General features: G+C 55.2%; 55 protein-coding genes (1 of these 55 only partly in view). 20 read left to right on the plus strand and 35 right to left on the minus strand.

Features of this window, described 5'->3' with window-relative positions:
* The 3 genes from B2T33_RS14240 to phnG form a co-directional block, all read right to left on the minus strand.
* The coding region (locus B2T33_RS14240; protein WP_286792376.1) for a carbon-phosphorus lyase complex subunit PhnI at positions 1-791 on the minus strand (791 nt) is incomplete at its 3' end.
* A 2-nt stretch (positions 792-793) separates the two neighbouring features.
* Positions 794-1417: a phosphonate C-P lyase system protein PhnH gene (gene phnH, locus B2T33_RS14245; protein ID WP_286792377.1), complete on the minus strand. Its 624-nt coding sequence runs from the start codon at positions 1415-1417 to the stop codon at positions 794-796.
* On the minus strand, positions 1414-1914 hold the full coding sequence (gene phnG / locus B2T33_RS14250) for a phosphonate C-P lyase system protein PhnG (protein ID WP_286792378.1): 501 nt from the start codon (positions 1912-1914) through the stop codon (positions 1414-1416). The genes phnH and phnG overlap by 4 nt, the downstream gene beginning before the upstream one ends.
* A 133-nt stretch (positions 1915-2047) precedes the next feature.
* Here phnG and phnF point away from each other — a divergent pair, with 133 nt between their 5' ends.
* Complete coding sequence (gene phnF, locus B2T33_RS14255) at positions 2048-2761, plus strand: phosphonate metabolism transcriptional regulator PhnF (protein ID WP_286792379.1); 714 nt, start codon at positions 2048-2050, stop codon at positions 2759-2761.
* A 25-nt stretch (positions 2762-2786) separates the two neighbouring features.
* Here phnF and B2T33_RS14260 read toward each other — a convergent pair whose 3' ends face one another.
* Both B2T33_RS14260 and B2T33_RS14265 read right to left on the minus strand, forming a co-directional pair.
* Positions 2787-3422 carry a trimeric intracellular cation channel family protein gene (locus B2T33_RS14260; protein ID WP_063089269.1) on the minus strand — a complete coding sequence of 212 codons (636 nt, stop codon included), beginning with the start codon at positions 3420-3422 and terminating at the stop codon, positions 2787-2789.
* Positions 3419-4399, minus strand: coding sequence for a LysR family transcriptional regulator (locus B2T33_RS14265; protein WP_286792380.1), 981 nt, complete (start codon positions 4397-4399; stop codon positions 3419-3421). Before B2T33_RS14265 ends, B2T33_RS14260 begins: the two co-directional genes overlap by 4 nt.
* A gap of 104 nt (positions 4400-4503) precedes the next feature.
* Between B2T33_RS14265 and pcaH the strand changes: the two genes are divergently transcribed.
* The 4 genes from pcaH (at position 4504) to map (ending at position 8514) form a co-directional block, all read left to right on the plus strand.
* Positions 4504-5217, plus strand: a complete 714-nt coding sequence (gene pcaH / locus B2T33_RS14270) for a protocatechuate 3,4-dioxygenase subunit beta (protein WP_286792381.1) — start codon at positions 4504-4506, stop codon at positions 5215-5217.
* 3 nt (positions 5218-5220) lie between these two features.
* Positions 5221-5850: a protocatechuate 3,4-dioxygenase subunit alpha gene (pcaG, locus tag B2T33_RS14275; protein ID WP_286792382.1), complete on the plus strand. Its 630-nt coding sequence runs from the start codon at positions 5221-5223 to the stop codon at positions 5848-5850.
* A 195-nt stretch (positions 5851-6045) separates the two neighbouring features.
* Entirely contained in the window at positions 6046-7716 is a 1671-nt protein-coding gene (locus tag B2T33_RS14280) for a GGDEF domain-containing protein (RefSeq protein ID WP_286792383.1), read from the plus strand.
* A 48-nt stretch (positions 7717-7764) separates the two neighbouring features.
* Complete coding sequence (map, locus tag B2T33_RS14285; RefSeq protein WP_064781250.1) at positions 7765-8514, plus strand: type I methionyl aminopeptidase; 750 nt, start codon at positions 7765-7767, stop codon at positions 8512-8514.
* 111 nt (positions 8515-8625) lie between these two features.
* Here map and B2T33_RS14290 read toward each other — a convergent pair whose 3' ends face one another.
* Entirely contained in the window at positions 8626-10818 is a 2193-nt protein-coding gene (locus B2T33_RS14290) for a malate synthase G (RefSeq protein WP_210520737.1), read from the minus strand.
* A gap of 204 nt (positions 10819-11022) precedes the next feature.
* Positions 11023-12438, minus strand: a complete 1416-nt coding sequence (locus B2T33_RS14295) for an MFS transporter (protein ID WP_197146552.1) — start codon at positions 12436-12438, stop codon at positions 11023-11025.
* Between the two features lie 434 nt (positions 12439-12872).
* Here B2T33_RS14295 and B2T33_RS14300 point away from each other — a divergent pair, with 434 nt between their 5' ends.
* Together B2T33_RS14300 and B2T33_RS14305 are read left to right on the plus strand one after the other, a co-directional pair.
* On the plus strand, positions 12873-13835 hold the full coding sequence (locus B2T33_RS14300; protein WP_008889712.1) for a TAXI family TRAP transporter solute-binding subunit: 963 nt from the start codon (positions 12873-12875) through the stop codon (positions 13833-13835).
* A 74-nt stretch (positions 13836-13909) separates the two neighbouring features.
* Entirely contained in the window at positions 13910-15676 is a 1767-nt protein-coding gene (locus B2T33_RS14305; RefSeq protein ID WP_286792384.1) for a TRAP transporter permease, read from the plus strand.
* Positions 15677-15744: 68 nt separating this feature from the next.
* Here B2T33_RS14305 and B2T33_RS14310 read toward each other — a convergent pair whose 3' ends face one another.
* The 4 genes from B2T33_RS14310 to B2T33_RS14325 all read right to left on the minus strand — a co-directional run bounded on the left by B2T33_RS14310 (position 15745) and on the right by B2T33_RS14325 (position 19600).
* Positions 15745-15936, minus strand: coding sequence for a PLDc N-terminal domain-containing protein (locus tag B2T33_RS14310; protein ID WP_008889714.1), 192 nt, complete (start codon positions 15934-15936; stop codon positions 15745-15747).
* Positions 15937-16056: 120 nt separating this feature from the next.
* A complete protein-coding gene (locus B2T33_RS14315; RefSeq protein ID WP_286792385.1) occupies positions 16057-17241 on the minus strand; it encodes an NAD(P)/FAD-dependent oxidoreductase in 1185 nt (394 codons plus the stop codon).
* Positions 17242-17323: 82 nt separating this feature from the next.
* A complete protein-coding gene (locus tag B2T33_RS14320; protein WP_286792386.1) occupies positions 17324-18430 on the minus strand; it encodes a GGDEF domain-containing protein in 1107 nt (368 codons plus the stop codon).
* 153 nt (positions 18431-18583) lie between these two features.
* Positions 18584-19600, minus strand: a complete 1017-nt coding sequence (locus B2T33_RS14325) for a GGDEF domain-containing protein (protein ID WP_286792387.1) — start codon at positions 19598-19600, stop codon at positions 18584-18586.
* 209 nt (positions 19601-19809) lie between these two features.
* On the opposite strand from B2T33_RS14325, the gene B2T33_RS14330 reads away from it, so the two are divergent.
* Complete coding sequence (locus tag B2T33_RS14330; RefSeq protein WP_008889718.1) at positions 19810-20769, plus strand: TPR end-of-group domain-containing protein; 960 nt, start codon at positions 19810-19812, stop codon at positions 20767-20769.
* 80 nt (positions 20770-20849) lie between these two features.
* Here the strand turns inward: B2T33_RS14330 and B2T33_RS14335 are convergent, their stop codons facing one another.
* A complete protein-coding gene (locus B2T33_RS14335; protein ID WP_008889719.1) occupies positions 20850-21527 on the minus strand; it encodes a D-lyxose/D-mannose family sugar isomerase in 678 nt (225 codons plus the stop codon).
* Positions 21528-21763: 236 nt separating this feature from the next.
* Here B2T33_RS14335 and B2T33_RS14340 point away from each other — a divergent pair, with 236 nt between their 5' ends.
* The 3 genes from B2T33_RS14340 to B2T33_RS14350 are packed head-to-tail and all read left to right on the plus strand — an operon-like array spanning position 21764 to position 24183.
* Positions 21764-22498: an SIMPL domain-containing protein gene (locus B2T33_RS14340; protein WP_120225862.1), complete on the plus strand. Its 735-nt coding sequence runs from the start codon at positions 21764-21766 to the stop codon at positions 22496-22498.
* Positions 22499-22546: 48 nt separating this feature from the next.
* Positions 22547-23290: an rRNA large subunit pseudouridine synthase E gene (locus B2T33_RS14345; RefSeq protein WP_286792389.1), complete on the plus strand. Its 744-nt coding sequence runs from the start codon at positions 22547-22549 to the stop codon at positions 23288-23290.
* A gap of 5 nt (positions 23291-23295) precedes the next feature.
* The gene (locus tag B2T33_RS14350) at positions 23296-24183 is read left to right on the plus strand and encodes a 23S rRNA (adenine(2030)-N(6))-methyltransferase RlmJ (protein ID WP_286792391.1); all 888 of its coding nucleotides are present in this window, start codon (positions 23296-23298) and stop codon (positions 24181-24183) included.
* Between the two features lie 79 nt (positions 24184-24262).
* On the opposite strand, the gene B2T33_RS14355 is transcribed toward B2T33_RS14350, so the two are convergent.
* Positions 24263-24967 carry a ChrR family anti-sigma-E factor gene (locus tag B2T33_RS14355; protein ID WP_064781240.1) on the minus strand — a complete coding sequence of 235 codons (705 nt, stop codon included), beginning with the start codon at positions 24965-24967 and terminating at the stop codon, positions 24263-24265.
* The gene (locus tag B2T33_RS14360) at positions 24964-25554 is read right to left on the minus strand and encodes a sigma-70 family RNA polymerase sigma factor (RefSeq protein ID WP_063089255.1); all 591 of its coding nucleotides are present in this window, start codon (positions 25552-25554) and stop codon (positions 24964-24966) included. Before B2T33_RS14360 ends, B2T33_RS14355 begins: the two co-directional genes overlap by 4 nt.
* A gap of 224 nt (positions 25555-25778) precedes the next feature.
* On the opposite strand from B2T33_RS14360, the gene B2T33_RS14365 reads away from it, so the two are divergent.
* From B2T33_RS14365 to B2T33_RS14385, 5 genes are all read left to right on the plus strand, one after another.
* The gene (locus tag B2T33_RS14365; RefSeq protein ID WP_286792392.1) at positions 25779-27122 is read left to right on the plus strand and encodes an NAD(P)/FAD-dependent oxidoreductase; all 1344 of its coding nucleotides are present in this window, start codon (positions 25779-25781) and stop codon (positions 27120-27122) included.
* Entirely contained in the window at positions 27119-27952 is an 834-nt protein-coding gene (locus tag B2T33_RS14370) for a DUF1365 domain-containing protein (protein ID WP_286792393.1), read from the plus strand. The genes B2T33_RS14365 and B2T33_RS14370 overlap by 4 nt, the downstream gene beginning before the upstream one ends.
* A gap of 5 nt (positions 27953-27957) precedes the next feature.
* Positions 27958-29235 (plus strand): SAM-dependent methyltransferase, encoded by a 1278-nt coding sequence (locus B2T33_RS14375; protein WP_286792394.1) that lies wholly within the window; start codon positions 27958-27960, stop codon positions 29233-29235.
* Positions 29222-30562 carry an MFS transporter gene (locus tag B2T33_RS14380; RefSeq protein WP_286792395.1) on the plus strand — a complete coding sequence of 447 codons (1341 nt, stop codon included), beginning with the start codon at positions 29222-29224 and terminating at the stop codon, positions 30560-30562. Before B2T33_RS14375 ends, B2T33_RS14380 begins: the two co-directional genes overlap by 14 nt.
* 87 nt (positions 30563-30649) lie before the next feature.
* A complete protein-coding gene (locus B2T33_RS14385) occupies positions 30650-31141 on the plus strand; it encodes a DUF3833 domain-containing protein (RefSeq protein ID WP_286792396.1) in 492 nt (163 codons plus the stop codon).
* Here B2T33_RS14385 and B2T33_RS14390 read toward each other — a convergent pair.
* The 3 genes from B2T33_RS14390 to B2T33_RS14400 are packed head-to-tail and all read right to left on the minus strand — an operon-like array spanning position 31104 to position 33117.
* Positions 31104-31550, minus strand: a complete 447-nt coding sequence (locus tag B2T33_RS14390; protein WP_286792397.1) for a nuclear transport factor 2 family protein — start codon at positions 31548-31550, stop codon at positions 31104-31106. The genes B2T33_RS14385 and B2T33_RS14390 overlap by 38 nt on opposite strands.
* A gap of 2 nt (positions 31551-31552) precedes the next feature.
* On the minus strand, positions 31553-32314 hold the full coding sequence (locus B2T33_RS14395) for an SDR family NAD(P)-dependent oxidoreductase (protein WP_286792398.1): 762 nt from the start codon (positions 32312-32314) through the stop codon (positions 31553-31555).
* Complete coding sequence (locus tag B2T33_RS14400; RefSeq protein ID WP_286792399.1) at positions 32311-33117, minus strand: DUF6134 family protein; 807 nt, start codon at positions 33115-33117, stop codon at positions 32311-32313. Before B2T33_RS14400 ends, B2T33_RS14395 begins: the two co-directional genes overlap by 4 nt.
* A gap of 152 nt (positions 33118-33269) precedes the next feature.
* Between B2T33_RS14400 and B2T33_RS14405 the strand changes: the two genes are divergently transcribed.
* Positions 33270-34058, plus strand: a complete 789-nt coding sequence (locus B2T33_RS14405) for an RluA family pseudouridine synthase (protein ID WP_286792400.1) — start codon at positions 33270-33272, stop codon at positions 34056-34058.
* On the opposite strand, the gene B2T33_RS14410 is transcribed toward B2T33_RS14405, so the two are convergent.
* The 10 genes from B2T33_RS14410 to B2T33_RS14455 all read right to left on the minus strand — a co-directional run bounded on the left by B2T33_RS14410 (position 34005) and on the right by B2T33_RS14455 (position 47461).
* The gene (locus B2T33_RS14410) at positions 34005-34931 is read right to left on the minus strand and encodes an AEC family transporter (RefSeq protein WP_286792401.1); all 927 of its coding nucleotides are present in this window, start codon (positions 34929-34931) and stop codon (positions 34005-34007) included. The two genes, B2T33_RS14405 and B2T33_RS14410, sit on opposite strands and share 54 nt — an antisense overlap.
* Positions 34932-34987: 56 nt before the next feature.
* Positions 34988-35434 (minus strand): methylglyoxal synthase, encoded by a 447-nt coding sequence (locus B2T33_RS14415; RefSeq protein WP_064781304.1) that lies wholly within the window; start codon positions 35432-35434, stop codon positions 34988-34990.
* A 189-nt stretch (positions 35435-35623) separates the two neighbouring features.
* Positions 35624-37030, minus strand: a complete 1407-nt coding sequence (lpdA, locus tag B2T33_RS14420) for a dihydrolipoyl dehydrogenase (RefSeq protein ID WP_064781232.1) — start codon at positions 37028-37030, stop codon at positions 35624-35626.
* A 24-nt stretch (positions 37031-37054) separates the two neighbouring features.
* On the minus strand, positions 37055-38329 hold the full coding sequence (gene odhB, locus B2T33_RS14425; protein ID WP_063089369.1) for a 2-oxoglutarate dehydrogenase complex dihydrolipoyllysine-residue succinyltransferase: 1275 nt from the start codon (positions 38327-38329) through the stop codon (positions 37055-37057).
* 105 nt (positions 38330-38434) lie between these two features.
* On the minus strand, positions 38435-41347 hold the full coding sequence (locus tag B2T33_RS14430; protein ID WP_286792402.1) for a 2-oxoglutarate dehydrogenase E1 component: 2913 nt from the start codon (positions 41345-41347) through the stop codon (positions 38435-38437).
* Between the two features lie 70 nt (positions 41348-41417).
* Positions 41418-42293: a succinate--CoA ligase subunit alpha gene (gene sucD, locus B2T33_RS14435; RefSeq protein ID WP_008889739.1), complete on the minus strand. Its 876-nt coding sequence runs from the start codon at positions 42291-42293 to the stop codon at positions 41418-41420.
* Positions 42294-42295: 2 nt separating this feature from the next.
* Positions 42296-43525, minus strand: a complete 1230-nt coding sequence (gene sucC / locus B2T33_RS14440) for an ADP-forming succinate--CoA ligase subunit beta (protein WP_255356213.1) — start codon at positions 43523-43525, stop codon at positions 42296-42298.
* A gap of 140 nt (positions 43526-43665) precedes the next feature.
* Positions 43666-44616 (minus strand): malate dehydrogenase, encoded by a 951-nt coding sequence (mdh, locus tag B2T33_RS14445; protein WP_008889741.1) that lies wholly within the window; start codon positions 44614-44616, stop codon positions 43666-43668.
* A 630-nt stretch (positions 44617-45246) separates the two neighbouring features.
* The gene (zapE, locus tag B2T33_RS14450; protein ID WP_286792404.1) at positions 45247-46374 is read right to left on the minus strand and encodes a cell division protein ZapE; all 1128 of its coding nucleotides are present in this window, start codon (positions 46372-46374) and stop codon (positions 45247-45249) included.
* Positions 46375-46471: 97 nt separating this feature from the next.
* Positions 46472-47461, minus strand: coding sequence for a CorA family divalent cation transporter (locus B2T33_RS14455; protein ID WP_286792405.1), 990 nt, complete (start codon positions 47459-47461; stop codon positions 46472-46474).
* A 219-nt stretch (positions 47462-47680) separates the two neighbouring features.
* Here B2T33_RS14455 and B2T33_RS14460 point away from each other — a divergent pair, with 219 nt between their 5' ends.
* Positions 47681-50299, plus strand: a complete 2619-nt coding sequence (locus B2T33_RS14460) for a mechanosensitive ion channel domain-containing protein (protein ID WP_197146568.1) — start codon at positions 47681-47683, stop codon at positions 50297-50299.
* 37 nt (positions 50300-50336) lie between these two features.
* Here B2T33_RS14460 and B2T33_RS14465 read toward each other — a convergent pair whose 3' ends face one another.
* The 4 genes from B2T33_RS14465 to nadA form a co-directional block, all read right to left on the minus strand.
* On the minus strand, positions 50337-51170 hold the full coding sequence (locus B2T33_RS14465) for an isocitrate lyase/PEP mutase family protein (protein ID WP_197146569.1): 834 nt from the start codon (positions 51168-51170) through the stop codon (positions 50337-50339).
* A gap of 129 nt (positions 51171-51299) precedes the next feature.
* Positions 51300-51725, minus strand: coding sequence for an NUDIX hydrolase (locus tag B2T33_RS14470; protein ID WP_286792406.1), 426 nt, complete (start codon positions 51723-51725; stop codon positions 51300-51302).
* Between the two features lie 6 nt (positions 51726-51731).
* Entirely contained in the window at positions 51732-52571 is an 840-nt protein-coding gene (gene nadC / locus B2T33_RS14475) for a carboxylating nicotinate-nucleotide diphosphorylase (protein WP_286792407.1), read from the minus strand.
* A gap of 78 nt (positions 52572-52649) precedes the next feature.
* A complete protein-coding gene (nadA, locus tag B2T33_RS14480; protein WP_008889748.1) occupies positions 52650-53672 on the minus strand; it encodes a quinolinate synthase NadA in 1023 nt (340 codons plus the stop codon).
* 473 nt (positions 53673-54145) lie between these two features.
* Between nadA and B2T33_RS14485 the strand changes: the two genes are divergently transcribed.
* Complete coding sequence (locus B2T33_RS14485; protein WP_286792408.1) at positions 54146-54472, plus strand: hypothetical protein; 327 nt, start codon at positions 54146-54148, stop codon at positions 54470-54472.
* 200 nt (positions 54473-54672) lie between these two features.
* A complete protein-coding gene (locus tag B2T33_RS14490; RefSeq protein WP_008889750.1) occupies positions 54673-54897 on the plus strand; it encodes a hypothetical protein in 225 nt (74 codons plus the stop codon).
* 31 nt (positions 54898-54928) lie between these two features.
* On the opposite strand, the gene B2T33_RS14495 is transcribed toward B2T33_RS14490, so the two are convergent.
* The 4 genes from B2T33_RS14495 to B2T33_RS14510 form a co-directional block, all read right to left on the minus strand.
* Positions 54929-56317, minus strand: coding sequence for a glutamine synthetase family protein (locus B2T33_RS14495; RefSeq protein ID WP_286792409.1), 1389 nt, complete (start codon positions 56315-56317; stop codon positions 54929-54931).
* A gap of 68 nt (positions 56318-56385) precedes the next feature.
* Complete coding sequence (locus tag B2T33_RS14500; RefSeq protein ID WP_286792410.1) at positions 56386-56877, minus strand: class I SAM-dependent methyltransferase; 492 nt, start codon at positions 56875-56877, stop codon at positions 56386-56388.
* A gap of 98 nt (positions 56878-56975) precedes the next feature.
* The gene (locus tag B2T33_RS14505) at positions 56976-57581 is read right to left on the minus strand and encodes a glutathione S-transferase family protein (RefSeq protein WP_286792411.1); all 606 of its coding nucleotides are present in this window, start codon (positions 57579-57581) and stop codon (positions 56976-56978) included.
* 86 nt (positions 57582-57667) lie between these two features.
* Positions 57668-57671: the final stretch of a YrhK family protein gene (locus B2T33_RS14510; protein ID WP_286792412.1), read on the minus strand. It continues 302 nt past the right edge of the window; the window shows 4 of its 306 coding nt (coding positions 303-306); the start codon falls outside the window, past its right edge; its stop codon occupies positions 57668-57670.

Below are 57671 nucleotides of genomic sequence, written 5' to 3' on the forward strand. Positions count from 1 at the left end.
TTGTTGACCGTCTCGCACTCGGTCAGTTCGATGTCGCCGATATCAATCGCAAAGCCGAGTTCTTCTGGTTCGATTTCGATCGAAACGGTGCCATAGCGGATTTCACCGACAAAGGCGTGGCTGTTGGCATAGCCGCGCTGGGTGGAATAGCCGAGTGCGAGGACAAATCCCTCATCGCCGCGCGACAGGTTCTGCAAGCGCAAATCCCGTCCGGCCGGGAATTTGACCGGCTCGCGGGTCAGATCGGCGACCGGGGCGTTTTCATCGACCGGCACCGGTTCATCCTGAATAAGACCTTCATAGTTCAGGATGTCATCCAAAACGCGTGGCATGTTCTCATCGACCGGATTTTCACCACTTGGTGCCTCGGTCGGTGCCTCGCCATTGGCCATCAGGGTGAAATCCAGCAGACGATGGGTGTAGTCAAAGGTCGGGCCCAAAATCTGTCCGCCGGGCAAGTCCTTGAAGGTTGCCGAAATTCGGCGCGATACATCCATTTCGGCGGTTTTGATTGGCTTGGAAAAGGCAAAACGTGGCAGCGTCGTGCGATAGGCCCGCATCAAAAAAATCGCCTCGATCAGATCACCACGGGCCTGCTTGATGGCAAGGGCGGCCAGATCGCGATCATAAAGCGACCCTTCGGCCATGACCCGGGTGACGGACAGCGAGAGTTGCTGTTCGATCTGATCGGTTTCGATTTCGGCGATGGTCTTGTCGCCGCGGCGCTGCTCGGCCAGAAGCTTGTGCGCATTATTGATGGCGCGTTCGCCACCTTTTACTGCAACATACATGATTAATTGACCTCGATCCGGGTGGTGCGCGACAGGGCGGCGATCTGGGTTTCGCTTGCGAAAATCACATCAACGCCGCAGGGAAACAGGTGATGGTTTTCTGCGCGCCATGCATGGAAGCTTGCGGGCAGGCCCTCGATGCATAGGTTGTGCGTATCCTTGATGCCCGGCCCCTTTAGGGTCATGGACGGGCGATCTGAAATCTCATCGACCATCAGGATCAGGGTTGCCGATTGATCCGGGTATTCCGCATTGCCAACGGCAAGATCGGTGACAAAGGACAGATCATCGGAAATGCGCGCAACCGCAAAATCGGCCTGTTTGACATCCGTGCTGAGCGGGCAACCGCAATGGAATTTCAAATGATCGCCGGCGGCCTTGGTCGCGCAACTTGGCGATAGCCAGATGGTCGTATCCATATCTGCCATGGCAAGAAGCGTTGCAGTGGCGGCTTTGTTCAGGCCATCGGGTGCGGAAATACTGACCGGCAAATCATAAATGCGACCCGGACGCGACATGGCATCCAACAGGGCGCGGAAAACAGCGTTTGAATCAAAGGCCGCATGGTCAAAACCGGGCAGCAATTCACTTGTCTGGGCGCGGGGTGATTGGGGTTGGGGCGTCATTCGTCTTCTCCGCGGACAAGGGTGAAGAAATCAACTTTGGTGGCGGCAACCTTGCGCGCATGATCGCGTTTGGCTGCGGCCTGTTCGGCGGCCAGGGTCTCGATGAAATCGCGTGCCGATCCGTCGCGCAGCATCACCGCATCAAACAGGGCGGCATATTGCGCCTGAATACGATCACGTCCCTTGACGTAGGAATGCCCGACTGTGCCGTCTGACAGCGTGACGGCACAACGCGTCACGGTCATTTCACCAAGGTTGAAACGCTGCCCGGCGCCACCAGCACGGCCGCGGACCATCACCATGCCGATTTGCGGTTCGCGCAGGTTGGTCCAGCTTTCATTGCTGTGATTTTCTGACCATTCGGTTTCAAGGCGGGCACGGGATGTGCGGGCCAGAACCGACATCCATTTTTGGCGCGCGGCAATATGCGGATCGGTGGGGGTGTCTGCATTCCGGTTTTGATCTGTCCGGGCATTCGGGGCGGGGTGCGCCGTCATCAAACTGATCCCTTTTCAACTTATGTCGACAAATTCAAAATTTGTCTAGACGTCTATACCTATTGACGTTATAAGACGATCCAGCAGCAAAGGCAAAGGTCTTGCGGTGAAAGTTTTGTGAACGGGGATTGTAATGGATTGGGAACCGGGCCTATCTATTTGGAAGCAAATAGAAAAGCAGCTTCTGGCTGATATTTCCGAGGGCGTTTTCACACCGGGCGAAAAGATGCCGACCGAGATGGAATTGGTCCGGCGCTTTGGGGTGAATCGTCATACGGTGCGCCGCGCCATGGCGGCACTTGTCGATTCCAATGTTGTTCGTGTCGAACAGGGGCGCGGCGCCTTTGTTCAGGAACAGATCCTTGACTACCCGCTTGGTTCCAAAACCCGGTTTTCGCAGATCGTATCGGGCCGTCATCGCTTGCCTGATAAACGCCTGATCTCGTCCGAGGTCCTCAAAGCCAATTCGACCATCGCGCAGTTCCTCGATGTCAAATCGGGCACGCGGGTGATCGAGTTGTTTTCAGTCTCCGAGGCCGATGGTGTGCCGCTTGCCGTCGCGACAAGTTATCTCCCGGCCGCGCGCTTTGATGGCATTGTCGAGATATTTGTCGAAACCAAATCGCTTACAGAGGCCTTCAAACGCTTCGGGATTGATGACTACACACGAAAGACCACGCGCATTTCGGCAACGCTTCCGTCATCACGTGTTGCCAACCTGCTTAAACAGGCGCGCAATCGACCAGTGATTTCGACGGAAAGTGTCGACGTTGATTCCGCTGGTGCGCCAATCGAATACGGTGTGACCGCCTTTTCAAGCGACCGGGTTCAGTTGATCGTCGAGTAGGGCACGGGACAGCGAGTGTGCTGCCCTAGTATTCCCGACCCGGACGGGCCCTGTAGACCGGGAAGCTTAGCTTGAACTTGATCGCACATGCCCGCATCAGGAATGCGGCAAAGAACGCAATCACGGCAATCGGCCCGCGCGGCAAATCAAGGATCGCAGTGCCAATCACATAGATCCCTGCACCGACCAGCGCACAGGTGATATAAATCTCCGGGCGAAGAATCAGCGGGATTTCATTACAGACAACATCACGCACCATCCCGCCAAAGGTGGCCGTGATCATGCCCAGAACGATTGCGACCAACGGGGATACGCCCAGATTAAGGCCGATGGCCGCCCCGGTGACCCCGAACATTGCCAGTCCCAGTGCATCGAGCCACAGCAAGGCAACATAACGTCGTTCAACCAGATGGGCGGTGAAGTAGGTGATGACAGCAGCCCCGATGCAGGTCACAAGCCAAGTGGTGTCGCGTATCCAGAAAACCGGTGTTGCCCCGGTAATGACATCGCGCACAGTGCCGCCGCCGATGCCGGTAAAGGTCGCAATCAGGACAAATCCGACCATGTCCATCTGACGACGGGATGCCTCAAGCGCGCCGGTAATCGCAAAAACGGCGACCCCTGCCAGTTCAAGCCAATAGATGATTTCAGTAATCGTCATGATGTCCTTTGCGGGGCCTGCCCGTGATCTGTGGGTTGCGAAACTGGGTGTTCTATCGGCATGCGCAATCTGGATGTGGCAACATCTTCAAGCTGTTCGCGTAACCAGAGATGCGATGGGTCGTGCTGATAGCGTTGGTGCCAACACATGAAAATAGGAAGATCAAGCGTGCCCCTTTTTAAACCCGCGAGCGGCATCGGCGCACGGGCAAAATCACGCAGCGCATGTTTTTCGAGAAGGCTTGGCAAGGTTGCGATCATATTGCTTCCGCGCAGGAATTCGGCAATGGCGGTAAAGTTAGGTACTCGCAAAACGATGTTGCGTTCAACATCCTGATTTTCAAGCATCTCGTCAAACTCAAGCGTGCGATTATTGCCATAGCGCACCGTGATATGGCGCGCGGATAGATAATCATCATCGCTTTGCGGGGCGTCGCGCATGTCCGGATCATAAAACACCATGTAATGATCGGTCAGAAGACGCTTTTGCACGATATCCACACCTTCGGGTGGCCGCGGCGAAATCAGAAGGTCGCAATGATTTTCACGCAACAAGGCCGGTCCGGGCAGAAGGGACGGCACCACCGTCATCCGGATATTGGCAAGCGCGCCTTCCAGATTGCGAAACAGTGTTGGCAACAAAAGATCACGCTGCAGATCATTGGCGGCAATGGTCAGGCTCATGGATGCGCCATCCGGCTCGAAATGCGCACCACTGGCAAAGGCCTGCATCTGATCAAGAAGAAACCGCGCCTGTTCGGCCAGGTTTTGCGCATGCGCGGTCGCTACGATCCCGCGCCCGGATTTGGTGAACAGCGGATCGCGCATGATCCGGCGCAATTTGGTCAAGTTGTGGCTGACCGCCGATTGCGTCACGCCAAGCCGTTCGGCGGCGGCTGTGACCGACCCTTCTTCAAGAACGGCCAGAAACAGACGCAGCGCATGGCCGTCCAGTTCCAAATGATCAAAATTGCTCATGAATAAGATGATAAATGATGCATTTATTTTATGCAATTGGCCACGCAGGATGTGCTTAACGCGGACATTCAACAGTCCGGAGCATCATCTGCGGAGGAAAAATCATGGAATTCTATCAGCGTGACAGAACGCTGCAGCCAGCAGCCTACACCCCGATCTACAAGACATCGGTTGCGCGTTCCCCGCGCCAGTCGCTGTTGTCGCTGCAAGGATCCTTGTCGGAAATTACCGGTCCGGTTTTCGGTCAGAACGAACTGGGGCCGCTTGATAACGACTTGATCCGAAACTACGCCAAGGATGGCGATCCGATTGGCGAACGTATCATCGTGCATGGGCGGGTTCTGGATGAAAACAACCGTCCGGTGCCCAATACGCTGGTCGAATTCTGGCAGGCCAATGCGGGTGGGCGGTATCGCCACAAGAAAGATACCTATCTTGCGCCGATCGATCCGAACTTTGGCGGCTGTGGCCGCGCGCTGACCGATGAAAACGGTTACTACTTTTTCCGCACCATCAAGCCGGGTCCGTATCCATGGCGCAACTACGTCAACAGCTGGCGTCCGGCCCATATCCATTTTTCGGTATTCGGTTCCGGCTTTGCCCAACGCCTGATCACCCAGATGTATTTCGAAGGCGATCCACTGATCAAGGAATGTCCGATTGTGCATGTCATCCCGGACGAAGATGCGATCAACCGCCTGATTGCACCGATTGATCTCAAGGGTTCCGTGCCACTTGATACCATTGCCTATAAGTTTGACATCGTCCTGCGCGGGCGTCGTTCGACCCTGTTTGAAAACCGTCTGGAAGGAAACTGATCCATGGTGCAAAGCCTTGATTATCTCAAAGAAACCGCCTCCCAGACGGCGGGCCCGTATGTTCATATCGGGCTCATTCCTAATCAGGCCGGTTTTGACATTTTTGAAAACAACTTCACCAACGTTCTGACCAATGAAAACACCCGTGGGGAACGGATCATCATCGAAGGGCGGGTGATTGATGGTACCGGAACGCCGCTGCGTGATGCGCTGCTTGAAATCTGGCAGGCCAATGCGGACGGGCGTTACAACCATGAACTTGATCGTCAGAATTCCGGCAAAATCGATGAGGATTTCCGCGGTTGGGGCCGGACGGGAACGGATTTCGATACGGCTGTCTATCGCTTTGAAACCATCAAGCCAGGCGTGGTTTCCGGTCGCAATGGCAAAGACATGGCGCCGCATATCAACTTCTGGATCGTGGCACGTGGTATCAATATCGGGCTGAATACCCGGATGTATTTCGCCGACGAACAAGATGCGAATGCGGCTGATCCTGTTCTGAATCTGATCGAACAGCAACCCCGTCGCAAAACCCTGATCGCCAATCGTGATGACAGTGGACCGATCCCTGTCTACCGGTTTGACATCGTCTTGCAGGGCGATGGCGAAACCGTATTTTTTGACATCTAACAGCGCGTAAAACTGTATGGGTAATGCGGCGACCGCCCTTCGCGGTTGCCGTATTTTTGTTCAATCAACTACTTAAAAAGCCGTCCGCTGATTCTTATATTCACGTTGATAAAAGCGGTGTGGTAAAACAACCGCTGCTGAGGGTTTCAAAAACAAAAAAGAAGACCCCGGTGATAGAGAGTGAGAGGATCAGCCTTGAACAAGTTGTTACAGGTCGGAATCCGTGTGCAAGTAGCTCTGGCAACAGCGCTGCTACTGGTTGGCCTGACCGTACTGATGAGCTTTGTGGTCGGAAAGCGATCCGGTGCCGATCTGCAAAAGCAGATTGGTCTGGGTGTTTCTGATATTGCGCGTCAAATGGCTGATGAGCTTGACCGTACCATGTGGACCCACCGTGGCGAGGTTTCGGTCCTAAGCACTCTCTCTGTCCTGCAAGAGCTCGAAGATACCCAACAGATTTCAAGTATCGTCAATCGCCTAAGTCGCGAAATCCCGATCTTTACCTGGATAGGTGTGCTTGATCGCGACGGGACGGTGGTTGCGTCGACGAATGACTTGTTGCTCGGGGCTAATATCGCGCAGCGTCCGGTATTTCAGTATGGCAAGAACGGACAGTTCATCGGTGATGTTCACGATGCGAAATTGCTGGCGGAAAAATTTCCGCTTTATAACGGGGAGCCGATCCAGTTTGTCGATATCGCCGTTCCCCTGTTCAATAAAAACGATCAGTTCACCGGTGTATTTGCCACCCATCTGAGTTGGGAATGGGCCGATAATGTCCGCAAAACACTTTTTGCCGGGCAGGGGATCCATCGGGATGTCGATATATTTGTCGTATCTGCCGATGGCACTGTTCTTTTGGGGGCGGACGGGGCGATGGTCGGCTCATCGCTTGAACTTGATGCTCTGCAGCAGGCACAGCGCAACAATATCGGATGGAAGATCAGCACTTGGCCGGATGGCGCAGAGTATCTGACGGGCTATGCCCCGGCCGACGGTCACCTTGATTATGCCGGTCTGAACTGGTCAATTCTGGTGCGTCAGCCCGTCGAAGAGGCGCTTGAGCCGGTGTATGTCCTGCGCCGCGACATCATGGCGTGGGGGTTGGTGTTAAGTATCATCTCCAGTGTGATTGCATGGTGGGGTGCTGGTTTCTTTGTTGGACCGATCGGCAAGATGGCCCGTTCAATCGAGGCGATGAAACGTGGCGAAATTGAACGTCTGCCCGACGTTGATGGCGCAAGAGAAATCAAGATCCTGTCAAACAGCCTGAATGCGTTGCTTGCCAAGCTGACGGAAAAGGACGCAGCCCTTGGCCAGATGGAACACATTGCCCATCACGATAACCTGACCGGACTTGGCAACCGTTTGGCGCTTGATGTCTATTTCGAACATGCACTTGCCCATGCTGATCGCCAGAAGACCCAGCTTGCGGTCATGATGCTTGATCTTGATGACTTTAAACCGATCAATGACAAGTTCGGTCACTCAGCTGGCGATGATGTCCTGCGCGAGGTCGCAAAACGGTTGCGCCGTTGTGTGCGCGGTGGCGATCTCGTTGTGCGTCTGGGTGGTGATGAGATGGTGGTGGTGTGTCATGTCGGAACGAGTGGCGAGGGCGAAGCCGCAATGTTGGCCGAACGGATATTGAACGATATCCAGATGCCCTTCATTACCGGCGGCAATCGCGTTTCCATTCATATGAGCATCGGCATTGCCCTTTGTCCGGTGCATGGCAAAACCATCGACGTGCTTCTCGATCAGGCGGATGATGCCCTTTATGCCGCCAAGGCGCGCGGCAAGAACTGTTATGTGCTTGCTTCTGATGATGGTGAGCCGTCCGGCAGCAAGTCGTCGCTGGCATGAGATGCGGGTTTTCTTGACTTTGTCTCAGGGCATCGCAATAAGCATTTCATGACAATTTCATCTGAAAAAGAACTCGAACAATTGCGCAAGATCGGGCGAATCTGTGCCCGTGCGCGCGATGTCATGGGGGCGGCCATCGTCCCGGGCATCACCACCGCCGAGCTTGATGATATCGGCCGCAAGGTTCTTGAGGATGCCGGTGCGGTGTCCGCCCCGGAAAGCGAATACAAGTTCCCCGGCGCGACCTGTATCAGTGTCAATGACGCGGTCGCGCACGGTATTCCCGGTGATCTGGTTCTCGCCGATGGCGATCTGGTCAATATCGATGTTTCGGCATCGCTTGATGGCTATTTTTCCGATACCGGGGCCAGCTTCATCTGCGGCACGGCAAAGCCCGAAATCGCCAAGCTTTGCGAAGACGGCAAGAAAGCCATGTGGGCGGGCATCAAGGTGGTGCGTGACAAGGCGCCTATCCGCGAGATCGGGCTTAAGATCGAAATGTTCGCCCGCAAGGGTGGCTATACCCTGATCCGCAATCTTGCCAGCCACGGTATTGGCAAGTCGCTGCATGAACATCCCCACACCATCCCGACCTGGGATGACCCTAAGGAACGCCGTGCTCTTAAAAAGGGGCAAGTGATTACCATTGAACCGTTTCTGTCACGTGGCGCGAAATGGGCGCTTGATAGCGAAGATGGCTGGACCCTGTATGCCGATACCGGTGACGCAACCGTGCAGTACGAGCACACCCTTGTTGTCACCGAAAAGGGCTATGAAATCATGACGCTGGGGAATTGATCCCCAGTAAAAATGTTGCAGTCTATGCTGCAGCATTTATTGCAACATAAAAGCCGCCCGAATGTGTCGGGCAGCTTTTGTTTTGTGTGTGTTTGAAGTGCGGTGTTGCGGTTACGAACCGTATTTTGCCTTGGCTTCGCGACGGCGCGCATGCAGGACCGGTTCAGTGTAGCCGTTCGGCTGTTCGCGACCCTTGAACACCAGATCACAGGCCGCCGCAAAGGCGATGCTGTCATCGAAATTCGGGGCCATGTTGCGATAGGTCGGGTCACCGGCATTCTGTTTGTCGACGACGGCGGCCATGCGTTTCATGGTTTCCATTACCTGTTCTTCGCTGCACAGGCCATGATGGAGCCAGTTGGCGATATGCTGGCTTGAAATACGCAGCGTCGCTCGGTCTTCCATCAGGCCGACATCATTGATGTCTGGCACCTTGGAACAGCCGATCCCGCTATCGATCCAGCGCACAACATAACCCAGAATGCCTTGGGCATTGTTATCAAGTTCTTCCTGGATTTCGCTTGGCATCGGTTTGATGTCACCCAGACGCGGGATCGCCAGAATGTCATCAAGGCTTGCGCGTTCGCGTTTGCCAATCTCGTCCTGAACCGCACGGACATCAACCTGGTGATAGTGGATGGCGTGCAGGGTTGCCGCGGTCGGTGACGGAACCCAGGCGCATTTTGCACCGGCCTTGGGATGGCCGATCTTGGCTTCCATCATTTCGGCCATGCGGTCCGGTTTGGCCCACATGCCCTTGCCGATCTGGGCAACGCCCTTCATGCCGCATTCAAGACCGATATCAACGTTCCAGTTTTCATAGGCCGCGATCCAGTACTGGTCTTTCATCGCTTCCTTGCGGACCATGGGGCCGGCTTCCATGCTGGTATGGATTTCATCACCGGTACGGTCAAGGAAGCCGGTATTGATAAAGACCACACGGTCCTTGGCGGCACGGATGCATTCCTTGAGGTTGACCGTCGTGCGGCGTTCCTCATCCATGATGCCGACCTTAAGGGTATGTTCGGGCAGATCAATCGCCTTTTCGACAAAGGCAAACAGATCGTTGGTCAGCGTGACTTCTTCGGGGCCGTGCATTTTCGGCTTCACGATATAGACGCTGCCATGGCGGGAGTTCGAAAGTTCGTTATTGCCGATCACGTCATGCTTGGCGATCAGGCTGGTAACCATGGCGTCAAGGAAGCCTTCCGGGACTTCGTCGCCATTGGCATCAAGCACCGCATCCGTGGTCATCAGGTGACCAACATTACGGATCAGCATCAGGCTGCGGCCCGGCAGGACAACTTCAGTCCCGTCAAAGCCCTGATAGGTCCGGTCCGGGTTCAGGCGGCGGGTGATCGTTTTGCCACCTTTCTCGAATTTTTCCTCAAGCGTGCCTTTCATCAGGCCAAGCCAGTTGCGATAGGCAACGGTCTTGTCTTCGGCATCCACGGCGGCAATCGAATCTTCGCAATCCTGAATGGTGCTGACCGCGGATTCCAGGATGACATCGCACACGCCCGCGGCATGTTCCTTGCCAATCGGATGCGTCGGGTCGATATGGATTTCGATATGTAGGCTATGACGGCGCAGCAAGACATCGGTCAGCTTGCCGTCCTTTTCGTTATACCCGATGAACTGGGAGGGCAGCTCAAGTGCGGTTTCGCTGCCATCAGACAGGGTGACAACCAGCGTCCACCAGCCTGATGCGTCTTCGCGCACTTCGTATTTTGTGGCATCGGCATGTTTGCCGGTTGCAAGCGGGGCGGCTTCATCAAGGAAGTTCGCGGCATAAGCCACAACCGCAGCACCGCGTTTCGGATTGAATGACTTGGTCTTTTCCTTGCCGTCGGCTTCGTCGATGACATCGGTGCCATACAGCGCATCATACAGGCTGCCCCAGCGCGCATTGGCCGCATTAAGCGCATAACGCGCATTCATCACCGGCACGACAAGCTGCGGACCCGCCACCCGGCCAATCTCCGGATCGACATGGGTGGTGGTGATATAGAAATCATCGCCTTCTGGCAGCAGATAACCGATCTCGGTCAGGAATTCCTTGTAGGCAGCCGGGTCGCGTGGCTGGTCTTGACGCGACAGATGCCAGTGGTCGATCTTGGCCTGCAATTCATCGCGCTTTGCCAGCAGCGCCTTGTTGCGTGGTCCAAGTTCAGTGACGAGCTTTTCAAAGGATGCCCAGAACTGATCGGAACTGATCCCGGTTCCCGGAATGACTTCGTTGGCCACCAGATCGTGCAGCACTTTTGCAATCTGAAGTCCGCCTTCTTGGATGCGTTGGGTCATGTTTTCTCTCACCAGACTTGGAACTGTTTCGGGCGATTAATATGGCTTTGCCGACGAACACATAAAGCGCGGCAAAGGCAACTCGCCTATCGTTGGTTCACAACATATGGGTTGAAGCAGGCCCGGGTCCACAGCCGGTTTCAAAATTGCGGGATGTTTTCCGCATTATGGAAGCCTGATCATTCTGCCCCAATCGACAGACATTCACATCTTCTTGTCTGCATTCGGATCTGTCGTGCCGTCGCTGTCTGCTGGTGGCACCTGTCCAATGTCGTCGGGATGTGCCGTGCCATCCGGGGTCAGCACATCTTGCAGATCATGGGGGTCCATTGGTTTTGTTTCATTATCTGGCTCTTTGCTGTCGTCTTCGTCATTGAGACTGATGTCGTCCGTAATCGGTGACAGCTCAAACGCCATTGGCGTGGTGCGGGGCACGGCAACGAACTGACCCTGTTCCTCGATCGAGATACGACGGCCAAAGCCAGCGCGGTACGTTGCAAAGCTCGCAACGCAAATGCCAACGATTGAAAACAGGACCGGCAAGGCCCATGGGCCGAAATAACCGATTGCACTGGATCCCAGAATTGGACCAAACGCAGCAGACCCGCCATAAATGATCAGAAGACCACCAGACGCAGGAACAATATCCTCCGGCTCAAGATAGTCATTCACATAGGCCACAGCCAGGCCGTAAACCGGCATGATGAACACGCCCGTGATCCCGCCCCAGACTGTCAGATTGTCGCGGACAAGATCCGGCGCAACCAGCGGGAAAAATCCACAGATCGCAAGCCCGGTCAGAACGAAAATCATCACATATTGGCGCGGCACCATGTCCGAAATCTTGCCGATCGGAAATTGCATGATCATGCCGCCCAGAATGACGAAGAACATGAAATAGGCGATCTCATTGGTCGCAAGTCCGAGGTCAGCCGCGAAAACCGGCCCGACACCATAAACCGCCCCCGAAAGCACACCTGCACCCGATGCGGCAACGAAGCCCAGCGGCGAAATCTTGTAAAGACGGCGGAATGTCATGCGTTCACCGCTGACCGCAGACGGCGGTGGCTGACGGGTCAGGGCAAGCGGAACAAGCGACAGCGACAGCAGGACAGAAGCCACCGTAAACAGCTCGAAACTGCTAACTGGGGCACCATTGAGCAACAGCTGACCAATCGCCAGCCCGCCAAGCGAAACCGTCATGTAAATCGCAATCGTCCCACCGCGCGATGTATTGTCCGCCTGCGCGTTCAGCCAGCTTTCAATCACCAGATACAGGCCCGAAACGCACAAGCCGGTCATGATGCGAAACAGCGACCAGGTAATCGGATCAACCAGAACGGCATGTAAAAGTGTGATGGCCGACGCGGCCGATGCCAGTGCGGCAAACGTCCGGATGTGGCCGACCCGGTTGACAAGGCTCGCCCCCCAGATGATGCCGGCAACGAACCCGATATAATAGGATGCCATGATGATACCGGTATAGACCGGCGCAAATCCCTCGGCGGATGCACGCAGTGCAAGCAGCGATGATTGCAGAGATGCCCCACTATTCAGCGCAAACGCGGCGAACAGCGTTGCAGACAGTGCAATAATAAGGGCGACCGGCGAACGCGGCATGGCATCCTCGTTTGAGTTTCAATCAGGCAGGCACCCTGCGGCAAGGGGATCGACCGTGTCAATCCTTACAAGCCCTTGGTACACAAGGGGAATAGTGCATTTTGTGTTTAACACCACGGCGCACAAGAAGTTCCGCAAAAATTATGAACCTTCTTTAATCCCGCTTGGCCCACGCGCATAGTGCCGGTTTCGCGCAACTGATATGTGTAAAGCGGCTTTACTTGGCGCCTAAGCAGGCTTTGTTCGGTGAAAATCGCACAAGCAGCTTGACCTTGGGGGTGTTGATGCTTTCTATGGACCGAAATCAGACGCAATTTGCCAAAATTCCCGCGATCCGGGGTTGGATTTTGCGTTTCGCCACCAGACTTCAGGTTCATTGATGATAATCGGCATTCAAGCCAACTGATGAACCGACCATACAAGGGGAGGAAACCTTGAAAATTTTGCGCACACTCGGTGTGATTGCCGCCGGTATGATGGCCTTGTCCGTGGCGAATGCCGCGCAGGCTGAAACCCGCGTCACCCTGAAATCGGCCAAGGCCGCGTCATCCTATTACCAGATGGCCGCCCAGTTTGCCGAGGCAATGAAAACCGGCACCGATGGTGATATCATCGTCACCGTAGAGGAAAGCCAGGGTTCGGTTCAGAACGTCATGGAAGCCATGGTGCGTCCGGGCAATTATGTCTTCACCTCCCCGCCCGGTCTCGTAAGCCTGGCACAGAACGGCAAAGGCCCGTTTGACGGACGTCCGACCGAAAAGTTTGCCGAAGTCCGCGCCCTGTTCCCGATCCCGTCGCTGACCATGCATTTCGTGATGCGTGCTGATTCCGGTGCGACCAGCTTTGCCGATCTCGAGGGCAAGACCATCCTGCTTGGCAAGGGATCCTTTGGCGCGCGCGAAGGTGAAAAATATCTTCAGCTGTTTGGTCTTGAAGGCAAGGTCGATCTGGCGGATGCCGAACTTTCCAATGCGGTTGCCGCCCTTAAAAACGGTCAGATCGATGGTTTCGTGACCGCGGGCTCCTGGCCAGCGCCGAACGTGATCGAGGCCGCGGCAGGAACCGATGTCATTGTTCTGTCGCTGTCCGAAGACCAGCTTGCCGAGACCAAGCGTGACAAAACCGTCATTCCGGCCGGGACCTATAACGGTCAGGAAGAAGACATCACCACCGCATCGCTTTCGGTTGTTGCCTTTGCCACCACCCAGATGGATGCCGATACGGCCTATGCGCTGACCAAAACCTTCTGGGAGCAGAAGGCGAAAATGGGTGAAAGCTCTTCTTGGTGGAATGGTGTCAGCCCGGAAATGCTTGCCAACATCACGGGCAAAATGCATCCCGGTGCACTGCGTTACTATGACGAAGTCGGGTTCTCCATCCGCGACGATCAGCGCTAAGTGCTGATCAGATAACATGTTCAAGGCCCGGCAGTTTTGCCGGGTCGTTTCTTGTCAAACAAGCCATTTAGATTATGTCAGCCACCACTCGTCCCTTCTGGATCGCCCTTGGCGCCGTTTCAATTGCCTTTCACCTGTGGCTGATTTTTTCAGGATTGGTTCCCAATCTTGTTAGCCGCCCGATCCATATGGCGCTTGCCCTGCCTTGGGCGTTGATTTTTGTTGCCAAAACCCGCGCACAGAAAATCTCTGGCATCATCCTGACGCTGATTGGTCTGATCGGGTGTGGTTGGATCGTTGCCAATCATCAGACGCTTGGCGACCAATACGGTTTCCTGATGGGAAATAGCCAGATCGTGCTGGCAGCGGCGTTATTGCTGATTGTGCTTGAAATGGCACGTCGGGCAATTGGCTGGCCGTTGCCGACGGTGGCGGCAATTGCACTGCTTTATGCGCTGTTTGGCCAATATATTCCGGGCGAGTTTGGCCATGCCGGGTTGCCAGTTGAAAGCATGCTGGGCACCCTGACCATCGCAGAGGGCGGCCTTTGGGGCAGCCTGACGGGCGTGTCGGTCAATATCGTGGCGATCTTCGTTATTTTCGGGGCGGTTCTGAATGGCGGCGAAGCCGGTCAGGGATTTATGAATGTCGCAGGTGCGGCCGCCGGTCGGCTTAAGGGCGGGGCGGCGAAGGTTTCCGTCGTGTCGTCCGCGCTGTTTGGCTCGATATCGGGGTCTGCATCTGCGAACGTGGCCTCGACCGGGGCAATCACCCTGCCTGCCATGACCAAGCTTGGTTACCCCAAACGTCTGGCGGCTGCGGTTGAGGCCGTGGCATCCAGTGGTGGGCAGATCATGCCACCACTGATGGGGGCAGGGGCGTTTGTCATGGTGGAACTTACCGGCAAGCCTTATGTCGATATCATGGTTGCCGCCATCTTGCCGGCCGTCCTTTACTTCCTTGCCGTCTGGGTTGGCATCAATGCCTTTGCCATGCGTTATGACCTTCCCGGTGTGCCAAAGGAAGATCGCCCGAACCTGCGTTCGGTTGTAATCACATCGGCCTTCTTCCTGGTGCCATTTACCATTTTGCTTTGGGGCATGTTTGGCGGTGGTTACACACCACAATATGCCGCCTGTCTGGCGCTTTTGGCGGGGGCAGCATTGCTGTTGCTTGATGCGGATCTGACGGTTGATTTACCGCGCAGCAAACAACGATTTGCCGATGTCTGCCTTAATGCCGGACGTCAGGTGGCAATGATCGGTTCGATCATCTTGTGCGCGTCGATCGTTATCGGCGTTCTCGGCCTGACCGGACTTGGTGTGAAGATCACCTCGCTACTGATTTCCGGATCGGGTGGCATGTTGTGGCCAGCGCTTTTGCTGACCTCACTCGCCTGTCTGATCCTTGGTATGGAAGTTCCGACCACGGCGGCCTATGTGATTTGTGTTTCGGTTGCCGGGCCCGCGTTGATAGAGCTCGGGCTTGAACCGCTTCAGGCGCATCTGTTTGTGTTCTGGTTTGCGCTTTTATCGACAATTACGCCGCCGGTTTGCGGGGCGGTGTTCATTGCCGCAGGCATGGTCGAGGAAAACTGGCTCAAGGTCGCCGGAACGGCAATGGCGCTTGGTATCGGGCTTTATATCGTGCCACTGGCGATGATTGCCAACAGCACGCTGATTGAACTTGGCAGCGATCCGGTTTGGGCGATCATCGCCGGGATTAAGGTCGCGGTGGGTTTGACGGCCATTTCATATGGCCTGATCGCCCCCAGACCTGTTTGGCAACGAATCGGGATGGTTGCACTTGGGGGTGCGGTGATTTTTGCTGCGGGTGTTTAGAACCACGAAAAAAGCCGACAGTTTCCTGTCGGCCTTTTTCGTCATTGAGGGAAATGATTTAACCGGTTTTAAGCGGTCGCGCGTCCGCTGCGCGGGCCAGCAAAGAACCAGATAATCAGGCCAAGGACCGGCAGGACAACAACAAGTACTGTCCACAATACTTTTGCACCGGTGCTTGCACCGCTGCCCATGATATTCACGATTGCCCAGATATCGGCAATCAGGACGAGAAGTCCGATAATTCCACCATATTCAAGCATGTTCCAACCTCACATTTGTTGCTGCGGTATCTGCACCGCGCTTACAACTCAAACGATTGGTTTTCTTGTTTGTTCCCGCACTGAATTCAATCAGTGCATCAGGCGGGTTCGGAAGGGAGTTTAAACCACCTGTCCGGCAGACCAGCCCGATGACCATGCCCACTGGAAATTGAAGCCGCCAAGATGGCCCGTGACATCAACCACTTCGCCAATGAAATAAAGGCCGGGCACATCACGGGCTTCCATGGTTTTCGATGACAGGGCATTGGTGTCGACCCCACCAACCGTGACCTCGGCCGTTCGATACCCCTCGGTGCCGCTTGGTGTCAGGGCCCATTGATTGACATCCATCGCCAATTTGCGCAGTGCCTTGTCACCGGTTTCTCCAATCGGGCGATCAAGGCCATGGGTGGACGCAATCATCTGGGCAAGGCGGTTTGGCAAGATGCGTGACAGAACCGTGTGAACCGCCTGTTTCGGGTTTTCACCCTTGGCGGTTTTCAAAAGATCGAACGCATCTTCTTCCGGGTTGAGGTTCACCGTAATGCTGTCGCCCTCGTTCCAATAGGATGAAATCTGCAGGATCGACGGGCCGGAAAGGCCACGGTGGGTGAACAGCAATCCTTCGCGGAATTGCTTTTTGTTACATTGAACGATGGCATCAACGGATATGCCCGAAAGTTCGCCAGTACGTGCACGCAGATCCGGATCAAAAACAAACGGCACAAGTGCGGCACGGGTCGGAATGACATTAATGCCGAACTGACGTGCGATCTGATAGCCAAAGCCGGTAGCACCGATTTTCGGGATCGACAGGCCGCCACATGCGACAACCAGCGATGAGCAGGTCCATTGCGCGCCGGTGCGCGTGGTGACGTCAAAGCCATCATCATCGCGTTTGATGATGTTGGAAATCTCGGTATTTAGCTTGATCGTCACATCGGCGGCATCGCATTCATCAAGCAACATATCGATGATCTGAAAGGACGATTCATCGCAGAAAAGCTGGCCGAGTGTCTTTTCATGCCAGGCGATATTGTGCCGGTTCACCAGATCAATGAAATCTTGCTGGGTATAGCGTTTAAGCGCTGAAACACAGAACCGCTTGTTTTCGGAAATGAAGTTTTCCGGGCTGGTATGGATATTGGTAAAGTTGCAGCGCCCACCACCGGAAATACGAATTTTTTCCGCCGGTTTGGTCGAATGATCAACCACCACGACGGTTCTTCCGCGTTTTCCTGCTTCAATCGCGCACATCAGGCCGGCCGCACCCGCCCCGATGACAAGAACATCAATATTTTTCAAGCCCGTCAGACCCATTCATGTGAATTTCGGACCTGCTTATACGTGGAAAACGTGGCCTTGTCAGTGCCAGTGGCGCAAATACCTATTCGGCGGCAATGCCTCTGGAACTCGGGGGTTTTAAGTCCCCGCGTTTGTTGGTGGTTTTGGATTGTTCAATCTGTTGTTCGCTTGCAACCTGATTGCGGCCGTTTTCCTTGGCGAAGTAAAGCGCCCTGTCGGCCCGCTCGATCAGTTTGGCGGCCGGTTCGCCGGGCCGGAATTCAGCCACCCCGATTGACGCCGTCGCCTTGCTGATGATCGTCTTGCCGCTTTTGGTCACGACCTTGTGGCTTTCGATATATTGACGCAGCTTGTTGCCAAACAACACGGCATTGCCAAGCGATGTGCTTGGCAGGATGATTGCGAATTCCTCGCCGCCATAGCGCGCGGCAGTATCCTGGCCTTTGATATTGCGTTTCAGCGATTCCGCCATCAACCGGATCACCTGATCACCGACCTGATGTCCATAGGTGTCGTTGAACTTTTTGAAGTGATCAATATCAAGAAGCAAAAGGCAAAGCGGTTGACCGTCTTCCATGGCATGCATCATGCCATCGCGCAGTTGCATATCGAATGCCTTGCGATTGGCAATGCCGGTCAGCCCGTCGGTCATGGCTTCGCGTTTCAGATTTTCCATATCTTCGCGCAGACGGTTGATTTCCGACGAACTGTTCGTCAACCGGCTTTCAAGGCTGCGGTTGACGCCCTCCATCTCGCGGGTGGCACCCAGAAGGGTATGAAGTGCCTGTTCAAGATTACTGAGGTTGCGGTTCTTGTCCCCGACATAGGAGCAAAAGTGATCAAGCGCCTTTTTGTATTTCCGGGTGTCGACGCCGACCTTGTTCACGGTATCAAGGATGCTGCCCAACTGTGCGCGCAAGTCGTTTGAAATGCGTTCGATGATTTCGTTTTCGCACTTGTCGCTGAAGAAACGGGTATGGAGCTCTTCGCACTGTGCTTCGTCAAATTCACGATGGTTGCTGCGCAGAATGTCGATCGTGCGGCAAAGATCGAAGTTCGTATGCGCGACATAGGTAAAAAATAGCTGGAAATTGTCCGGATGCGAAACCACACCCAACTCTTCCATCAGTTTGTGGGCAGCGTTGCTGTGCTGTTGAGCTGTTCTGTGATTAAACCCGTACGCGCTCATCAATTGCCTGCAGTAGAATTATGTCGCCATAAGTTTCGGCAACATCCTATGCAAACGCATATGCGAAAGGTTTGATTTAAATCATCAAATCCCCCGTGATCCAGGCGATTTTTGATTTCACATGATAAAACAGGTCAATTGTGATGGGGGCGCTTATGCGCTTTCTGCGCGATTGATCGGCTGGGTCAGAAGGTCATTCTGGTTCATCACACAGTTTCGACCATTCGCCTTGGCAAGATAAAGCGCCTGGTCGGCACGATCTATCACGCGGGTCAGGGGTTCACCAAGCCGATACGTCGCAACCCCGACAGATGCCGTGATTCGGCCCAGATCTTCGTTGCGGTTGAAACTTCTCACATGAAGAGACTCGATTGATGCGCGAATGTTTTCCGCGACCCGCATGGCGTCCGCAAGCGTCGTGGCCGGAAGAACGACGGCAAACTCCTCACCGCCATAGCGCGCGGTGGTGTCGCGTCCTTTGACATTCTGCTGCAGGGTCTTGGCCAATGTCCTGATGACTTGGTCGCCAGCTTGATGACCATGTTTGTCGTTGACCCGTTTGAAATGATCAATGTCGATCAAAAGGATGCTCAGGGGCTCACCCCGTTCCATCGTTGTCATTGCTGCGTCGCGGAGGCTTTCGTCAAAGGCCTTGCGATTGGCAATCCCGGTGAGCCCGTCTGTATGGGCTTCGCGTTTCATTTCCTCAAGATCAAGAAGCAACTGGGTGACCTCGACCGGCGCCGGATCGGCATCGTTCACGCCTTTTGCGGCTTGTTGTGCGTTGGCCCGGTTTCCTATCCCCAAAAGATCGTGGGCAGCATCCCTGAGTTCGGCAGTGCTGATGACGTCATTGCCTTTTGCCAGTCGATCAATCAGATCGGAAACCTGCCGGTGCAGCTCGTGGGCAATGGTTTCACGCAGAAGCTCTGCCCGACTGGGCTCGATAAACCGCTGATAAAGTTCGTGGCATTTGACATCATCCAACGCACGCTTGTTGCCGCGCAGAATATCAATCAGCGCAACAAGATCATCGTTTGATTTTTCGACATAGGCAAAGAACACAGCATAATTGATCGGGTTTGCACTCAAACCCAATTCATTGATCAATTCCAGCGCTTCGCGCGACAGCGCGTATGACCGCTGCCGGTATTGTTCTTGCTGAGGCATTCCTGGGAACCTGAAGGAGTGATATCGTCGGATGTAAAGGCACTTCTTTAAGTCTGGGCTGCGCATTTCGCACACGCAGTATATCAGCTTTCCCACATGCGCGTACAGAGCGCAGCGGTTGTAGTTTTATCGGTTTATTCACGTCTCGACCCTAGGCTACCTTCATCGGGAAACGGCTTCGATCCGGAAAAGAAAAACGGGATAAAAAGATGCAGAAACTATCGGCTTTGATGGCTGCTGTCGTGGTGGCGTTGGGTTTTGTTTTGTCAGGTGACGTTGCAAACGCCCAGACCAGCGGTTCAACGGACCAGACGACGGTCAATGGTCAGGTCACCGACAGCACGACCGATGTTCCGTCGATCGACTACCGTCCCCTGTCTGCCGAGGAACGGTCCAACATGCCGCCCCTGATGGAACGCTATGTACTTGATGAGTTGAAAAACCTGCGTACGGAAATGCAGGGCATGCGCGCCGAATTGCTGCGCGAAGTTGTTAACCGGCAGCTTGAGGCCATCGACAAGGCGATTTCCTATTCATCGAACACCGTGACCTATTTCTTCTATTTCGTGGCGGCCGTCGGTGCGCTTTTGACCATGCTGGGATGGCAGTCTCTGCGCGAATTGAAATCAAGCGTGCGCAATCTGGCCAATACCGAACTGCAACGTTTGTCGCAGGAATTCGAAGGGCGTCTGACCTCGCTTGAAAACGAACTGCTGTTGAAATCCAAACTGATCAACGAGCATCAGCACGAGATAGAACGCACCCAGACCATTCATGCCCTTTGGCTGCAAGCCAACCAGCTCAGCAATCCGCGGGCAAAGATCGAAACCTATGACAAGATCCTCGAACTCGCACCGGGTGATCCGGAAGTCATGGCCTACAAGGCGGATGCTGCCTTGCAGCTCGGGGATCGTGACTGGGCGCTAAGTCTTTGTAATCGGCTTTTGGCCGAGGCCCCCGAAAACGCCAACGGTTACTATCAGCGTGCCTGTGCCAATGCCGGCCTTGGTTTCAAGGAAGCCGCCCTTGCTGACCTGCAACGTGCTGTTGAATTGTCTGATACCATGCGCCAGCCCGCCTGGGTCGAGGAAGAATTCGAACCGCTGCGCGACATGCCGGAATTCACCCAGATTCTCGGCAAAAAGGAAGACCTGCCACCAGCTGAGTAATTCAGGAAATTCAAGTCACATACGAAAAAGCCCTGCAGAATTGCTGCAGGGCTTTCTTATATCCGGGTATTTGCAGTCGCTTAGCTGCTTGGCAGTTCGTTCCACAGCGGGTGGATCGGTGCGACGTCTTCTTCGATCTTGGTAAAGCGCGCATCGCAATCAAAGAAGTAGTTATCGGTCAGATCGTCATTGACCTGCGACACTTCACCGACGATCACCGGACCTTTGCCCTCTTCGCCATAGAAGCGGTGGATCAGCGTACGTGGCAGGGTCACACTTTGACCCGGTTCCAGAACAACCTTGCCACCCGCGGGCAGGATATTGAGTTTGCCGTCAGTGCGGACACGGACTTCGTTTTCGCGGTCCATCTGGCCGTCTTCGGTCAGGTTGCACAGCTCGATCACAAGATTGCCGCCACCACGCACGATGATGTCTTCCATTTTGACCTTGTGGTAATGCCACGGGCATTCCTGGTTTTCGCCAACGATCATGATTTTTTCGGCATAGGGCACTTCACCCGGCTGGCGCAGGATACCGTTGCGCAGGCAAAACAGGATCAGGCCGCGCTTTTCAAAATTGCCTTCGCCGTAATCGGTGACATCCCAGCCCATCTGATGGTTTCGGCACCATTTTGCCAGATCAGGTTCGGCTTCCCATTGTGCCGGGCTGTAATGCGCCCATTCCGGCAGTTTGAATGCAATGGATGCATAAAGTTCCTTGGCATGCTCGATACAGGCATTGATTTCAGAACGCAGCATGGTTGACCTCTTGTGGCATTTGGCATGATTGATTGGGCCGGGTTTTACCACGCCCGAATGGTGAATGCGATAGTTTTTGAATGCATTCAAAGCATTTCGATTTCAGAGTGCGGGTATTGGCGGTTCGCATCACAAGTTGCCCCGCAATCGCCGTTTTTCAGCGCAATACAATGAAAATCATACAGTGTGATATCATGTTTGCGATATCGCCCGAAACCGGACAGGGGAACTGCATCATGTCGCAATCATCGGGATTTGCCAAAGTTGTCGCGGCAATCGTTGTCGCCGGAGGGCTGGCCGCATCGGGCTGGCTGGTCGGGACCGGCATTGAAAACATGCGTGCACTTGATCGCTATGTCACGGTCAAGGGACTGGCCGAACGCGATGTAAAGGCCGACAAGGCCGTCTGGCCGATTACCTATGTCGCGACTGATGATGTGCTGCAAAATGCACAAGCCAAGATTGATGCCGATACCAACACATTGTTTGAATTTCTTGCCAGCCACGGCATCGGTCGCGAAGCGACCGAGCTGCAAAACCTTCAGGTAACCGATCAACTTGCCCAGTCCTATCGGTCGGGGCCGATTGAAAGCCGCTATATCGTCAATCAGACCATCCAGGTCCGCACCGATGATGTTGATGCGGTGGTTGCCGCGTCACAGGATATCGGTAAATTGTTGCAGGGTGGTGTTGTTCTGGGCGGGCAGGGCTATAACCCGGGGCCGAGTTATCTGTTCACCGGTCTTAATGACATCAAACCGGAAATGATCGCGGCTGCCACCGCCAACGCCCGCGAAGCAGCCCAGCAATTTGCCGCGGATTCCGGTGGTGAGCTGGGCGGTATACGCCGTGCGACACAGGGCCTGTTTCAGATACTGGCCGCCGATGGCGCACCCAACATGATGGAAGCCAACCAGATCAACAAGACCGTGCGCGTGGTCACCACCATGGAATATCTCATCCGCGATTAGGGGCTGAACTGAGTTGACAGCCTCGTCAAAGCTGGTTTTATGCGCGCCATGGCGCAACTGATCCTGTTTAACAAACCCTATGGTGTTTTGACCCAGTTCACCGACCGTGAAAACGGTCGGGCGACCTTGGCCGACTATATCGATTTGCCGGGCGTTTATGCCGCCGGCAGGCTTGATCGCGATAGCGAGGGTTTGTTGCTTCTGACCGATAACGGGCCGCTGAACGCCCAGATCGCCCATCCGAAATTCAAGAAACCCAAAACCTATCTGGTGCAGGTCGATGGCGAACCAACTGACGCCGCACTTGATGCCCTGCGCCGCGGAGTAGAGCTTAAAGACAGTATGACCTTGCCCGCCAAGGCCCGGCGGATTGATGAACCGGCCGGGCTTTGGGAACGTGATCCGCCGGTGCGCTATCGCAAGGCGATCCCGACAAGCTGGATCGAACTGACCATTACCGAGGGCAAGAACCGCCAGGTACGTCGCATGACCGCCGCCGTCGGTTTTCCGACCTTGCGCCTGATCCGGCATGCCATCGGGGACTGGACGTTGGATGGTCTCGCACCCGGCGAATGGAAGGTGATCGAGGTCGATGCACCGCCTGCCACCCATCGCAGGCTATCGCCCGGATCGGCCAAACCGCCGCGCCGTAATCAGTTGCCCGATATTACCAATGCGCCCAATGCCGACGACAAAGCCAATATCGCGCGCGAAGGCGCAAAGGCGGGCAAAGGTCAACGCAAGGGCGGGTATAAACCTGCACGCCACCGTTCGCGCCCGAAGAAAGGATAGCCGCCATGCTGAGTTACCTGCACGGCTTTCATGCCGGGAATTTTGCCGACATGCACAAGCATGCCGCCCTTTGGCTGGTCCTTGAACATTTGCGCAAAAAGAAAAAGCCGTTCTGTGTGATCGATACCCATGCCGGATCGGGCTGGTATGATCTTGGCAGTGAACAGGCCGCCAAAACCGGCGAGTGGAAAGACGGTTATGCCCGCGCCAAGGACGGTGCCAATGCACCCGAAATGCTGCAGCAATTCTTAAACTATGTCGCCGCGTTTGATCCGGTGGCCAGGGGCCGTGATTATGGGGTACGCGAAGGCGATGATTACCAAGGTCCGTTTTACCCGGGATCACCGTTTATCATCCGCGATATGCTGCGCGACGAAGATGAACTGGTCCTGATGGAACTTCATACGCGTGAACATGAAATGCTTCATCACCGGGTCAAGCGTGATGCGCGCATTCATCTGCACAAACGCGATGGCTATGAGGGTGTTGTTGCCATGATGCCGCCCGCCATCCGCCGCGGACTGGTTCTGATGGATCCAAGCTATGATGTGAAGCAGGATTATCAAAAGGCCGCCAATGCAATTCGCGAAGCCTGGGAAAAATGGCCAACGGCGACTTTCATGCTGTGGTACCCGATCCTGTTGGATGGGTTTGATGCCGACCTTCGCAAATCGTTTGCTGCAATCAAGGCATCGGGTGGCGTTCTATGTGCCGAACTTGCCACTGATCAGGGTGGTGCCAAGGGCCGCATGCGCGGTACGGGCCTTCTGGTCATCAATCCGCCGTGGCAGTTTGATCAGCAACTTGGCGATATCGGAAACTGGCTTGCGAAAACCTGCAAACTGCCGGGACCGGCAAACCATCAGATGCGCTGGCTGGTGCCCGCCGCATAGACCCGCTGCAAAGAAAAGAGGCCCCGAAGGCATGATGCCAGCGGGGCCTCGATGCGTTGGGACGCATTGGTAACAGGTATCAGATGCCAAAGAACGGCTGCAGCAATTTCGGCAGCAAACGATTGAACTTCATCGGTGCATCGGTTGCGATCAAACAGATGCATTCCTCGGCGGTGTCGGCAATCGGTTGATGATCGACATCATCATCAAGGTCTGCCACATCACCGGCCCGGAACCGACCGATCTCGTCGATGTAGGATCCTTTGATCAACAGGGTCATTTCATGACCATGGTGCCCGTGATCGGGGATCGAAACACCCGGGGCGATCTTCATCAGGCGCACGGTGCCCTTGCTTTCGATGGATTTCAGCTGGAAATGCTTCACACCCGGTGCAAGCGATTTCCACGGAATATCATCAAGCGACGTCACATCGTCGGGCAGCAAATCGGCAAGCGGCCTTGGCAGGGCGCTCATGGCACTGCCGGTAATGCTTTCACCGACCGCAACACGACGCAATGACGGCAATTCTTGCGCAACGATGTTTTCGTTCGCTGTTTCACGTTCAAGCATCGCCATAACGTGATCAAGCGAATGATCCGCCATCGACATGCTGTTCGTGGTTTCAAGCGCGGCACCGCCCATGGTTTCGTACCCACTGACCTTGTCCCGGCAATGCGGGCACACGGTCATGTGGGTTGCCACCAGAAGCTCCATCGCTTGCGACAGCGAACCACTGGCATATTCCATCAATGTCTGATCGGTTGGATGATGCTTAATGTTCATGCGACACCTTCCAGTCCGCCACGCAACTTGCCAAGCGCAAGCCGCAAACGGGACTTCACAGTTCCCAGCGGGATATCAAGACGCTCGGCAATTTCACTGTGTGAGCAATCTTCGAAAAACGACAATTCAACAACTACCTTTTGGTCGGCGGGTAATTCTTCCATTGCGGCTTTGACAAGGACGGCCTCCTGGTCACGATTGACTACGTCATCTGCCAGCGGATCTTCGTCGACAATCAAAGTCGGATCGGAATCATCTACCTCGATATGTTTGCGTTGCCGGAACCGGTCAATCCGAAGGTTCCTGGCGATGGTAAAAATCCAAGTACTGGCGGCTGCCTTCGCAGGATCAAACAGGTGCGCTTTGCGCCAAACCTGCATCATTGCTTCCTGTGCCATTTCCTCGGCGGTCTCGGGATTACCGCCAAACCGGAACATGTAAGCTTTCACGCGCGGGGCAAAATGCGCAAACAATCGCGCAAATGCTTCCCGGTCGCGTGTCGCTGCGACGGAAACAATCCAATCGGCACATCTTTTCGCTTCGACCGGATCAGCTGGCCCGGTGCGTCGTGGTGTGGTGCCGCTCATTTTTGTTTCAGGTCCCTGTTGGGGCCGCGCCAGAATTGTGTTCATCATTCAATTCCTACGTCGGCCACGTTCATTCGGATCAAATAAAAATGTATGTTTCCTACCAGACACTTACAATCAGTTCAGGCAAACAAATCCAAAATAATCCGAGTGATCCGCGAATTACAGATCCGCGTACTCATATAAATAATGTCACACAGTAACAGTAAGCGGGCCGCGCCGATATGAACATTGTCACCCCGGGAAAACTCAATATCGCCGTTGTCGGGTCTGGGATATCTGGCTTGTCTGCTGCCTGGCTGCTGAGCCAGTCACACAACGTGACGCTTTATGAAAAGGATGATCGCGCAGGCGGTCATTCCAACACGGTTGATGCCGGGCAAACCCCGGTCGATACCGGTTTCATTGTCTATAACACCCGCTGCTATCCCAACCTGTGTGCGCTGTTTGATCATCTGGGCGTTGAAACAACCCCGACAGACATGTCATTTGCGGCCTCAATGGATGAGGGCGGTCTGGAATATGGTGGTGGTGATCTTTCGGCCCTGTTTGCCCAGAAACGCAACCTGTTCCGCCCGCGCTTCTGGAAGATGGTGCGCGATATCCTGCGGTTCTATCGCGAGGCCCCGGCGGCCCTTGAAGATGGCACGGCTGAGCATATCAGCCTTGGCGATTACCTGCGCGACAATGGCTATTCCAAATCCTTTATTAATGACCATCTGCTTCCGATGGGGGCAGCCATCTGGTCAACACCGGTCGATACCATGATGGCCTATCCGCTGGCGGCGTTCGTGCGGTTCTGTCAGAACCACGGGCTTCTGCAGATCAAGGATCGTCCTCAATGGCGCACCGTGGTTGGCGGATCACGTGAATATGTGAAACGCATGACGGCACAGATCTCTGGCGGTGTGGTTCTTGACCGCGCCATTGCCAAGGTTGGCAAGACCGCCTCTAGTGGAGCGTTTGTCGAGGACCGCTATGGCAAGCGTGAAGAATATGACCACGTCGTTCTGGCCTGCCATGGTGATCAGGCGCTGGCATTGCAGGAAACACCCGACCCGCGCACTGCCGAACTGCTTTCGGCGTTCAAATACGAGCGCAATCTGGCGATCCTGCACAATGACGCCAGCCTGATGCCAAAGACCGAGAAGGTCTGGTCAAGCTGGAACTATCTGGCCGAAGATCATGATGGTGAACAGAAAGTCTGCGTGACCTACTGGATGAACCGTCTGCAGCATCTTGATCCGGAGCAGCCGCTTTTCGTGACCTTGAATCCGCCGCGCCATCCGGCAGAGGGCAGTGTGATCAGGTCCTTCCTGTATGATCATCCGCTGTTTGATGCGGGCGCAATGGCAGCACAAAAGCAACTCTGGTCGATCCAGGGGGTGGATAACATCTGGTACTGCGGCAGTTACTTTGGCTATGGCTTCCACGAAGATGGCATTCAATCGGGCCTTGCGGTGGCCGAGGCTCTTGGCAATGTGCGACGCCCGTGGAATGTCGAAAATGAAAGCGGCCGTATCCATGTTGGCGAAACAGCCCGTTCGCAATCAAGCGAGGCTGCATGACACGTCCTGTTGCGACAAAACCGGCATCGGCCCTGTTTGAAGGGGTGGTCACGCATCATCGTTTGCGTCCAAAAAAGCACAAGCTGCGCTATCGGGTGTTTTCCTTTTTGCTTGATCTCGACGAGATTGATGGCCTTGCCGCCAAGCTGAAACTGTTCAGTCGCAATCGCTTTAACCTGTTTTCATTCCATGACCGCGATCACGCCGACGGGGGCGCCTCCGATTTGCGCATCCGGTTGGAGGCAATTCTGAGTGATCATGCGCTTGGTGATTGCGCGGAAAATATCCGGTTATTGTGCTATCCGCGCTTGCTCGGTTTTGTGTTCAATCCGCTCTCGGTTTATTTCTGCCATCGTGCTGACGGATCGGTGGGCGCGGTTCTGTATGAGGTCTCGAACACCTTCGGGGATCGGCACAGTTACCTGATCCCGGTCAGCGAAGGCGCACTTGATGACAAGAACGTGCTGCGCCAGTCCTGTGCGAAGGGTTTTTACGTCTCACCCTTTATCGACATGGTCGCGGACTATCATTTCCGCATTCGTATGCCCGATGAAAATGTCGCGGTTGCCATTCGCGAAACCGACGCAAAAGGTCTGTTTTTGAATGCTGCCTTTGTTGGTGATCGAACCGAACTTTCCGACCGTAAACTTTTAGGAGCGTTCATTCGATACCCGCTGATGACCCTGAAGGTCGTGGCAGGTATCCACTGGGAGGCGCTCCATCTTTGGCGCAAGGGTATGACATTCCATAAACGACCAGCACCGCCAGAGCAGCCTGTAACCTATGTGCTGGAAGCCGGGACAGCAGCGGCCCAATCAGGGAAGAGATAAAAACAATGCCAAACCGCAATCGTAATGCATCCGTTTCCGCCTTTTCACTGCGTGACCGCATTCTGCCGATGCTTGGCAGCATGACCGGCAGCCGCAGCCTTCTAAAGGCGATGCTCAAGCGCGTTCTGGCGCATCTACATTACGGTCGTTTGACCATTGTTTTGCCCGATGACGACACCCTGCATTTTTCCGGCGAACATGAAACCAATCTGCGCGCGGCTATCCATATCCATGACTGGCAGGCGATCCGCAAACTGGCCACGGGCGGGGATGTTGCCTTTGCCGAGGCCTATATGGACGGCAGTTGGAGCAGCCCTGATCTGACACATCTGATGCACTTTGCCATGCACAATGAAACGATCGTGCGGGCCCGTCTGGCCGCAGGATTTCTGGCACGTACGGTGGCGCGGATCGGACATCTGCGCAACGCCAATACCCTTGAGGGATCAAAGCGCAACATCGCCTATCACTATGACCTCGGCAATGATTTCTATCGCGCCTGGCTTGACCCCAGCATGACCTATTCATCGGGCCTGTATAGCTCGCCCGACATGACCCTGGATGCGGCGCAATCTGCAAAATACGAACGTATTTGCGAACTTGCCGACCTGAAATCAGGAGAAGATGTGCTGGAAGTCGGATGCGGCTGGGGCGGCTTTGCCGAACTTGCAGCCGGCAAGTATCGTTGCAATGTCACCGGTCTGACCCTGTCCAATGAACAGCATGCTTTTGCACGTGAACGCCTTTTGATGCAGGGACTTAGCGACCGAACCGATATCGTTCTGCGCGATTATCGCCATGAAGAAGGCCAGTACGACAAGATCGTCTCAATCGAAATGTTCGAGGCCGTGGGTGAAGAACACTGGCCAACCTATTTCGAGATGATCCGCAAACGCCTGAAACCGGGTGGCAAGGCCGTTCTGCAGATCATCACGATTGATGATGACCGGTTTGAAACCTATCGCCGCGGGGCGGATTTCATTCAACGTTACATCTTCCCGGGCGGCATGTTGCCATCGCCAACCGCGCTGTCGGCGGCCGTCAATGCCGCCGGGCTTGAACTGCGTCATTCGGAATTTTTCGGCAAATCCTATGCCCGCACACTGGCCGAATGGCAGCGCAGCTTCCAGCATGCCTGGGATGGCATTGCCAAGCAGGGATTTGATCTGCGTTTCAAACGCATGTGGGAATACTACCTTGCCTACTGCGAAACCGGATTTGACCAGGGCTCCATCGATGTCGGGCTGTTCGTGATCGAACATCGCGAAAATGCGGCAGGCTGAATACCCCACCCGTATTTCGGTTCTCTATGCGCTTCCGGCGATGGCAGCAGCCGTGCCGACCATCCCGGCCTATGTGTTGTTGCCAAGCTATTATGGCGATGACCTTGGCCTTGGGTTGGCGATCACGGGTGTTGTTTTGTTGCTGGTCCGGATGATCGATATGCTGACCGACCCCGTGGTTGGTTGGCTTTCCGACAAGACCGGCAATCGCAAAATCTGGACCGGTGCCGGGGCGGTGATTGCCGGTATCGGGCTTTGGTATCTATTCAGTCCGCCATCCCAACCGAGCGCGATATATCTCCTCATCTGGGCAAGTGTGCTGTTTCTGGGCTGGACGATGTTTCAGGTGCCCTATCTTGCCTGGGGGGCGGACCTTTCGGGCGATTATAAAAAACGCACAACGCTTACCGCACTCCGTGAAGGGGCGGGCTTGATCGGGATTGTATTGGCCGGGGCCATTCCGGTACTGATCAATGCGCCGGATCGCGCAGCCGAAATTCAAACCCTTGCCACCGTGACACTGACACTGGGGGCTGTATTTGTCGCCCTTCTGGTCTGGAAGGTGCCCGATCCGGTTGCGCAACATAAACGCACAAGCCCAGCGAGCTTTGGCAGAGGAAATCTTTGGGCCATGTTGCGCCTTGGCGCCCGAAGCCTGCGTGACAATGGTCTTTTCATGCGCCTGCTTGCGGCGTGGATGATCAATGGTCTGGCGGCCGGATTGCCAGCCGTGTGTTTTCCATTGTTTGTGCGCTATTACCTCGAACTTGATCAGGACAGCGAAAATATCCTGATCCTGCTTTATTTCGCCGCGGCGATCATTGCCATTCCACTTTGGGTTGTGATGGCCGGCCGCATTGGCAAGCACCGCGTCTGGTGTTTTGCCATGGTGATGGCGATTGTCGCCTTCGCCTTTGTGCCGATCCTTGATGCCGGCGATTTTGCTGCCTTTGCGGTCATATGCCTTGTTACCGGGGCGGCACTGGGCGCGGATCTGGCTTTGCCACCCGCCATTCAGGCAGATGTCGATGACTGGGATCGTTACCGGTTTGGCGTGCGACGCACCGGCCTTTTATTTGCCCTTTGGAACATGACCAACAAGCTTGCCATGGCGCTTGCCGCCGGGATTGCCTTCCCGATATTGGGGGCATTTGGCCTGACCGACGGCGGAGACGAAAAAACTGGCGCATTGGTTGTGCTGGTTTTGATCTATGCGGTGATCCCCATCGTATTGAAAGCAGGAGCAATCGGGATGATGTGGCGCTTTCCGTTGGACAGCACGCATCAGGTTGCCATTCGTCGGCGCCTTTCACGCCGCAATGATTGATCTTGGGATTGTCAGGACAGGAGAAAATCGATGCTGCGGAACTTCATGGCGCTGTGTGTTTTGGTACTATTAGCCGGATGTGGGTCAATGAAACCGCAGGATTTTGCGCAAAAAGAACCCCGCTTCGACGTGTTTGACTATTTCGAAGGCGACAGCCGGGCTTGGGGAATTTTCGAAGATCGTTTCGGAACCCTGCGTCGTCAGTTCACCGTCGAAATAACGGGAACCGTTGAGGATGGTGTTCTGACACTTGAAGAAGACTTTATCTATGACGACGGCGAAACAGACCGCCGTGTCTGGACGATCAGCAAAACCGACGAACACAGCTATGAAGGGCTTGCGGACGACATCGTTGGCAAGGCGATTGGCAGTCAGTACGGCAATGCGCTGAACTGGTCTTATGATATGGATCTTAAGGTCGGTGATGGTGCCTGGCGGGTGACGTTCGACGACTGGATGTTCCTGCAGCCAGATGGGGTTCTGGTTAACCGGGCAAGGGTTAAGAAATGGGGCTTTGAGATCGGCGAAGTAACGCTGTTTTTCACAAAGACCCAACGCGTCGCGCAAGCCGCTGAATAAACCATTGCAGTACGGGGATTTTGGCATAGAAGTTCTGGCCGGAATCCCAATGGTCAAAATGCGATGCCAGGCGCGTGCCATCTTCGTTAAACGTCACCTCTGACATGCCGGTAAATTCCCAGTTGCCGATCACCTTTACCCGTGCACTAAAGCGCCAGCGTAAAAATCCGCGATCCTGATCGATCGCACGGTGGGTAACGATAAAGCGCGGATGATCCGCATCGGTAAACGCCTTGGCCAGATAGGCACAAACATCGTCAGGACCCCTGACGGTCGTGAACGGGTCGCAAAAGACGAAATCGTCCGTCACCAGTTCCTTTAACTGATCAACAGTCTCAAGCGACAGTTTCTCGTAATAGTCTGCGTAAGTTGCCAGCAACTGGTGCTTGGCGTCGGTGATGTCGTTCATGATCAGAGCAGCTTACGCATCAGTTTGAAGAAAATCGGATACGGCAGAATTTGCGTCAGCTTCAATTGCCGCACAAATGGGGGCGGGAAGGCAATCTCGAATTTGTCACTGCCGCAAAGCCCGCGATAGATGTAATCAGCAGCCTGTTCCGGTTCGAGCAGATAGGGCATTTCAAAATCGTTCTTGTCGGTCAGCCGCGTTTTAACAAACCCCGGATTGATCACGCGCAGCAAAACGCCGCTGCCGCTTAGTTCGGTATGCAGGGATTCACACAGATTGATCAGGGCGGCTTTTGTCGGGCCATAGGCCGCGGCATTGGGCAGGCCGCGGTAACCTGCCACCGATGCCATGACGGCAATCTCGCCAGATTTGCGTGCGCGCATCTTGTTCAAAAGCGGCTCCAGACAATTGACGATGCCCATGTAATTGGTATCGACGTGACTGCGGATGGTGGCGGCCGAAAACGCACTCAGCTTCATCGGGGAATAAATACCAGCCGCCAAAACAACCAGGTCAGGCAGGCCAAATTGCTTTTCAACCTTGGAAATCGCACCATTCACCGCATTTGTATCGGTAATATCGACCGGAACCGGGGTTAAACCCGGCATTTCTGCCGCAAGTTCATCGAGTTTGTCGGAATTTCGGGCCGAAATGATGATTTTTTGCGCGGAGGATGTCGGGTTTTCATGGAGTTTGCGTGCCAATGCGGCACCAATCCCTGAAGACGCCCCGATAATCCAGATGGTCTGGAACTGCTTTTTCATTCCTCATCCTTTTGCGCGGTTTGCGTCGCGCAATTCATGCAACGATATGTGATCTGCGATCCGTCGCGTGCCGCGAAGGCAAGACCGACCCAACGGCCGTCGGCATCATACCATGCGGTGGTTTCAAGTTCGCCGTCATAGGTGAAACGGGTGGCGCGTAACGTGCCGTTGGTTGTTTGCAGCGTTTCCGGCTCGTTTGCGCTGATATCGACCGCGTTTGACTTGCCGGTAATGGTATTAAGAACCGCTTTGCTGCCCAAGACACCGCAATGCCAGTGATCGGTCGGGAAAATCCCGTTTGGCAATGCCTGATCACCCTCCGGGCCACTGACGACGAGTGTGCCCTGCGCATCAGGTTTGGCGACCACCTTGGTCTTGTCACCATCATCATCTACCCGCACCGAAAGGGCCGCCAGGCGGTCACCTTGCCAAAGGCTTTCGGATCGATAGTCAAAGCTATAGGCATTAAACCCCAAAAAGCTGATATCGATATTGCTTTGGGCAACCACCTGCAGGCCGTCACGCCCCTGATTGAACTGAACAACATGGCTCCCGACCGGGGCGTCATTGCGCCGGATTTGAAAGCGAAGCTCATTGCCATAGCGCTCGATCGCATCAAATTTGCGGCACGTTTCCGGGCCATCGAACGCCTCGGAAAGGCGCGCTTGCTCAACGGGTGTGGCGTCGGGCTGCGTTGATGATTGCGGGTCGGCCGCAAAGGCATTGGAAGACAGCGCGATACCGCCCGCGACGGCGCAGGCGCCAAACAGCGATTTGACCGGATATGCCATAGATGTCTTCATGATTGGTACCAAAGCCAGGTTGAAAAACTAATACTCCCTTCTTGTTACGCACTGGCGTGATCTGCGGATCAAACGTCATGATCATTGCCCGCAAAGGTCTGATGGGGTAAGCAGGGGCTCACGGGCCAAGACCCGAAATGAAAGGCCACGCCATGCCCCATCCGATTGCAGACGACCTGATCGCGCATGTTCTGCACCGCGACTCCAACATCATTGTTCTGAACAAGCCGCCCGGGCTGGCTTCGCATGGTGGGCCGAAAACCTATTTTCATGTTGATGCCTATCTGCCGGATCTGAAATTCGGCATTCAGCCTGAACCGACACTTGCACACCGTCTGGACCGTGATACGGCGGGCTGTCTGTTGCTGTGCCGTCATCCAAAATCGTCAAAAAAGATCACCCGCCTGTTTACCGAAAAGAAAATCGGCAAGTCCTATTGGGCGGTGGTCCGCGGTGCGATGGAAGAGGATCACGGCTTCATTGATGCGCCGATTGGCAAGATCAATGATGAAAGCGGCTGGACGATGCTGGTGCATGAAGATGGTCAGCCGTCAAAAACCGAGTATACCGTGCTGGGCCGTGGCAAGGATGCCGATGGCAAGGACATCACCTGGCTGGAACTTGTCCCGCATACCGGGCGGACCCATCAGTTGCGTGTGCATCTTGATCATGTCGGGCACCCGGTGATCGGTGATCCGTTTTATGGCCGTGGCGATGAACCGCCGGTCTTTGGTGCGCCGCCGACCCTGATGCTGCTATCGCGCCAGATCATCGTTCCGTTCCATGCCGACCGTGACCCGGTGATTGTCGATGCCCCGCCGCCAGAATTGATGCGCGCAGGCCTCGAAGCATGCGGTTACGATGGCGAGTACGCCGCGCATGCAAGTTCAATTGATGCTCAATATACCGGCGATGACAGCGACGCTGAAGGCGGAGAGTAACGTCTCCAGCGTGATGATCGATGCCATTGCCTCCGGGTCGCCATTGAGTTGGCGCGCCAGGATATAGGCATTGCCCGCACACGGCATGCCGGCATAAAGAACCCCCATCGCCAGAACCATGCCATCGACACCGGCAAGATACAGGCAGACGCCGGTAATAACCGGCAAAACCGCAAGCTTGATGGTGGTGGCAAGGGCAATCGCGCCCACGGCCTTTTTATCCATGACAAAGCGTAAACCCGCACCGACCGAAAGCAGGCTGAGCGGCAGGGCGGCTGTCTTGAACAGGGCGGCGGTATTTTCAATTGGCAACGGAACGTGAATATTACTCACATTCAGGATGGCGCCGGCCCCGGCGGCAATAATGATCGGGTTTTTCAGAACGCCTGCGATGATCCGCTTAAGGTTGCTTTTGCCACTGCTAAAGGCGCTGAGTACCACAACACCCAGCATGTTGGTGGCGATCACCATCACCGCAACAAAGATGATGGCAAGCGCCAATCCCTCTGCCCCGTAAAGCGCATCGGCGACCGCCAGCAGGACATAACTGTTGTAACGCACCGAGCCCTGAAAGATGGATGTGAAAAGCGGCGTGTCATGCGTGATCACCGGACGCAGCAAAAGCAGGGCAGCTGAAAGGCCAAGTGTCGCAGCAAGTGTGACACCGACGGCGGTGCCAGCATGGCCGCTGGAGAAATCGGCGCGATAAATCTCGACGATCAGAAGCGATGGCAGCAACAGGTAATAGGTCAGCCGATCAATCCCGGCCCAGATGTCGGCGGTTTTGATCAGGAAATGCTTTAAGGCCGCACCAACCAGAATGGCGGCAAAGATCGGAAAGATCGCGGCGATGACATCATAGGCGAGCTGCATGGCGGGTGGGGCGCTCCGGCGCAGAAAACGTCTTGTTGGGCCGTTTGGAGTGGCGGCTAAACCTTGCGGTTGCTGTAATCGGCAAAGACCTGTTCGGGGGAATGGTTGCGATATTGTTCGCAGATTTCCTCGAACCTCGGATTGCTGATTAAAAGGTCCGCCGTGCTTTGATTGCACGCAATCGGCACTTCATACATGTTGGCCAGCCGGATCAGGGCGCGGACATCGACATCGTGGGGTTGGGGTGTCATTGGGTCGGTAAAAAAGAACATGGCTTGTAATTCGCCGTGCGCAATCATCGAACCCAATTGCTGATCGCCGCCAAACGGGCCGCTTTTAAGCGGATGGACATCCAGTTCAGTAAACCGTTCCTGCAATACGCGACCGGTGGTGCCGGTGGCAAAGATGCGCATGTTGGCGAATACATCCTTGTGTTTTTCCAGCCAGTCAGCCATTTCGCGTTTGCGACGGTCGTGGGCAACAACGCCAACAGACAGCACCATTTTCATTCTCCGGGCCAGTAAACAGGTTTTGTCATACTAATCCCCAAAGACCCCCAGCGTCACCTGCCAAAAGTCTGACAATTCCACAAACTTCATAAAATGTAGGCACTTAGGCGTTTCTGGTGGCCAAAACAAAACGGCCGCCCCAAGTGAATGGGACGGCCGTTTGCAGATCAGAGAACTGATCAATTACATGTGGATTGCACGTTTGTCCGCGTCCAGCGCTGCTTCCTTGACGGACTCGCCAAGGGCAGGGTGGGCGTGGCAGGTGCGCGCGATGTCTTCGGCAGAAGCGCCGTATTCCATCGCCAGAACCACTTCGGCAATCAAATCGCCCGCCGCCGGGCCGACAATATGCGCGCCGACAACACGGTGCGTTTTCTTGTCTTCGATGATTTTGACAAAGCCCTCGGTGCTTTCCATTGCCTTGGCGCGACCGTTTGCGGTGAAGGGGAATTTGCCGACTTTGTAGTCTGCGCCTTCTTCCTTCAGCTGCTCTTCGGTTTTGCCAACAGCGGCAACTTCCGGCCAGGTGTAAACAACACCCGGGACCTTGCCGTAATCGACATGGCCTTCTTCGCCCGCCAACATTTCTGCCAGGGCAACGCCGTCTTCCTCAGCCTTGTGGGCCAGCATCGGACCGACGATGGTATCGCCAATCGCAAAGATGCCGCCAACATTGGTCTGGAAATGCTCGTCGGTTTTGACACGACCACGATCGTCGAGTTCAACACCGACAGCGTCCAGGCCAAGGCCCTTGGTGTACGGACGGCGACCAATCGCCACCAGAACCACATCGGCTTTGAGTTCTTCTGCATCGCCGCCCTTGGACGGTTCAACAGTCAGGGTCACGCCAGACTTGGTTGTCTTGGCACCGGTAACCTTGTGGCCGAGTTTGAATTCAAGACCCTGCTTGGCAAAGATGCGCTGGGTCTGTTTGACCAGCTCGCCATCCATGCCCGGCAGAATGCGGTCAAGATATTCAACAACGGTGACTTCGGCACCCAGACGACGCCAGACGGAACCCAGTTCCAGACCGATCACGCCCGCACCGATGACAACCATCTTTTTCGGCACTTTCGGAAGAACCAGTGCGCCGGTCGAGGAGACGATTTTTTCTTCGTCAATTTCAACACCCGGCAGCGGGGTGACTTCCGAACCCGTCGCGATGACGATGTTCTTGGCATTCAGGGTTTCTTCGCCGCCATCCAGAAGGGCAACCTTGACCGAGGTCGGCGAGGTGATTTCACCGGCACCTTTGACATAGGTAACCTTGTTCTTCTTGAACAGGAACTCGATGCCTTTGACATTGCTGTCAACGACCTTGTCCTTGCGGGCCATCATCTTTTCGATGTTGACCTTCGGCTTGGAGACTTCGATGCCGTGGGTATCGAAATGCTCGGTCGCTTCTTCGAACAGGTGCGAGGAATGCAGCAGGGCCTTGGACGGAATGCAGCCTACATTGAGGCAGGTACCGCCAAGTGCGCCGCGTTTTTCAACGCAGGCGACTTTAAGGCCAAGCTGTGCGGCGCGGATGGCGCAAACATAACCGCCAGGACCGCCACCGATCACGACAACGTCGTAGTTCTCACTCATGAGTTCTTTGATCCTTTTGTCTGATCAGATATCGAGCAGGATGCGTTCCGGGTTCTCGATGCATTCCTTAACGCGTACCAGGAAGGAAACGGCTTCGCGGCCGTCAATGATACGGTGGTCATAGGAAAGGGCGAGATACATCATCGGACGAATTTCGACTTTACCGTCGATTGCGACCGGACGCATCTGGGTCTTGTGCATGCCAAGAATACCGGACTGCGGCGCGTTCAGGATCGGGGATGACAGAAGGGAACCGAAGACACCACCGTTGGAGATGGTGAAGGAACCACCGGTCATTTCATCCATGCCCAGTTTGCCGTCACGTGCACGCTTGCCGAAATCGACAATGGTGCTTTCCAGATCCGCAAAGGTTTTTTCCTCTGCCGAACGGATGACCGGAACAACCAGACCCTGCGGGGTACCAACGGCAACGCCGATATCGCAGTAGTTTTTATAGATGAAGCTGTTGCCATCGATCTCGGCATTGACAGCCGGCCATTCTTTGAGCGCCGTGGTGCAGGCTTTGATGAAGAAGGACATGAAGCCAAGCTTCACACCGTGTTTCTTCTCGAAACCGTCTTTGTACTTGTTACGGCAAGCCAGAAGGTTGGTCATGTCCACTTCGTTATAAGTGGTCAGCATGGCCGCGGTGTTCTGGGCTTCTTTCAGGCGGCGCGCAATGGTCTGGCGCAGCTTGGACATTTTGACACGCTCTTCACCGTCACGCAGTTCACGTTCCGGTTTCGGTGCTGCCGGGGCGCTCGGAGCCGGGGCAGCAGCGCGCGAAGCAGATCCGCCGCCTTCGAGGAAGTTCAGAACGTCGCCCTTGGTCAGGCGGCCGTCTTTGCCCGTTGCCGGGATTTTGGACGGATCAAGGTTCTTGTCTTCGACCAGTTTGCGAACGGCCGGTGCCAGCGGATGGTCGCTGTTTGACGCGGTCGTTTCTGCCGGTGCAGCAGCCGGGGCTGCTTTCGGCTCTTCTTTCTTGGCCGGAGCTTCTTCCTTTTTCGCGGCCGGGGCTTCTTCCTTGGCCGGTTCATCAGAAGCAGCGGCGCCTTCGGCACCTTCGTTGATGTGCGCGATCAGCGCGCCAACTTCAACTTCGTCGCCTTCACCAACGACCAGCTCGGCAATTGCGCCAGCAACCGGGGAGTTGACTTCGACGGTGACCTTGTCGGTCTCAAGTTCGACAATTGGTTCATCGGCTGCAACAGCGTCACCGACTTTTTTGTACCATTTTGCCACCGTGGCTTCAGATACAGACTCGCCCAGTGCGGGAACTTTAACTTCAGTCGCCATTTTTTCCTCGACCGTTTTTTCAATCAGGCAGTGTGGGTCTGCCAGCATACGAATGAAATCTAAATGAACGTGGCGGACGGGCGATTTCTCGCCCGTCCGGTAAAGTTATTTTACGCTAAGTGCCGCGTCGACCAGCTCAGCCTGCTCGCGCAGGTGGGCTTTCAGAAGGCCCGTTGCCGGCGAAGCAGATGCTGCGCGACCGACATAAACAGGACGACCTGCCTTGTGCTTGATGCTGGCAAGTGTTGCCTCGATCCGGCGGTCAACGAAGAACCAGGAACCCATGTTTTCCGATTCTTCCTGACACCAGACGACATCAGCATTCGGGTATTTGGCCAGTTCCGTTGCCAGTTCTTTTTCCGGCCACGGATAAAGCTGTTCGACACGCACAAGCGCAACATCTTCGATGCCACGGTTTTCGCGTTCGGCAAGCAGATCGTAATAGACTTTGCCCGACGACAGAACGACGCGTTTGACCTTCTTGTCGTCAACCAGCTTAGCGGTTTCGCTGATCACAGGCAGGAATGTCGTGCCCGTCGCAAAGTCGGACAGGTTCGACACGCACTGTTTGTGACGCAGAAGCGATTTCGGCGTCATCAGGATCAGCGGCTTACGGAACGAGCGACGGATCTGACGGCGCAGGATGTGGTAATAGTTTGCCGGCGTCGTGCAGTTCGCCACCTGCATGTTATTTTCACCACAAAGCTGCAGGTAACGTTCCAGGCGTGCGGAACTGTGTTCCGGACCCTGGCCTTCGTAACCGTGCGGCAGCAGCATTACCAGACCCGACATGCGCAGCCATTTGGCTTCGCCCGAGCTGATGAACTGGTCAATGATGACCTGTGCACCGTTGGCAAAATCACCGAACTGGGCTTCCCAGAGAACCAGCGAATGCGGTTCTGCAAGGGTGATGCCGTATTCGAAGCCAAGAACACCTGCTTCGGACAGGGGCGAGTTGAGAACTTCAAGCTCGGCCTGACCGGTACGGATGTTGTTGAGCGGGGTGTATTTCGCCTCGGTGGTCTGATCGATCAGCTTGGCATGACGCTGCGAGAACGTACCACGCTGGCAATCCTGACCCGACAGACGAACCGGTGTGCCTTCGCACATCAGGGTTCCGAATGCCAAGGCCTCGGCGGTTGCCCAATCAATACCTTCGCCGGTTTCGAACATCTTCGCTTTGGCCTTCAACTGACGAAGGATTTTGCGGTTGATGTCAAAGTCACTCGGCGGGGTCGAAAGTGCGCGACCGACTTCCTGCAGCAGGTCGTTTTCAACGCCGGTTTTACCGATCCAGTCAGCATCTTCACCATGCGAGGATGCGAGACCCGACCATTTGCCTTCAAGCCAGTCAGCTTTGTTCGGACGGTAGTTTTCGGACGCCTTGAACTCTTCATCAAGGTAGTCCTGGAACGACTTGTCCAGTTCCTTGATACGTTCTTCGCTCAGAAGACCTTCCTTGACCAGCTGCTGGGCATAGATGTCTTTGGTGGTCGGGTGTTTGCCGATCACGTCGTACATCTTTGGCTGGGTGAATGCCGGCTCGTCGCTTTCGTTGTGGCCAAAGCGGCGATAGCAGAACATGTCGATAACGACGTCCTGCTTGAATTCCTGACGGAATTCGGTCGCGATGCGGGCCGCATGAACCACAGCTTCGGGATCGTCGCCATTGACGTGCAGGATCGGAGCCTGAACGACCTTGGCAATGTCCGAGCAGTAAGGCGAAGAACGGGAGTCGGTCGGTTTGGTCGTGAAACCGATCTGGTTGTTGACCACAAAGTGGATCGTACCACCGGTACGGTAGCCTTTGAGGTGCGACAGATCGAAGGTTTCCGCCACAAGACCCTGACCGGCAAAGGCCGCATCACCGTGCAGGAGGATACCCATAACCTGCTCGCGATTGGTGTCTTTGCGCTGGGCCTGCTTGGCGCGGACCTTACCAAGAACAACCGTGTTCACTGCTTCGAGGTGCGACGGGTTTGCCGTCAGCGACAGGTGAACAACGTTGCCGTCAAACTCGCGGTCGGCGGAGGTACCAAGGTGATATTTAACGTCACCCGAGCCCATCACGTCGTCCGGCTTGGACGGGTTGCCCATGAATTCCGAGAAGATCGCCTGGAACGGCTTGCTCATGACGTTGGCAAGAACGTTGAGACGACCACGGTGCGGCATGCCGAACACAACCTCGCGGATGCCAAGCTGGCTACCACGTTTGAGGATCTGTTCAAGTGCCGGCATCAGGGCTTCGCCACCATCAATACCGAAACGCTTGGTGCCGACATATTTGGTGTGAAGATAGTTTTCGAAACCTTCGGCTTCGATCAGGCGCTCAAGGATGGCTTCCTTGCCACGGGTGGTGAACTGCGTCTGGTTGCCGATGCTTTCGATACGCTGCTGAATCCAGGATTTCTGTTCAGGTTCCTGGATATGCATGAATTCGATACCGATCGACCCGCAATAGGTTTTGCGTGCCAGCGAGACGATCTGACGGATGGTCGCGGTTTCAAGGCCAAGAACATTGGCGATGAAGATCGGACGATCCATGTCGGCTTCGGTAAAGCCATAGGTCTTCGGATCAAGTTCCGGATGCGGTTCACGCGGTGCCAGGCCCAGCGGATCCAGGTTCGCTTCAAGATGGCCGCGTACCCGGAAGGAGCGGATCAGCATCAGAGCGCGAATGGAATCATTGGCGGCAGCGCGGATGGCATCAGAATTTACCTGACCAGCCGTGGGTGCTGCATGAGGTGCCGGTGCATAGCCCATCTGGGCCGGGCGTTCGGCGTGCCCCTGTGAGACGTCGTATCCCTCCATGCCGCCAACAACCTTGGTTTCCCGTGGCTGCCAGCTCGGCCCGCGCATTTCTGCGAGGATTTCGGAGGCGTCGTCCTGCAACCCGTCAAAAAACTCAGCCCAGCTCTGGTCAACCGCAGACGGGCTTTCCAGATACCGGGCATAAAGTTCAGCGATGTAGGTTGCGTTCGACTCGTTCAGAATCGTGTCGAGATCTTGAGGTTTCATTTGTGGTCTTGGAAGGCATGGTCCCCAAGAAGGACCACGCCCCCCCTTGCCTTTCCTCTGACTACCCAGATTAGCCCTTCAAAGCCTTCAGCATGGTCGAGCCGAGGCTTGCCGGGGAATCGGCAACAAGAACGCCAGCACTACGCATGGCTTCCATTTTCGCATCGGCCGTACCTTTGCCACCGGAAATGATCGCACCGGCATGGCCCATGCGTTTACCCGGAGGTGCGGTAACACCGGCGATGAAGCCGGCAACCGGTTTCTTGACTTTGGAAGCCTGCAGGAATTCACATGCTTCTTCCTCGGCCGAGCCACCGATTTCACCGATCATGATGATGCCTTCGGTTTCCGGATCCTTCAGGAACAGGTCGAGGCAGTCGATGAAGTTGGTGCCGTTGACCGGGTCACCACCGATACCGATACAGGTCGACTGACCAAGGCCAGCGGCCGTGGTCTGTGCAACTGCTTCGTAGGTGAGCGTACCGGAACGCGAAACGATACCGATTTTACCGCGGCGGTGAATGTGACCCGGCATGATGCCGATCTTGCATTCGTCCGGGGTAATGATACCCGGGCAGTTCGGGCCGATCAGGCGGGTCGACGAACCGTCGAGCGCGCGCTTGACGCGGACCATGTCAGCAACCGGAATACCTTCGGTGATGCAGACAGCCAGTTCGACTTTGGCGTCGATGGCTTCAAGGATTGCATCTGCTGCGAAGGGCGGCGGAACATAAATAACCGAGGCATTTGCGCCGGTGACATGTACCGCTTCTTCAACAGTGTTGAAAACCGGCAGGTCAAGGTGCTTGGTGCCGCCTTTACCCGGGGTAACACCGCCAACCATTTTGGTGCCGTATGCCAGTGCCTGTTCGCTGTGGAAAGTACCCTGCGAACCAGTGAAACCCTGGCAGATAACTTTGGTGTTTTTATCGACGAGAACAGCCATAGTTACGCGGCCTCCTTCACAGCTTTGACCACCTTCTCGGCGGCATCGGCAAGGTTGTCAGCCGAAACAATCGGCAGACCCGATTCTTCGAGGATCTTCTTGCCAAGTTCGACATTGGTACCTTCAAGGCGAACGACCAGCGGGACGTTCAGGCTGACTTCGCGGGCTGCTGCCACAACGCCGTCTGCAATCACGTCACAACGCATGATGCCACCAAAGATGTTGACCAGGATGCCTTCGACATTCGGATCCGACAGGATCAGCTTGAAGGCGGTGGTCACGCGTTCTTTGGTTGCGCCGCCACCAACGTCAAGGAAGTTAGCCGGTGCGCCACCATAAAGCTTGATGATGTCCATGGTTGCCATGGCAAGGCCAGCGCCGTTGACCATGCAGCCGATGGTGCCATCGAGCTTGATGTAGTTGAGGCTGTGTTTTGCAGCTTCGAGTTCGGCCGGGTTTTCTTCGTCTTCGTCACGCAGCTCTTCGATGTCCGGATGACGGAACAGCGCGTTGTCGTCGAAGTTCATTTTGCAATCAAGCGCAATGATGTCGCCGTCACCGGTAACAACCAGCGGGTTGATTTCAACCATGGCAGCATCGGTATCGAGGAAGCACTGGTACATCGCGGTCATGAACTTGACAGCTTTGGAAACCTGCTTGCCTTCGAGGCCGAGTGCAAACGCCAGTTTGCGACCGTGGAAGCCAGAGAAGCCCGCCGCCGGATCGATCTCGACAGTGACGATCTTTTCCGGGGTTGCTTCTGCAACTTCTTCAATGTCCATGCCGCCTTCGGTCGACGCCATGAAGATCACGCGCGAGCAAGCGCGGTCGACGAGAACCGAAAGATACAGTTCGCGTGCGATATCGCAGCCTTCTTCGATGTAAACGCGTTTGACTTCTTTGCCATCCGGGCCGGTCTGGTGGGTAACCAGCGTGGAGCCGAGCATCTGTTCGGCATTGGTGCCGACTTCTTCCGGGCTCTTGACGACGCGAACGCCGCCTTTGTCACCTGCCTTGGCTTCCTTGAAGGTGCCTTTACCGCGGCCACCTGCATGGATCTGGGATTTTACCACGTAAACCGGGCCAGCCTGGGACTGGGCAGCTTCGATGGCTTCCTGAGCGGTATATGCAACCTTGCCGTTCGGCACGGTCACACCGTATTTGCGAAGAATTTCTTTCGCCTGGTACTCATGAATATTCATGTTCGGTCGCTTTCTTGCCTTCCGTACGATTTCCGGTGGGTCAGAAATCTGGATTTCAATGTCCCTGTAACGAGCGGGAGGGACTTTGTTAAGAGGCCGCGATCATTGAAGTTTGAATAACAACAATGATTGAAAAACGGGCCGGTCACTGACCAGCCCGTTTCGCGTTCTTAGAGCATGCCCTTTGCAGCTTCGACGAGGCCGCGAACAGCGTTCACGGAATTGTCGAAGTTTGCTTTTTCGGACTCATCAAGATTGATCTCGACGATGCGTTCTACACCGTTGGCACCCAGAACAACCGGGACACCAACATAAAGACCGTCAACACCGTATTCGCCGCTCAGATAAGCAGCAACCGGCATGACGCGCTTCTGGTCTTTGAGGTAGCTTTCCGCCATCGCGATTGCCGAAGCAGCCGGGGCGTAGAAAGCAGAACCGGTTTTGAGCAGGGCAACGATTTCGGCGCCACCGTCACGGGTGCGCTGCACGATCTCGTCGATCTTTTCCTGCGTGGTCCAGCCCATTTTGATCAGATCCGGAACCGGGATACCGGCAACGGTCGAATAACGGATCGACGGGACCATGGTATCGCCGTGGCCGCCAAGGACAAAGGCGGTAACGTCTTTGACCGAGACGTTGAATTCTTCTGCGAGGAAGTAACGGAAGCGGGCCGAGTCCAGAACGCCAGCCATGCCGACAACTTTCTTCGGATCGAAGCCGGTTGCCTGCTGCATTACCCAAACCATCGCATCAAGCGGGTTGGTAATGACGATGACGAACGCGTTCGGAGCGTGTTCCTTGATGCCCTGACCAACCTGGGTCATGACTTTGGTGTTGATACCAATCAGGTCATCGCGGCTCATGCCCGGCTTGCGAGCAACACCGGCGGTGACGATGACGACATCAGCGCCTGCGATGTCTTTGTAGTCACTGGTACCCTTGAGGTCGGCATCAAACATGTCGACGGGGGAGGATTCAGCAATGTCGAGCGACTTGCCCTGTGGCATGCCATCAACGATGTCGAAAAGGACGACGTCGCCAAGCTCTTTGAGACCGACGAGGTGAGCAAGCGTGCCACCAATATTGCCGGCACCGACGAGCGCGATCTTGTTGCGGGCCATTCCGTTACCTTCTTCCCTATTGCGCTTCCTGGGGGTCGAAACTCAACTTGGGAGCGCGATTGAAAATTTAAACCTGCGAACGCGAAATAATCGTTCGTAAACACCGAGTGTCGTAAACTGAATCGCCACGAATGACAAGGGGAAACCCCACTGTTTTTACGAGGAAAACCGCCGCTTCGCGGTTTATTGCAACTATGGTCTAAACGCTTAAAAACCATTCACGTTGCAGATGCGAACATGGGCTAATGCGCAGCAAAACCAAAGCTGGTTTACGATTGCGGCCTGCCTAAATGAAAGGCAGTGCGCCCCTTTGCTGCGAATTCGTGCGTATGAACAGGATTACACTGGCGCAGCATTGCAGGAAACGGCCATCAGCCATGCGGTCGGGACGGGGCGTGAAATCCAATATATGACGATTTTTGCGTGAAGCATCGTTTCCCCTGCGTCAAACGCAAGAATCGCGCGATGATAAGCGCTCATATGGCGAATAATTGCGACGATTTTAAAGTGACGTGTATGGAGTCGTTTTCCACAGGCTGCGCTATCTCTCGCTGGGCATCAGAAAAAGGCATGTCACGACTGCGATCACAAAGACCGTTTTGATCAGCTGTCCCGCCGGTTTGAAAGCCGTCAGGTCAGGTGCGCCATATCGAGATATTCCTGACTGCGCATTTCGGTCATGCGCGACACCGTGCGCTGGAATTCGAATGAGTAATCACCGTCGGTGTAGATCTCGGTCGGGTCACACTCAATCGCACAGATCAGCTTGGTTTTGTGTTCGTACATCGCATCAACAAGGGTACCGAACCGTTTCGCCCAGTCGCGGCGCGAGTCCGGCAGTTTCGGAATAAAGTCGATGACGATGGTGTGGAAATGCGTCGCGAGCGCGATGTAATCCCCCGGACCCAGCGGACGGGTGCAAAGCTCTTCAAAGCTGAACTTGGCGACCCCGGCACCAGCCGCACTGATTTCGATCTTGCGTCCCTTGACGGTCAGGCTGTCGGGCGCGACGCGTGCGCCTTCGGTCAGGGTGGCAAACATCTCGTCAATCCGCTTGGATGCCTGTTCGCGGGTTCTCGGATACAGGAACACCTCGGCGGCCGTCAGATTGCGCATGCGGTAATCGGTCGGGCTCGCCAGTTCCAGCACATCAAGCTTCTGCTTGATCATGTCGATGAAGGGCAGGAAGTTCTGGCGTTGCAGACCATCCTTATACAGGTCATCCGGCACACGGTTCGATGTGGTGACAATCACGACCCCATGATCAAACAACTGTTCAAACAGACGGCCGAGGATCATGGCATCGGTGATGTCGGTTACCTGCATCTCGTCAAAGCACAGCAACCAGGCATCGTTTGCAAGGTCCTTAGCAATCGGTGGGATCGGATCGGCATCGTCCTTTTTCTTGGTCTGGCGATAGCGGTGCATGCGTTCATGCACATCCTGCATGAAGTCATGGAAATGGACGCGACGCTTTTTTTCAATGTCGATGGTTTCATAGAACAGATCCATCAACATGGATTTGCCACGACCAACCTCGCCGTAAATGTAAAGTCCTGACGGCGGGGTCGGTTCATCGCGCCTACGGGTCAGGCCAAACCGTTCGCGCCAGCCACCTGTGCCGGTCGACGGCTCGTAGTTGATCAGCGCGTTTTTCAGGCTTTGGAGTTTTTCCGCACAGAGTTCCTGCATCGGATCGTGGGACAGCTCACCAGCGGTGATTTTCGCGCGATAACGTGAAAGCGGGCCGTCGGTCATCAACAAATCTCGAATGCAGTGAAAGGAATTAGGACTGTGAGATTGTCATAGCTCCAAGTTGCATCGCATTGCAACAAGACGGTTTGCATTGCTGCTATCAGATCAGGCGCATCTTCTTGAACAGCCAGATTTCAAAGGCGGTAATTACCGCCAGAATGATCGACACCCCAAGGAACCCATACGGGCTGTCAGTTGCCGGAACGCCGCCGACATTGATGCCCAGAAGGCCGGTGACGAAACTGATCGGCAGGAACAGACCGGCAATCACGGTAAGCCAGTACATCGTGCGGTTCATCTGTTCGCTTTCGAGCGCCATCAGGTTTTCATTCACGATCTGAATGCGTTCGCGCAGGGAATCAAATTCCTCGACCAGACGGACGGTTTTATCGGTCAATGCGCGGGCGCGGCGTTTGAACCGCTTGTCAGACCAGACCGGTTTTTGTTCGACATAATGCGCCAGCGCATCGCGTTGCGGTCCCAGATGCCGGCGCAGGCGCGACAGCCGATGGCGAACGTCCGATCCGCGTTTGCGCAGCGCAAGGGTTTTGCCCTCCGCCACGGTTTCCTGATCGTCCTCGATCGCCTCGACATCTTCTTCCATGCCGCGCACGACATTTTCGACCCGAAAGGCAAGCCGTTCGGCCACGGTCAGGACGAAATCATCAACGCTGTTGGGGGCTTTGTGGTCGGCAATGGCGGCCCGCATGTCATCAAACGCCTTGAGCGGCTGGTTGCGCAGCGTGATTACCATGTTGTTTGTGACCCAGAAACGCACCGAAATCATATCGGCCGGATCATTTTCCGCGTTCAGGTTCACCCCGCGCAGGTTAAGCGAATAGCCAGGATCATAGAAAAACACCGCCGGACGCGTGCCGCGGGTCGACAGCGTATCGGTGATGGTCGCATCAATCCCGGCAACCGTGATCAGCCAGTCGCGCACCCCGTCGCCCATCCAGTCCAGATGTACCCAAAGATAATTTCCCTCTGCGATCGGCGGCAGGCCCGATTGCAGGGCGTCCCATCCAACCGGTTGTGCGGTGCCATCCGGGGCAATTTCAAAGGCATTGATCAGCGCGGTTTTGCTCATCGCAGGGCTCCTTGGCTGACTGCGTTCATGCAGGTCAGGGATGGGGTCATCATCACGTCACAATGACAACGGAACGAAACGTTAGATGATTCGTTACCGTTCTCAGTGTAGGGTTCGGTTCTGTGACCAAGTATCAGGCCAACCTGTTTACAAAACGCGAAAAACACTCAAGAAACGGAAGCCGGGCAGCGCTTCGGGCATCAATATGGATCATCAGGCATGACATCAGTTCGTCAGGTAATCGCAAGTCTTGCAATCTGTCTGTTTGCAATGACGGTCTCTTTCGGTTTGGCGGCACAACCAAACGAACCGCGCCCTGACTCTGTGCAGAAGATCGAACTGGAAAATGCACAGAACCGTATTGCGGACTGGGAAGCGACGCTTGATGCGATTGAAGAATCGATTTCCGGCGAAGAAATTTCCGGGCGCGTGATCTCCGATGGCCGCGACCGGATCGAAACCATCCAGCTTGCCATTAACGAGCTGCGCGGTCGGGCCGATGAACGCCTGCAGCGGTTTGAAGCCGCCCTTGGCAAACTTGGCGAGCCCCCGGCAGAGGGCGAGGAAGAAGTCCCCGAGGTCGCCCGTGAACGTGATCGGATCGGACAGGACATCGCGCGGGTTGGCGGTGTGCTCAAACAGCTTGAACTGGTCAATTTCCGCGCAAGCGAGCTGTCTGACCAGTTGTCTGGCTTGGCGCGTGAACGCTTTACCCGGCGTGTTTTGGGCCGGGTGGATGTGCCGTTTGATCCGGTTGTCTGGTTTGAAGCCTGGCGTGAAATCGTCAAGCTGCCCAGCATGGTGCAGGCACGCTATTCCAACCTTGAACTCGAAGGGGACGTCGCCGATCAGCTGTCCGAGGTGGCCCCCGGCCTTGTTTTCCTGACCTTCATCGTGATCGCCGCCCTGATTGGTGGCGAGGTGGTCGTGCTGCGCTATATGCCAGCACGTTGGAACACTGTGCCTGACGAAGACCGCGTATCACTGATATCGGGAACGCGGTTCCTGTTTACCGCCTTGGTGCCGGGCATCGCCCTTTTGATCGCCTATGGAATACTTGAATCGCGCGATGCGCTTCTGAGCGGTGCGATGGGTGATTTTGTTCTGCAATGCTTTGCGGCTGCCTTGTTCCTGTTGTTTGTCGGGGCCGCGGTGCGCAGTGTGCATTCACCGTTTGCGCCCACATTGCGACGCTCGGGTACAACGCCAAGGGGGGCGCGGGTTGTCGGGTTCTGTTCGCTGGCAGTGGCAGTGATTTTTGCCTTTGACATGGTGCTGTTGCAAGGGGCGACGACCCTTGGAACGTCGCTTGATATCGCGCTTGTGCAAAGCATCTCGAACGTGCTGGTGATTTCGGTTTTGCTGTTTGTCTGCTCGCTTGGGGTGTTCTGGCAACATGACGAACGCGACCGTCACGAAATCTGGTCAAAGATCGAACGCCGGTCGCGCCGTGGCCTTAAGGTTATCGCGATCATGATGCCGGTGCTGATGTTGCTGGGCTATGTCGCCCTGGCACGCTTCATCCTTGAAAACCTGATGATGGCGCTGGCGTTTTTGACCTGTTACTGGCTGCTGCGCGGTTATTGCCGGGCTTTGATGCATACCTACTTGGTGCGCCCGGAAAGCAGTGAGGACAGCAATGTCAGCGATGCGGTGCATGGAACGCTTTATTTCTGGCTGCGGGTTCTGATCGATGTGGTGATGTTTTCCATCGCCGTGCCGGTCGCGGTGATGATCTTTACCGACATTGCCTGGGCTGATCTTATTTTGGCGGTTCAGCAGGCCTTTATCGGCATTCAGGTCGGCGGCATTCATTTCTCGCTGCGCTCCATCATGCTGGCGGCCTTGATGTTTGTCATCGTGCTGGCGGTGATGCGCTTCTTCCAGCGCATGCTGAGCACGCGGGTGCTGCCCAACACCAAGCTTGATCAGGGGCTGCAACATTCGGTTTCGGCGATCTTTGGCTATGCCGGGATCTGTCTTGCCATCTTGCTTGCGGTTTCGGCCGCCGGGCTGGACTTGTCCAACCTTGCCATCATCGCCGGTGCCATTTCGGTTGGTATCGGTTTTGGCATGCAAAGCATTGTGAACAACTTTGTCTCCGGCCTGATCCTTTTGGTCGAACGCCCGATCAAGGTCGGCGACTGGATTGTCGTCGGCGCCGATCAGGGGTTTGTAAAGGACATCCGGGTGCGCGCGACCGAGATCGAAACCTTTGACCGGTCTTCGGTCGTCATCCCGAACTCCGAACTGATTTCCAACCGGGTTCTGAACTGGACGCTTAAGGAGCGTTCGGGCCGCGGCATCATCAAGATAGGTGTGTCTTACGGATCGGATGTCGACAAGGTTCGCGAGATCCTGTTGGAAATGGCCGACAAGCGCCGCGAGATTTTGACCTATCCGGCACCGCAGGTGGTGTTCATGGATTTCGGGGCCAGTTCGCTTGATTTCGAACTGCGTTATTTCCTGCGCGATATTGGCGATGTGATAGCGGTGGCAAGCTCGATCCGCTTTGAACTTGTCCAGCGCTTCCGCGATGAGGGCATCGAAATTCCGTTCCCGCAGCGTGACCTGAACCTGCGTGATATCGATAAGCTGACCGATGCCATCCGTGACGCTGGCAAAGGGGCGCCAAAGAAGGTCGAGAAGGCCGAGCCTGAGGAACCCGAAACGTCAGAAGACAAAGCAGAAGATACATCCCCGAACACCGACGATGGCGGAGCGGATCAAAAAGCTGCCCCGCCGTCTGCGACCAAGGATGTTTCGCGCGATCGCGATGCGCCTGGCCGTGAAATTCCCGATGCAGGCGGCAGTCCTGACGGGGATGCGCCGCGCTAGGGCGTGTGTTCAGTCTGCTGTTTTAATCTGCCTGTCTCTATTGGGCTTTGTGGGTTTGTCCGGTGAAAAATTCTTCAAGCTCGGCAAAGCCCATGGCCTGGTCGGAAAAACCGAATGTGCCCGTGTCGATCATTTCACGCGATGCTTTGACAAAGGCGCCATAGGCAAGGCGGGCAAGTGCTGATCCGACGCTGATCCTTTTTGCGCCCGCCTCCGCCAGTTCAGTCAGGCTGAACGTGTTTCCGGGCATGCCCATAACGACATTCACCGGTTTGCTCAGCGATGCGCAAACCGTGCGGATCGTTTCAAGATCATACAAGCCCGGCGCATAAAGAACATCCGCCCCCGCCTTTTCAAAGGCCTGAAGGCGCTTGATCGTGTCGTCAAGGTCAGGGCGTCCCCACAGGAAGTTCTCGCACCGTGCGGTCAGGACAAAATCATGGGGCAAGGCTGATCGGGCTTCGACAGCAGCCTGAATGCGTTCAACAGCAAGCGAAAAATCATAGATCGGGTTTGCCCGGTCCCCTGTGTGATCTTCAAGCGAACAGCCCGCCAGGCCGATTGACGCTGCGACCGAAATCGTTTCAGCCGCGCTTTCCGGACTATCGCCCATCCCTTTTTCAAGATCGGCCGTGACGGGAAGTGGTGTGGCCGAAACCAGTGCCTGGCAATGCTTGAACGTATTTTCGGGTGATGTCTTGCCCTCTGCAACGCCAAGGGAAAATGCCATGCCCGCACTTGTCGTTGCCAAGGCGCGAAAACCGAGTGCGGCAAGAATTCTGGCAGTTCCGATATCCCATGGATTGGGAATGATGAATGCACCGGGTTCTTCGTGAAGCGCCCGAAACAATGCCCCTTTGTCCTGCGTCATGTTCTGATCCCTTTGTGCAAAACCGCAAGTCATGCTTACCACAAAAGAATGGAACATAACAAGAACATTTGGAGCGATGGTCACAACCGCAAGGTACTGCCGGTTGGCAACATAGCGTTGATCGGATGATTAAATATCGAAAAGGGCAGCGGTGATCTTTTGCCCCATCGGGGCCATAAGGTGGCGTTCTCGTGGCGACAGCCATCTGAGTTCGGCGATCTCGCGTTCAGGCGCAAGGGTTCCGCAATAATAGCCGGTAAAGCAGGTCATGCGCACAATCGACCCTTCGGGCAGGTTGTGGCCCTGTCCGGCAAACGTGCCCAATTGGCGGAGCGTGCTGGGGATCAGATCGACGCCGAGTTCTTCCTTGATTTCGCGTTTGATGGCCTCGCGCGCGGTTTCGCCGGGATCAATCTTGCCACCGGGCAAATAGAACCGGTCACGGCCGTGGCTGCGGACCGACAGGATGTTTTCGCCGTCGCGCAAGATCCAGTTGGCGGTTTCGATCACCTTGATCAAGGCGGGGTCTGTGGTGCTATGACTGCTTGCGCGCATGTGGCCTCACAGGATTGCGACATCAAGTCCGATATCAACGGCCGGTGCGGATTGGGTAATCCGCCCGACGGAAACATAATCGACCCCGGTTGCGGCAATTGCACCGATGGTCTGAAGGTTTACACCCCCGGATGCCTCAGTCTTGCAGCGACCAGCGACAATGGCAACCGCTTCGCGCAACATATCCGGGCCCATGTTATCGAGCAGGATGATGTCTGCGCCAGCGTCCGTGGCTTCTTTAACCTGATCAAGGGTGTCACATTCAACCTCGATCTTGGGCAGGTTGGCAGCCCGGGCGGCCTCGACGCATTTGGTGATCGATCCGACAACGCCAATGTGGTTGTCCTTGATCATCACCCCGTCATAAAGGCCCATGCGGTGATTTTGCGCACCGCCCATGCGGGTCGCGTATTTTTCCAGTTTGCGCCAACCCGGCAGTGTCTTGCGGGTATCAAGCAGTTTGGCGTTTGTTTCGCCCATCGCCGCGACATAGCTGCGCGTGGTGGTGGCAATGCCCGACAGATGTTGAAGCGTATTAAGGGCTGTGCGTTCAGCCGTCAGGATACCGCGCGCATTGCCTTCGACCACGGCCAGAACGTCTTTGGCCGCAATCGCATCCCCATCTTCGCAGTGCTTTTCGATCTTCGCATCCGGGACCAGCTTGCGAAAACATTCAAGGGCGATATCAAGCCCGGCCACAACGATATCCTCGCGCGTTTCAAGCGCGACGCGCAGGCGTGCATCGGCGGGGATGACATTGTCCGATGTGATGTCACCGGTGCCGATATCCTCGGCAAAGGAACGATCAATGAATTCCGCGATTTCGGCTTGGGTCAGGACGGTCATGATGGTGGGCTGCTTTGAATTCTGGTGGGGGATGGCAAACAGCCCCGCAAAGTTTGCGGGGCTGTGAGGTTGGCTGGCTTACGCCGCGTCGTCCTTTTTGACCGGAATGTTCTTTGACATTTCCAGCATGCGTTCAAGCGGCTTGACCGCTGCGACGCGCAGGTCTTCGGGCATGACAATCTGCGGGCCGTTATTGACCAGGCACAGATACAGCTTTTCAAGCGTATTGAGTTCCATGAACGGGCAGTTGTTGCACGCACATGACCCGTCCGCACCCGGCACCGGAATGAATTCCTTGTGCGGGGCTGCTTTTTCCATCTGGTGGATGATGTGCGGTTCGGTCGCGATCAGGTATTTCTGATCCGGGCCGTTAATCACATATTCCAGAATGGCCCGGGTCGAGCCGATATGATCGGCATGCTTGAGAATACCGTCATGGCATTCCGGGTGGGCTGCGATCTTGGCATCGGGGTTCTGGGTTTTCAGGCGGATCAATTCACGCTCGGAAAACTGTTCATGCACGATGCACGAGCCGTTCCAAAGCGTCATGTCGCGACCGGTTTTCTTGGCAAGATAGGAACCAAGATGGCGGTCAGGTGCCCACAGGATCGGCTTGTCGAGCGGGATCTGATCAATGATCTCGGCCGCATTCGACGAGGTCACGATAATATCAGACGCGGCCTTCACCTCGGCCGAGCAGTTGATATAGGTGATCGACACGTGATCAGGGTGCTGTTCGCGGAATTTGCGGAACGGTTCTGGCTGACAAGAATCTTCGAGCGAGCAACCCGCTTTGGAATCCGGCAGCAAAACAGTCTTGTTCGGGCTGAGGATTTTGGCAACCTCAGCCATGAAGCGCACGCCACAGAACACGATGACATCGGCATCGGTTTCCGCCGCCTTGCGCGACAGATCCAGACTATCGCCAACAAAGTCGGCAAGGTCCTGAATTTCCCCATCCTGATAGTAATGGGCCAGAATGATCGCGTTCTTTTCCTTTTTCAGGCGCTGAATCTCAGCTTCCAGATCAAGGGTGGGATCAATCTGCATTTCCGACATTGCGTCAGCAGAAGCCTCGGCAATGGTGATCATTTCATTCATGGCGTCGTCTCATCTCGCCTGTTTGCAAGCCGGAGATAAGTCGCGGGGCCCGGCATTGCAAGTTAATGACAGTTTGAAACCTGAATATCGCCATTGCGACGGGATGGCAAGGAATAGGCGGTATACGTCCGATATTGATTGGGGCTGACGGCTGCTGAGCCAGAAAATGGAACGAAATTATCTGAATTAATAAATAAATCCGGTGTCTTTGACCGACGAATTAAATTTCGCAGTTTTGCTTGATCGCATAAATAAAAATAATTACGTTGTAAATTAACCAAAAATATTCATATGCTTGATGCTGCAAATATTTTTTGATTCTCAAATTTCCAATATTTTATTGGCCCGGGCATTTTTGTCCGTTGTTAATCCGAAAACTTTGATCTGTCTGTAATCCGAGTCAGTATCCGACGGCGGGAATGGTCCCGATCGTTTGGCCTGTCCAACGCGCATTCCGGCGCAAGGAGCCTTTTTTGACCAATCGTACCATTTCGAGAATTCTGAATTTCACACGTCCGTTCAGCATGCGTGGCCTTGCAGAAGTCCTTCCGGCCGGATCCTACAAGGTGATTACCGAAGAAACCCAGGATGAAAAGCTGACATACCCGACATGGCAGTGGGTTTCGACGCAGATTCACCTCAATACGAACTCGGACCGCCCGGACACTTCACGGGTTCTCAGTGTCGAGCCCCGCGATCTTGAAGTCGCTTATCTCCGCGATCAGAAAACCATGGATGCCCGCCCGCAAGTGGCTTTCTCGGCGCGCAAATCAAACAACCGTGCCAAACGCGCTTCCTAGCGCTGCACGCTGCCGATAGTCCTGGTCAGAGCAATCTGACCAGACGGCACTTTCATCTGAAAATCCCAGATATTCCAGTTTATTAGCCGATCTTTTCAGGGCCAACCGCTGTTTCATGACAGGGTTGCAGAATGGGAAGTTTGCCTTGAGCCAAGATGCGCCCATAACATCCATAACTGCTGCAAATGAAAGTCTTTGTTATGGATTGGGTTCCGATCGCCTTTGGCACGTTCAAGGTCGTCGCACTGCTGACCGCGATGTTCTTTGCCATCAAGTGGCATTACGACCAAGGTCAAAAGTACGGAAGACAGGCGGTCCTGCGTGCCAGCGCCAAGATCACCGGCGTCTTCGTGCTTGCACTTCTGGTCGTCGGTGGCATCACCCTGGCACTCAGCAACTTCCTTGGTTTGGACCTAAGTTACTGATCACTGTGGCACCGCCCCCGGAGATAGGGGGTCAGACGGAAAATCCGTAATACTCCCACTCTGCCGCTGACACCTTCAGCGCCATCTGTTCGTATTCGGCCTGTTTGATTTTCGTGAACGCGGTGTGGAAGCGATCCCCGAGCGTGCGTTTATTGAAATCAGATGCGGCAAACTGATCAATCGCCTCAAGCCAATGACGCGGCAGGTTGTTTGGTGCCTTTGCTTCGCCGATTTCATCTTCACATGGTTTGCCCGGATCAATTTTGCCCTCGATCCCGTCAAGGGCAGCACCCAGTGTCACAGCCGCGACCAGATACGGGTTGGCGTCGACACCGGCAATACGGTGTTCGAAATGGCGCGTTTTGCCGGGTGTGCCCGGCACACGTAATGCCACAGTGCGGTTTTCAACACCCCAGTCATCAGATGCCGGCGAATACATCGCCGATGCAAAGCGACGCCATGAATTCATGAACGGGGCCAGCAACAACATGGTCTCGCCAATCGTGCCGCGAATGCCGCCAATCGCATTGAGCATCAAGGGGCTTAGCGATCCATCCGCCTGATCGGCAAACAGGTTATTGCCGTCTTGGCCTGCAAGCGACAGATGCAAATGCATGCCCGATCCGGCTTCATTGCCGAACGGCTTGGGCATAAAGACAGCTTCCTTGCCAAAACGCCGTGCCACGGTGCGGATCAGGCGTTTGGCGATGATGACGTCATCGGCTGCGCGCATCAGATCGCGATAGCGGATGGTCATTTCATACTGGCCCGGACCATACTCCGAAATCAGGGTTTCCAGCGTCAGGTCCAGATGCTTGGCACCTTCATAGACCGCATCAAAAAGCGGTGACATCTCGTCAATTTCATCGACCGACATGGTGTTGCGCAATTTGCTGCGCCGTTTGGTGATGGCATAGGAGGCCGGGTGATACAGGCCCTGGGCATCCGGGGTTTGGTCGACCAGATAGAATTCAAGTTCGAACGCGCCCATCGGATAGAAGCCAAGATTTTCAGCCCGTTTGACCTGCGCGCCGAAAACATTGCGCGGATCAACGTCATGCGGCGCGCCGTCTTCTTCATACATGGCAATCAAAAGCTGCCCGCGGCCGGTATGGGGCAGATAGCCAAGCGTACCCGGCACTGGCCAGCAACGGCAATCGCCGCCGCCGCCAGTTTGCACGAGGCCGCAATCATCAACATCCTCGCCACTGACATCCTGCCCGAACAGGGAGCTCGGCAAGCCGCGCCCGGATTTATAGATGCCTTCTAGTTCGTGACGGCGGATCGTTTTGCCCCGGCCAATGCCGTGAAAGTCGGTCAGGATGATGTCGATGGCCTCGACATCGGGATATTTGGCCAGAAAGTCCTGTGCTTCGGACAATTGACTTCCACTGGGCGATGGGGCGTTTGCGGTGGCCACGGCACGATTTCCTAAGATGCTGACAGGGCCCTGCGGGTGCAGAGCCAATTCCAAAACTGGGCGCGATATTAGCCCTGATAACGACGGAAGAAATAGCGATCTTTTGGAACGCCTTCGGGCAGTGGTTCGGCAATCGTGCCCGGCACATCGATTTTCTGATCCGATGCAACAATTGCACCTTTGATCAATGCCGGGGGCAGGGTTGACCCGATAAAGGACGCGATCTTGGCATTAAGCGCCTCGTCCCCGGTGCCGACATCGGAGTGGACCAGTGCGACTGTGCCTTTGAAACGTTCAACTGCCTTCGGCAGGGTTTCAAAGATATCGCCAAGGAACAAATGTTCATCATCGGGGATGCATTTCGGGTGGGCGGCGATCTGCCGGTCAAAGACGAAAATCTCGCGGTCCGGCATGATTTCGCGCAGGTGATCAAACGTACGCCCGTTGCCAAGCCCGACTTCAAGCACGATGCCGTCCTGATCCTTGATCATTTCTGCTGCCGCATTCAGGCAATCGCGTTGGGCTTGAAGGCGGCGGATAACGCTGTTCAGACGGGACATTGTGCAAAAGGCTCCGGGTTGTTTTTTAGTGGCTAAGCACTTGATTTAAAAGCTTTGCCCCTTGGCGCAAGCAGCATTGCGCCAAAGGGGCACCAGTCTCAGGCGACAAACTTGGTGGCCTCAAAGGCCGGGACGCGTGCGTCAAAGGTTTCAAGCCATGTGACCAGTGTCGGATAGCTTTCGCGCCATTTGCCCTCAAAGCGCAGATCAAGATAGCCCAGCGCACAGGCAATCGCGACATGGCCAATCGTCAGGTCACCTTCCAGTGACGGGGCATTGGTACTCAGATGATCAAGGGATCGTTTGACCTTGTCCGCCTGATAGGACAGCCAATCGTCATGGCGTTTTTCTTCCGGGCGCATCCGGCTTTCATAGACCTGCAGAATGGATGCATCGACAATGCCGTCGCCCAGCGCCTGAAGGGTAAGGGCCTCCCACCGTGCGTCGCTTTCGGTGGGATGCAGGCTGGTGCCATCGACCTGCGCATCAAGATATTCACAGATCACGCGGCTATCAAAAATCTTGCGACCATCCTCAAGGATCAGGATCGGAATTTTACCCAGCGGATTTTGCTGGCGCAGGGTATCTGCCGGGTCGTTGGTGTTGGAATCTTCAACCGTCAGCTGGTCATAAATGCCAAGCATTTTGGCAACGATTTTGACTTTCCGGCCAAACGGCGACGGGCCACTCGAACGCAATATCATGGTTTTCCTCCGGGCATATCAGGTGTTTGCCCGCAGTCTAATGGCGAAAGGTGATCGCTAGGAACCGAAATTTTGCGAAAAGATTTTCAA

Origin of the sequence: Thalassospira sp. UBA4513 (assembly GCF_002388495.1) — a bacterium.
In the GTDB taxonomy this organism is placed as follows: Bacteria; Pseudomonadota; Alphaproteobacteria; order Rhodospirillales; family Thalassospiraceae; genus Thalassospira; species Thalassospira tepidiphila.

Coding starts and splice junctions, on each gene's coding strand:
- B2T33_RS14505 (WP_286792411.1), bottom strand. CDS start 57,581: ATGATATTGCGTTCGAGTGGCCCGTCGCCGTTTGGCCGGAAAGTCAAA.
- B2T33_RS14260 (WP_063089269.1), bottom strand. CDS start 3,422: ATGACGATTACTGAAATCATCTATTGGCTTGAACTGGCAGGGGTCGCC.
- B2T33_RS14375 (WP_286792394.1), top strand. CDS start 27,958: ATGCCAAACCGCAATCGTAATGCATCCGTTTCCGCCTTTTCACTGCGT.
- B2T33_RS14410 (WP_286792401.1), bottom strand. CDS start 34,931: ATGCAGCTCGCCTATGATGTCATCGCCGCGATCTTTCCGATCTTTGCC.
- pcaG (WP_286792382.1), top strand. CDS start 5,221: ATGGTGCAAAGCCTTGATTATCTCAAAGAAACCGCCTCCCAGACGGCG.
- B2T33_RS14360 (WP_063089255.1), bottom strand. CDS start 25,554: ATGAGCGGCACCACACCACGACGCACCGGGCCAGCTGATCCGGTCGAA.
- B2T33_RS14320 (WP_286792386.1), bottom strand. CDS start 18,430: ATGAGCGCGTACGGGTTTAATCACAGAACAGCTCAACAGCACAGCAAC.
- B2T33_RS14470 (WP_286792406.1), bottom strand. CDS start 51,725: ATGCGCGCAAGCAGTCATAGCACCACAGACCCCGCCTTGATCAAGGTG.
- B2T33_RS14380 (WP_286792395.1), top strand. CDS start 29,222: ATGCGGCAGGCTGAATACCCCACCCGTATTTCGGTTCTCTATGCGCTT.
- B2T33_RS14500 (WP_286792410.1), bottom strand. CDS start 56,877: ATGTCCCGTCTGAACAGCGTTATCCGCCGCCTTCAAGCCCAACGCGAT.
- B2T33_RS14290 (WP_210520737.1), bottom strand. CDS start 10,818: ATGACCCAACGCATCCAAGAAGGCGGACTTCAGATTGCAAAAGTGCTG.
- B2T33_RS14355 (WP_064781240.1), bottom strand. CDS start 24,967: ATGAACATTAAGCATCATCCAACCGATCAGACATTGATGGAATATGCC.
- phnH (WP_286792377.1), bottom strand. CDS start 1,417: ATGACGCCCCAACCCCAATCACCCCGCGCCCAGACAAGTGAATTGCTG.
- zapE (WP_286792404.1), bottom strand. CDS start 46,374: ATGACCGACGGCCCGCTTTCACGTTATCGCGCGAAAATCACCGCTGGT.
- B2T33_RS14460 (WP_197146568.1), top strand. CDS start 47,681: ATGACATCAGTTCGTCAGGTAATCGCAAGTCTTGCAATCTGTCTGTTT.
- B2T33_RS14345 (WP_286792389.1), top strand. CDS start 22,547: ATGGCGCAACTGATCCTGTTTAACAAACCCTATGGTGTTTTGACCCAG.
- B2T33_RS14340 (WP_120225862.1), top strand. CDS start 21,764: ATGTCGCAATCATCGGGATTTGCCAAAGTTGTCGCGGCAATCGTTGTC.
- B2T33_RS14390 (WP_286792397.1), bottom strand. CDS start 31,550: ATGAACGACATCACCGACGCCAAGCACCAGTTGCTGGCAACTTACGCA.
- B2T33_RS14395 (WP_286792398.1), bottom strand. CDS start 32,314: ATGAAAAAGCAGTTCCAGACCATCTGGATTATCGGGGCGTCTTCAGGG.
- B2T33_RS14370 (WP_286792393.1), top strand. CDS start 27,119: ATGACACGTCCTGTTGCGACAAAACCGGCATCGGCCCTGTTTGAAGGG.
- lpdA (WP_064781232.1), bottom strand. CDS start 37,030: ATGAGTGAGAACTACGACGTTGTCGTGATCGGTGGCGGTCCTGGCGGT.
- B2T33_RS14350 (WP_286792391.1), top strand. CDS start 23,296: ATGCTGAGTTACCTGCACGGCTTTCATGCCGGGAATTTTGCCGACATG.
- nadC (WP_286792407.1), bottom strand. CDS start 52,571: ATGACCGTCCTGACCCAAGCCGAAATCGCGGAATTCATTGATCGTTCC.
- phnF (WP_286792379.1), top strand. CDS start 2,048: ATGGATTGGGAACCGGGCCTATCTATTTGGAAGCAAATAGAAAAGCAG.
- nadA (WP_008889748.1), bottom strand. CDS start 53,672: ATGAATGAAATGATCACCATTGCCGAGGCTTCTGCTGACGCAATGTCG.
- B2T33_RS14490 (WP_008889750.1), top strand. CDS start 54,673: ATGGATTGGGTTCCGATCGCCTTTGGCACGTTCAAGGTCGTCGCACTG.
- B2T33_RS14265 (WP_286792380.1), bottom strand. CDS start 4,399: ATGAGCAATTTTGATCATTTGGAACTGGACGGCCATGCGCTGCGTCTG.
- pcaH (WP_286792381.1), top strand. CDS start 4,504: ATGGAATTCTATCAGCGTGACAGAACGCTGCAGCCAGCAGCCTACACC.
- B2T33_RS14405 (WP_286792400.1), top strand. CDS start 33,270: ATGCCCCATCCGATTGCAGACGACCTGATCGCGCATGTTCTGCACCGC.
- odhB (WP_063089369.1), bottom strand. CDS start 38,329: ATGGCGACTGAAGTTAAAGTTCCCGCACTGGGCGAGTCTGTATCTGAA.
- sucD (WP_008889739.1), bottom strand. CDS start 42,293: ATGGCTGTTCTCGTCGATAAAAACACCAAAGTTATCTGCCAGGGTTTC.
- B2T33_RS14430 (WP_286792402.1), bottom strand. CDS start 41,347: ATGAAACCTCAAGATCTCGACACGATTCTGAACGAGTCGAACGCAACC.
- B2T33_RS14455 (WP_286792405.1), bottom strand. CDS start 47,461: ATGAGCAAAACCGCGCTGATCAATGCCTTTGAAATTGCCCCGGATGGC.
- B2T33_RS14330 (WP_008889718.1), top strand. CDS start 19,810: ATGCAGAAACTATCGGCTTTGATGGCTGCTGTCGTGGTGGCGTTGGGT.
- B2T33_RS14365 (WP_286792392.1), top strand. CDS start 25,779: ATGAACATTGTCACCCCGGGAAAACTCAATATCGCCGTTGTCGGGTCT.
- B2T33_RS14305 (WP_286792384.1), top strand. CDS start 13,910: ATGTCAGCCACCACTCGTCCCTTCTGGATCGCCCTTGGCGCCGTTTCA.
- B2T33_RS14415 (WP_064781304.1), bottom strand. CDS start 35,434: ATGGTGCTGTCTGTTGGCGTTGTTGCCCACGACCGTCGCAAACGCGAA.
- B2T33_RS14295 (WP_197146552.1), bottom strand. CDS start 12,438: ATGCCGCGTTCGCCGGTCGCCCTTATTATTGCACTGTCTGCAACGCTG.
- B2T33_RS14400 (WP_286792399.1), bottom strand. CDS start 33,117: ATGAAGACATCTATGGCATATCCGGTCAAATCGCTGTTTGGCGCCTGC.
- B2T33_RS14385 (WP_286792396.1), top strand. CDS start 30,650: ATGAAACCGCAGGATTTTGCGCAAAAAGAACCCCGCTTCGACGTGTTT.
- B2T33_RS14465 (WP_197146569.1), bottom strand. CDS start 51,170: ATGACGCAGGACAAAGGGGCATTGTTTCGGGCGCTTCACGAAGAACCC.
- mdh (WP_008889741.1), bottom strand. CDS start 44,616: ATGGCCCGCAACAAGATCGCGCTCGTCGGTGCCGGCAATATTGGTGGC.
- phnG (WP_286792378.1), bottom strand. CDS start 1,914: ATGACGGCGCACCCCGCCCCGAATGCCCGGACAGATCAAAACCGGAAT.
- B2T33_RS14310 (WP_008889714.1), bottom strand. CDS start 15,936: ATGCTTGAATATGGTGGAATTATCGGACTTCTCGTCCTGATTGCCGAT.
- B2T33_RS14325 (WP_286792387.1), bottom strand. CDS start 19,600: ATGCCTCAGCAAGAACAATACCGGCAGCGGTCATACGCGCTGTCGCGC.
- map (WP_064781250.1), top strand. CDS start 7,765: ATGACAATTTCATCTGAAAAAGAACTCGAACAATTGCGCAAGATCGGG.
- B2T33_RS14335 (WP_008889719.1), bottom strand. CDS start 21,527: ATGCTGCGTTCTGAAATCAATGCCTGTATCGAGCATGCCAAGGAACTT.